The sequence below is a fragment of the Nostoc sp. NMS2 genome, assembly GCF_017115105.1.
GTDB lineage: Bacteria > Cyanobacteriota > Cyanobacteriia > Cyanobacteriales > Nostocaceae > Nostoc.
In genome coordinates, this window is record NZ_JABXKH010000145.1 from 1 (window position 1) to 57,671 (window position 57,671).

46 protein-coding genes and 6 pseudogenes (1 of these 52 running past the window's edge) are annotated in these 57,671 nt (G+C 42.8%); 24 read left to right on the forward strand and 28 right to left on the reverse strand.

The window, feature by feature from the left end; all coding sequences use genetic code 11:
* Positions 1-50: 50 nt before the first annotated feature.
* Complete coding sequence (locus tag HWQ36_RS25960) at positions 51-374, reverse strand: thioredoxin family protein (RefSeq protein ID WP_292708226.1); 324 nt, start codon at positions 372-374, stop codon at positions 51-53.
* A gap of 243 nt (positions 375-617) precedes the next feature.
* Here HWQ36_RS25960 and HWQ36_RS25965 point away from each other — a divergent pair, with 243 nt between their 5' ends.
* Positions 618-752: a hypothetical protein gene (locus HWQ36_RS25965; protein WP_292708228.1), complete on the forward strand. Its 135-nt coding sequence runs from the start codon at positions 618-620 to the stop codon at positions 750-752.
* A 1,832-nt stretch (positions 753-2,584) separates the two neighbouring features.
* Positions 2,585-5,113 (forward strand): cell division protein HetF, encoded by a 2,529-nt coding sequence (gene hetF, locus HWQ36_RS25970; RefSeq protein WP_292708230.1) that lies wholly within the window; start codon positions 2,585-2,587, stop codon positions 5,111-5,113.
* On the opposite strand, the gene HWQ36_RS25975 is transcribed toward hetF, so the two are convergent.
* From HWQ36_RS25975 to HWQ36_RS25990, 4 genes and pseudogenes are all read right to left on the reverse strand, one after another.
* Complete coding sequence (locus tag HWQ36_RS25975) at positions 5,089-5,298, reverse strand: hypothetical protein (protein WP_292708232.1); 210 nt, start codon at positions 5,296-5,298, stop codon at positions 5,089-5,091. The genes hetF and HWQ36_RS25975 overlap by 25 nt on opposite strands.
* A 15-nt stretch (positions 5,299-5,313) precedes the next feature.
* Positions 5,314-5,941 (reverse strand): annotated as a pseudogene (locus HWQ36_RS25980) (Uma2 family endonuclease).
* 204 nt (positions 5,942-6,145) lie between these two features.
* Positions 6,146-6,769, reverse strand: a complete 624-nt coding sequence (locus HWQ36_RS25985; protein ID WP_292708234.1) for a Uma2 family endonuclease — start codon at positions 6,767-6,769, stop codon at positions 6,146-6,148.
* Between the two features lie 127 nt (positions 6,770-6,896).
* Positions 6,897-7,442: a hypothetical protein gene (locus HWQ36_RS25990; RefSeq protein ID WP_292708236.1), complete on the reverse strand. Its 546-nt coding sequence runs from the start codon at positions 7,440-7,442 to the stop codon at positions 6,897-6,899.
* 93 nt (positions 7,443-7,535) lie between these two features.
* On the opposite strand from HWQ36_RS25990, the gene HWQ36_RS25995 reads away from it, so the two are divergent.
* Together HWQ36_RS25995 and HWQ36_RS26000 are read left to right on the forward strand one after the other, a co-directional pair.
* On the forward strand, positions 7,536-7,826 hold the full coding sequence (locus tag HWQ36_RS25995) for a hypothetical protein (protein ID WP_292708238.1): 291 nt from the start codon (positions 7,536-7,538) through the stop codon (positions 7,824-7,826).
* Entirely contained in the window at positions 7,826-8,143 is a 318-nt protein-coding gene (locus HWQ36_RS26000; protein ID WP_292708240.1) for a type II toxin-antitoxin system VapC family toxin, read from the forward strand. Before HWQ36_RS25995 ends, HWQ36_RS26000 begins: the two co-directional genes overlap by 1 nt.
* A gap of 211 nt (positions 8,144-8,354) precedes the next feature.
* On the opposite strand, the gene HWQ36_RS26005 is transcribed toward HWQ36_RS26000, so the two are convergent.
* Both HWQ36_RS26005 and HWQ36_RS26010 read right to left on the reverse strand, forming a co-directional pair.
* Entirely contained in the window at positions 8,355-9,173 is an 819-nt protein-coding gene (locus HWQ36_RS26005) for a type 1 glutamine amidotransferase (RefSeq protein WP_292708313.1), read from the reverse strand.
* 127 nt (positions 9,174-9,300) lie between these two features.
* Positions 9,301-10,638 carry a Mur ligase family protein gene (locus tag HWQ36_RS26010; RefSeq protein WP_292708242.1) on the reverse strand — a complete coding sequence of 446 codons (1,338 nt, stop codon included), beginning with the start codon at positions 10,636-10,638 and terminating at the stop codon, positions 9,301-9,303.
* A 384-nt stretch (positions 10,639-11,022) separates the two neighbouring features.
* Here HWQ36_RS26010 and HWQ36_RS26015 point away from each other — a divergent pair, with 384 nt between their 5' ends.
* On the forward strand, positions 11,023-11,610 hold the full coding sequence (locus HWQ36_RS26015) for a thylakoid membrane photosystem I accumulation factor (RefSeq protein WP_292708244.1): 588 nt from the start codon (positions 11,023-11,025) through the stop codon (positions 11,608-11,610).
* Between the two features lie 299 nt (positions 11,611-11,909).
* Positions 11,910-12,518, forward strand: a complete 609-nt coding sequence (locus HWQ36_RS26020) for a hypothetical protein (RefSeq protein WP_292708246.1) — start codon at positions 11,910-11,912, stop codon at positions 12,516-12,518.
* A gap of 250 nt (positions 12,519-12,768) precedes the next feature.
* Here HWQ36_RS26020 and HWQ36_RS26025 read toward each other — a convergent pair whose 3' ends face one another.
* The 5 genes from HWQ36_RS26025 to HWQ36_RS26045 all read right to left on the reverse strand — a co-directional run bounded on the left by HWQ36_RS26025 (position 12,769) and on the right by HWQ36_RS26045 (position 20,671).
* The gene (locus HWQ36_RS26025) at positions 12,769-17,022 is read right to left on the reverse strand and encodes a PAS domain S-box protein (protein ID WP_292708248.1); all 4,254 of its coding nucleotides are present in this window, start codon (positions 17,020-17,022) and stop codon (positions 12,769-12,771) included.
* 386 nt (positions 17,023-17,408) lie between these two features.
* The gene (locus tag HWQ36_RS26030) at positions 17,409-17,819 is read right to left on the reverse strand and encodes a CpcT/CpeT family chromophore lyase (protein WP_292708250.1); all 411 of its coding nucleotides are present in this window, start codon (positions 17,817-17,819) and stop codon (positions 17,409-17,411) included.
* Positions 17,820-17,947: 128 nt separating this feature from the next.
* Positions 17,948-19,126, reverse strand: a complete 1,179-nt coding sequence (gene bioF, locus HWQ36_RS26035) for an 8-amino-7-oxononanoate synthase (RefSeq protein WP_292708252.1) — start codon at positions 19,124-19,126, stop codon at positions 17,948-17,950.
* 154 nt (positions 19,127-19,280) lie between these two features.
* Positions 19,281-19,913, reverse strand: coding sequence for a Holliday junction branch migration protein RuvA (gene ruvA / locus HWQ36_RS26040; protein WP_292708254.1), 633 nt, complete (start codon positions 19,911-19,913; stop codon positions 19,281-19,283).
* Positions 19,913-20,671 (reverse strand): sucrose-phosphate phosphatase, encoded by a 759-nt coding sequence (locus HWQ36_RS26045; RefSeq protein ID WP_292708256.1) that lies wholly within the window; start codon positions 20,669-20,671, stop codon positions 19,913-19,915. The genes ruvA and HWQ36_RS26045 overlap by 1 nt, the downstream gene beginning before the upstream one ends.
* Before the next feature lie 360 nt (positions 20,672-21,031).
* Here HWQ36_RS26045 and HWQ36_RS26050 point away from each other — a divergent pair, with 360 nt between their 5' ends.
* On the forward strand, positions 21,032-21,490 hold the full coding sequence (locus tag HWQ36_RS26050; RefSeq protein WP_292708258.1) for a hypothetical protein: 459 nt from the start codon (positions 21,032-21,034) through the stop codon (positions 21,488-21,490).
* 243 nt (positions 21,491-21,733) lie between these two features.
* Entirely contained in the window at positions 21,734-22,438 is a 705-nt protein-coding gene (locus tag HWQ36_RS26055; protein WP_292708260.1) for a Uma2 family endonuclease, read from the forward strand.
* A 225-nt stretch (positions 22,439-22,663) separates the two neighbouring features.
* Here the strand turns inward: HWQ36_RS26055 and HWQ36_RS26060 are convergent, their stop codons facing one another.
* Positions 22,664-27,196 (reverse strand): PAS domain-containing protein, encoded by a 4,533-nt coding sequence (locus HWQ36_RS26060; protein WP_292708262.1) that lies wholly within the window; start codon positions 27,194-27,196, stop codon positions 22,664-22,666.
* Positions 27,197-27,629: 433 nt separating this feature from the next.
* On the opposite strand from HWQ36_RS26060, the gene aroC reads away from it, so the two are divergent.
* Positions 27,630-28,718 carry a chorismate synthase gene (aroC, locus tag HWQ36_RS26065; protein WP_292708264.1) on the forward strand — a complete coding sequence of 363 codons (1,089 nt, stop codon included), beginning with the start codon at positions 27,630-27,632 and terminating at the stop codon, positions 28,716-28,718.
* Positions 28,719-28,827: 109 nt separating this feature from the next.
* Here the strand turns inward: aroC and HWQ36_RS26070 are convergent, their stop codons facing one another.
* The gene (locus HWQ36_RS26070) at positions 28,828-29,124 is read right to left on the reverse strand and encodes a DUF3288 family protein (RefSeq protein WP_292708266.1); all 297 of its coding nucleotides are present in this window, start codon (positions 29,122-29,124) and stop codon (positions 28,828-28,830) included.
* Between the two features lie 340 nt (positions 29,125-29,464).
* Between HWQ36_RS26070 and HWQ36_RS26075 the strand changes: the two genes are divergently transcribed.
* The 3 genes and pseudogenes from HWQ36_RS26075 to HWQ36_RS26085 all read left to right on the forward strand — a co-directional run bounded on the left by HWQ36_RS26075 (position 29,465) and on the right by HWQ36_RS26085 (position 34,528).
* On the forward strand, positions 29,465-31,918 hold the full coding sequence (locus HWQ36_RS26075; protein WP_292708315.1) for an ATP-dependent Clp protease ATP-binding subunit: 2,454 nt from the start codon (positions 29,465-29,467) through the stop codon (positions 31,916-31,918).
* 441 nt (positions 31,919-32,359) lie between these two features.
* Positions 32,360-32,512 (forward strand): annotated as a pseudogene (locus HWQ36_RS26080) (RNA-guided endonuclease TnpB family protein); the annotation flags it as partial.
* 249 nt (positions 32,513-32,761) lie between these two features.
* Complete coding sequence (locus tag HWQ36_RS26085; protein WP_292708268.1) at positions 32,762-34,528, forward strand: tetratricopeptide repeat protein; 1,767 nt, start codon at positions 32,762-32,764, stop codon at positions 34,526-34,528.
* 99 nt (positions 34,529-34,627) lie between these two features.
* Here HWQ36_RS26085 and HWQ36_RS26090 read toward each other — a convergent pair whose 3' ends face one another.
* A complete protein-coding gene (locus tag HWQ36_RS26090; protein ID WP_292708270.1) occupies positions 34,628-35,125 on the reverse strand; it encodes a pentapeptide repeat-containing protein in 498 nt (165 codons plus the stop codon).
* A 236-nt stretch (positions 35,126-35,361) separates the two neighbouring features.
* Between HWQ36_RS26090 and gcvT the strand changes: the two genes are divergently transcribed.
* The 3 genes from gcvT (at position 35,362) to gcvP (ending at position 40,246) form a co-directional block, all read left to right on the forward strand.
* The gene (gcvT, locus tag HWQ36_RS26095) at positions 35,362-36,498 is read left to right on the forward strand and encodes a glycine cleavage system aminomethyltransferase GcvT (protein ID WP_292708272.1); all 1,137 of its coding nucleotides are present in this window, start codon (positions 35,362-35,364) and stop codon (positions 36,496-36,498) included.
* Positions 36,499-36,623: 125 nt separating this feature from the next.
* Positions 36,624-37,013, forward strand: coding sequence for a glycine cleavage system protein GcvH (gene gcvH / locus HWQ36_RS26100; protein WP_069072677.1), 390 nt, complete (start codon positions 36,624-36,626; stop codon positions 37,011-37,013).
* 311 nt (positions 37,014-37,324) lie between these two features.
* Positions 37,325-40,246, forward strand: a complete 2,922-nt coding sequence (gene gcvP, locus HWQ36_RS26105; protein ID WP_292708276.1) for an aminomethyl-transferring glycine dehydrogenase — start codon at positions 37,325-37,327, stop codon at positions 40,244-40,246.
* Between the two features lie 102 nt (positions 40,247-40,348).
* Here gcvP and HWQ36_RS26110 read toward each other — a convergent pair whose 3' ends face one another.
* Both HWQ36_RS26110 and HWQ36_RS26115 read right to left on the reverse strand, forming a co-directional pair.
* Positions 40,349-40,678, reverse strand: coding sequence for a molybdopterin cofactor-binding domain-containing protein (locus HWQ36_RS26110; RefSeq protein WP_366829716.1), 330 nt, complete (start codon positions 40,676-40,678; stop codon positions 40,349-40,351).
* A gap of 311 nt (positions 40,679-40,989) precedes the next feature.
* The gene (locus HWQ36_RS26115; RefSeq protein ID WP_292708278.1) at positions 40,990-41,490 is read right to left on the reverse strand and encodes a hypothetical protein; all 501 of its coding nucleotides are present in this window, start codon (positions 41,488-41,490) and stop codon (positions 40,990-40,992) included.
* 200 nt (positions 41,491-41,690) lie between these two features.
* Between HWQ36_RS26115 and HWQ36_RS26120 the strand changes: the two genes are divergently transcribed.
* Positions 41,691-42,029 (forward strand): hypothetical protein, encoded by a 339-nt coding sequence (locus HWQ36_RS26120; protein ID WP_292708280.1) that lies wholly within the window; start codon positions 41,691-41,693, stop codon positions 42,027-42,029.
* Between the two features lie 165 nt (positions 42,030-42,194).
* Here the strand turns inward: HWQ36_RS26120 and HWQ36_RS26125 are convergent, their stop codons facing one another.
* Complete coding sequence (locus tag HWQ36_RS26125; protein WP_292708282.1) at positions 42,195-42,428, reverse strand: EF-hand domain-containing protein; 234 nt, start codon at positions 42,426-42,428, stop codon at positions 42,195-42,197.
* Positions 42,429-43,534: 1,106 nt separating this feature from the next.
* Between HWQ36_RS26125 and HWQ36_RS26130 the strand changes: the two genes are divergently transcribed.
* The 5 genes and pseudogenes from HWQ36_RS26130 to HWQ36_RS26150 all read left to right on the forward strand — a co-directional run.
* A complete protein-coding gene (locus HWQ36_RS26130; protein WP_292708284.1) occupies positions 43,535-45,481 on the forward strand; it encodes an amino acid transporter in 1,947 nt (648 codons plus the stop codon).
* A 9-nt stretch (positions 45,482-45,490) separates the two neighbouring features.
* Positions 45,491-45,589: pseudogene (locus tag HWQ36_RS26135) on the forward strand (Uma2 family endonuclease); the annotation flags it as partial.
* 268 nt (positions 45,590-45,857) lie between these two features.
* The gene (locus HWQ36_RS26140) at positions 45,858-46,217 is read left to right on the forward strand and encodes a hypothetical protein (protein WP_292708286.1); all 360 of its coding nucleotides are present in this window, start codon (positions 45,858-45,860) and stop codon (positions 46,215-46,217) included.
* Entirely contained in the window at positions 46,214-46,621 is a 408-nt protein-coding gene (locus HWQ36_RS26145) for an HNH endonuclease signature motif containing protein (protein WP_292708288.1), read from the forward strand. The genes HWQ36_RS26140 and HWQ36_RS26145 overlap by 4 nt, the downstream gene beginning before the upstream one ends.
* A 190-nt stretch (positions 46,622-46,811) precedes the next feature.
* Positions 46,812-47,072: pseudogene (locus HWQ36_RS26150) on the forward strand (ISNCY family transposase); the annotation flags it as partial.
* 73 nt (positions 47,073-47,145) lie between these two features.
* Here HWQ36_RS26150 and HWQ36_RS26155 read toward each other — a convergent pair.
* From HWQ36_RS26155 to HWQ36_RS26170, 4 genes are all read right to left on the reverse strand, one after another.
* Positions 47,146-47,541 (reverse strand): hypothetical protein, encoded by a 396-nt coding sequence (locus HWQ36_RS26155; RefSeq protein WP_292708290.1) that lies wholly within the window; start codon positions 47,539-47,541, stop codon positions 47,146-47,148.
* A gap of 2 nt (positions 47,542-47,543) precedes the next feature.
* The gene (locus HWQ36_RS26160; protein ID WP_292708292.1) at positions 47,544-47,894 is read right to left on the reverse strand and encodes a hypothetical protein; all 351 of its coding nucleotides are present in this window, start codon (positions 47,892-47,894) and stop codon (positions 47,544-47,546) included.
* Positions 47,884-48,813, reverse strand: a complete 930-nt coding sequence (locus tag HWQ36_RS26165; protein WP_292708294.1) for an ATP-binding protein — start codon at positions 48,811-48,813, stop codon at positions 47,884-47,886. The genes HWQ36_RS26160 and HWQ36_RS26165 overlap by 11 nt, the downstream gene beginning before the upstream one ends.
* 445 nt (positions 48,814-49,258) lie before the next feature.
* The gene (locus HWQ36_RS26170; protein ID WP_292708295.1) at positions 49,259-49,888 is read right to left on the reverse strand and encodes a response regulator transcription factor; all 630 of its coding nucleotides are present in this window, start codon (positions 49,886-49,888) and stop codon (positions 49,259-49,261) included.
* 22 nt (positions 49,889-49,910) lie between these two features.
* Here HWQ36_RS26170 and HWQ36_RS26175 point away from each other — a divergent pair.
* Positions 49,911-50,018, forward strand: a pseudogene (locus HWQ36_RS26175) (four helix bundle protein); the annotation flags it as partial.
* Between the two features lie 231 nt (positions 50,019-50,249).
* Here the strand turns inward: HWQ36_RS26175 and HWQ36_RS26180 are convergent.
* From HWQ36_RS26180 to HWQ36_RS26200, 5 genes and pseudogenes are all read right to left on the reverse strand, one after another.
* Complete coding sequence (locus HWQ36_RS26180) at positions 50,250-51,839, reverse strand: PAS domain S-box protein (RefSeq protein ID WP_292708297.1); 1,590 nt, start codon at positions 51,837-51,839, stop codon at positions 50,250-50,252.
* A 301-nt stretch (positions 51,840-52,140) separates the two neighbouring features.
* Positions 52,141-52,914 (reverse strand): SDR family oxidoreductase, encoded by a 774-nt coding sequence (locus tag HWQ36_RS26185; RefSeq protein WP_292708299.1) that lies wholly within the window; start codon positions 52,912-52,914, stop codon positions 52,141-52,143.
* Positions 52,915-53,012: 98 nt separating this feature from the next.
* Positions 53,013-53,431: pseudogene (locus tag HWQ36_RS26190) on the reverse strand (retroviral-like aspartic protease).
* A complete protein-coding gene (locus HWQ36_RS26195) occupies positions 53,424-53,693 on the reverse strand; it encodes a hypothetical protein (RefSeq protein ID WP_292708301.1) in 270 nt (89 codons plus the stop codon). Before HWQ36_RS26195 ends, HWQ36_RS26190 begins: the two are co-directional and overlap by 8 nt.
* A 244-nt stretch (positions 53,694-53,937) precedes the next feature.
* Positions 53,938-54,777 carry a nuclear transport factor 2 family protein gene (locus HWQ36_RS26200; protein WP_292708303.1) on the reverse strand — a complete coding sequence of 280 codons (840 nt, stop codon included), beginning with the start codon at positions 54,775-54,777 and terminating at the stop codon, positions 53,938-53,940.
* An 84-nt stretch (positions 54,778-54,861) separates the two neighbouring features.
* Here HWQ36_RS26200 and murG point away from each other — a divergent pair, with 84 nt between their 5' ends.
* Positions 54,862-55,935: an undecaprenyldiphospho-muramoylpentapeptide beta-N-acetylglucosaminyltransferase gene (gene murG, locus HWQ36_RS26205; RefSeq protein ID WP_292708305.1), complete on the forward strand. Its 1,074-nt coding sequence runs from the start codon at positions 54,862-54,864 to the stop codon at positions 55,933-55,935.
* 38 nt (positions 55,936-55,973) lie between these two features.
* Positions 55,974-57,269, forward strand: a complete 1,296-nt coding sequence (locus HWQ36_RS26210) for a hypothetical protein (protein ID WP_292708307.1) — start codon at positions 55,974-55,976, stop codon at positions 57,267-57,269.
* A gap of 204 nt (positions 57,270-57,473) precedes the next feature.
* Here the strand turns inward: HWQ36_RS26210 and HWQ36_RS26215 are convergent, their stop codons facing one another.
* Positions 57,474-57,671 carry the final stretch of a response regulator transcription factor gene (locus HWQ36_RS26215; protein ID WP_292708317.1) on the reverse strand. Its footprint extends 456 nt past the window's final position, so only the last 198 of its 654 coding nucleotides appear in the window; its start codon lies off the right edge, out of view — the gene reads right to left on this strand; its stop codon occupies positions 57,474-57,476.

Genomic DNA, 57,671 nt, shown 5'->3' on the forward strand with positions numbered 1-57,671 from the left:
ATTGGGTGAGAAGCCCACACTGTACTGCTTGCAGTCAGTGTGGGAGTATGTCACTTCTGATTAGCTGTAGAATCCAGAACCTCTTGCAGACGGCTTCTAAACTCCCCTTTGGGATGACCTCCTTTTACTTCACCCACAATCTGAAATTCCCCTTCTGGAGAATTGCAGATGATGTAAGTAGGCCATCCCATTTCTGATTTATCGGGATACTGAGTTAATAAAATCTTGCGATACTTGCGGTAAGCAGTCGTATCCTGCATTTTCACATCAATAAATTCTAAACCCAGTTCTTCAGCCACCTTTTTGTCGTAAAAAGACATTTTGTGGCAGATGCCGCACTCTTCTGAAGAGAACTTAATTACAGCTAAACTCATGGGTTGGCTACTCTTTGATTATTCTAAGCAAAGTTTTTTAGCATAATGCCATGAAATATTACCATATCGCTGGTTATTAGTGTCAACTTAAAGCTGAAACCCTTATCCAGGGTATTTTCGTGCTTCTTTTTCTATGTTTTTTGGTAGGTAGAGCTTTTAGTACACTCTGATTCGGAAGCTGAAAGTAGCGATCGCTAGCAGACAAATAGTTAAACGCCAAAATATAGAAAAAAAATTAAGAATGTGATTAAATATCATAGCAATCATTTTGATGTGGCATCTCTAGCTCACAATAAAAAGAAAGCGATTCAGGAATTGAGTGAGCAGGTTATGCTCTATCCTGGCAGCAGTAACAACAAGAGTAGTGGTGCATTCTAGTTACATCAGCAGAAAATGCTGGGGCGATGTCTAAGACAAGCTGCTACGTGTTTACACAAAAACCCCCGATGAGCGTTAGCCAACCAGGGGAGTTAGTTATCAGGGTGCATCTACCAATTAAATGTTCTCAAGTTAAACACCATATTCCGGATAATTTGGATAAAGGCTAGTTATTTTTTAAAATAAAAAACCCCCAGATGATGTTAGTCTACTAGGGGAGTTAGTTATCAGGGTGCATCTACCAATTAAGTGTTCTCAGGTTTAACACCATACTCCGGATAATTTGGATAAAGGCTAATTATTTTTTAAAATAAAAAACCCCCAGATGATGTTAGTCTACTAGGGGAGTTAGTTATCAGGGTGCATCTACCAATTAAGTGTTCTCAGGTTTAACACCATACTCCGGATAATTTGGATAAAGGCTAATTATTTTTTAAAATAAAAAACCCCCAGATGATGTTAGTCTACTAGGGGAGTTAGTTATCAGGGTGCATCTACCATTAATGTTTTCTAGGGACAGCGAGTATCTTCCGGGGAAAATGGCAAAAATCAGGGTTAATGGCCATGTCTAGGACGGGCTACGCTTACTTAACTAGAAAAAAACCCCCAGTGGGTGTTAGCCGACCAGGGGAGTGAGTTATCAGGGTGCATCTATTAATCATCTTTTCTAAAGTAAATGGGTCGCTACCGGATAAAATAGCAGAGGTTGAAGTTATTGTTTGCTCACCAGAAAAAAACCTCAAAGAGTGTTAGCCAAACAGAGGGGTTAGTTATCAGGCATTGGTGTCAACTGAAGCTAAAATCCTTCAGAATCTCGTTTATCTGTAAATGATACTCATTGGGCTACTGGCGCGAATTCAGAAGGTGGTAGCCTATATGAGGATTAAAAGCAGAGATTCTTAAAGAGCAATCTACCGAATAAATTGGCGATCGCCAGAAAAAAATCCTCAATGGGTGTTAGGGAACTAGGGGAGCTAGTTATCAGGGTGAATCTACCAATTAAATAACCAGTTTGCCTTAAAAATTTGATGCGTCAGAAATGATTGCTGCTTGCTTCCTTCATAAAAAAACCCCCGGTGGGTGTTAGCCAACCAGGGGAGCTAGTTATCAGGGTGCATCTACCAATTAAGTGTTCTAGGTTTAACCACCATGCTCCGGATAAATTTACTAGAAAGGCAATACTACTCTTTCTAAGATACAAGGTTGGGTTGAAGGTCGTGAAACCCAACAAAGTCCTGAAAATGTTGGGTTTCGTTCCTCAACCCAACCTACCCTGGATTGATTTTTTAGGCAAAACCTACGCAGTATTGATTAGAAAGATGTGTCAACGAAACTCTAGTAGAGATTAAAGGACTTCTAAATAAAAAACATCCCAAATTATTCTTGTGAGATGGGTGTCTCACCCGTCCCATATTTAGGGCGGGCAGGATGCCCACCCCACAAGATGGATAATTTATTTCTTGGAAGTCCCTAACTGAATTAGGGGAGTTAAAAATCAAGGGACATCTATCTAGTAATCAAGTATTCTAGGATTAAGCACTATTTTTTGGTGAAGAATATCTGCGTTAAAAGTTGCTGTTGTTTGCCAAAATTGAAAAAAACCCCCAGTGGGTGTTAGCCAACTAGGGGAGTTGAAGATCAAGGTGCATCTACCAATTAAGTGTTCTAGATCCAAGTAATCCGATCCGGATAAAGTTGTAAAGGCAGAAAAAGCAAAACAACACCGAATCAGAAACATTCAGGGGTGGGATGCATCTAAGTTATCAGAGGGAGCAAATCGACTTGAAACTTTCGCGTTTCAAACCAGATTTAGGAGGCGGACAGGAGAAGTTGTGACCCAGGAATTTCACATTTCCGTAACCCCAGTAGGGCAAAATGACTACTTGGTGCGGACGGAACAAGTCGCGCCTGGGGTCCCATTGGCAGAAGAATTGGTGACTTGGCCTATAGCTGATTGGTTGATAGCTGCTGGGCATTTGATGAATGACCCGTTGAAGTCGGTGTTGCAGGGAGATCAATTTACATCTGGTGGGCACGAAAGCAATATCGCCAGAAACTCTGTAAACTTGGTGGCGTTGGGTCAACAATTTTATAACGCCTTATTTCAAGGCACTCTCAGAGATAGTTGGATTACTGCTCAAGGGATTGCCCAGAACCACCAACAAGTACTACGCTTACGCTTGGGGCTAAAGGACACTAGGTTAGCTCGTCTGCCTTGGGAAGTGATGCACGCAGGCGATCGCCCCCTGGCTACTGGGCCTTATGTGGCTTTTTCTCGCTTCCAAAGTGGGATTTTGGGGGGTTCTCCTTTGCGATCCCTGCGGGGGGCTACGCCTACGCACAATACTTTCACATCACGAGAACAAGGTAGTGTGAAAGTATTGATGGTAATTGCTTCTCCCTCAGATCAAGTGCGTCTTGACTTACAGAAACAGGAAGCGATCAAACTGCAAGCGGAACTTCACCGTCAAACATCACGACTTACTGAAGGTAACAATCGGTTCCCAGAAATTGAACTTACTGTATTAGACCAACCAGGACGGGAAGAACTGACGCAAGCTTTAGAACAAGGCAGATACCAAGTTCTCCACTACTCTGGTCATAGTAACTTAGGCGGCAATGGCGGAGAAATTTATCTTGTTAGTCGCAGAACTGGCTTAACGGAAATCTTGAGTGGAGACGATCTGGCGGGTTTGCTCGTCAACAATAATATTCAAATGGCAGTGTTTAATTCCTGCTTGGGGGCGTACACAGCTGCATCCGATCCTTCTGGAGATACGGGTGAACGTAATTTGGCAGAAAGTCTGGTGAAGCGCGGAATTAGAAGCGTTTTGGCTATGTCAGAACGCATTCCTGATGAAGTGGCACTGACACTTACGCAATTGTTTTACCGCAACTTGAGTCAGGGATATCCAGTAGATTTGTGCGTTAGTCGGGTACGCCAAGGATTAATTTCTGCTTATGGTTCTCACCAGATGTACTGGGCATTACCGATTTTATATCTCCAGCCAGAATCTGACGGTTTTCTCAGTGAAGAAATTGAGGTATCCGAAAGTACAGACTCACGGAACCAGTATAGTTCACCTTTAGGAATAACTTCCACGATGTATTCTGCGATGTCTACGACGGGCTACGCCAACGCAGATGATAGCGATATGCCTTTAGGAATGGAAGAAATGATTCCTGCTGGTTTGGCGCATGACTCTTCTGGGTTGGACTGGCTGGGTGAGGATACTTGGGGCGATCTCGTTGATGAAATTGAGTATGATGACCCAAGTTATGAAGAAGATTCTGCGATAGTTTCGGATTTGTTTCGTCAGCTAGATAACCAAAAAGCTGCAACTGAACTGGATCGAGAAATTCCAGAAAATAATTTTCAGCAAAGCCAGGTTTCAGAAGAAATGACTTCTCTAGAAGAAGAAGGAGATTTGTGGGGAGAAGTCCCAGCACCACCTCCAATTACTGGTAAATTTGAAGGAAATCGGCAAAATTCTGAGTTTTCGCGTTCGCAACCATCCCTACCAAGACATCGTACCCAACGCCGCAAGTTGTGGCCAATTGTGGGTATTGTGGGGATCAGTGCGTTAGCAGCTGCGATCGGTTTAAATTGGTGGTGGCAAAATCGATCCCAGCAGGCAACTCTGCCTAACATCCCAGTAATTCCCACTGAGTCTTCACTCATTCAAAAGCAGCAAAATATCGATTTACAGACAGCAGCCACTGGAATTGTCACCGCCACCGCCACAGAAAAATTGAGCCAGGGCGATTTACAACGTGGGTTGTTGGCTGTAGAAGAATTACTCAATCGTGGCGCACTAGCTGCGGCGGAAACTGCCCTTAAACTCGTTCCAAGTAAGCAAGTTGACGATCCATCTGTCAACTTTTATAAGGGACGATTAGCTTGGCAGTCTATTGAGACTGGAGACAATAACTATAGCGTCGATGATGCCCGCCGTTACTGGGAAACTGCTGCAAAAGCTAAACCAGAATCGCTTTTGTATAATAACGCTTTAGGATTTGCCTACTACGCAGAAGGCAATCTAAATCGAGCCAATGACTCTTGGTTCAAGGCTTTGAATTTAGCTCTCAAAGAACAAAATACAAATTCAAAGACAGCAGTTCCTGAAGATGCTTTAACTTCATACGCTGGTTTGGCTCTTGGATTGTATAAATCTGCACTTAGTCAATCTAGTGGTAAGCAGACACAGTATCTTAATGAAGCGATCAAGTTGCGGCAAACCGTTCTCAAGTCTGATTCAGTCAATTTCCAGGTTGATAAATTAGCTAAAAATTGGCTGTGGACAGAAAAGGCGATTGCAGATTGGCGATCGCTCCTTCAGGAAAAAGGTGAAGAACAGTAAGATGTTGGAGTGGAGCGATCGCTCTGTTGATTCACGCTGGCGATCGCTGTAATGGTTGTCTTTGCATCTGAAATAGGCTTGGGCTTATCTGAATTCTCGGATGCTGGGACTCCATAAAAGAATAGAAGTAATACAAGCACAAACGCTGCAAATGCCCCTGTAGCTTTAATATTAGTTTTACTCAAAGAGTATGTGTGCTTCTAAATTTCTCCAGCCCGAAAAATCTGTTCAGCAGTTAAATTAAACTCTGGGAACGCTAGCGACTGAATGCGATCGCTTCCCCTAAATTGCCTAACTTGATACTCGCCTTCAATTAGTTGGTAAATTGAGATTGTTGGTTGTTTAGGATTGCCGATAAAGCGCCTACCACCTAAACCTAGATAGTCTACAATCCAATATTCAGGTATTCCGATTTCTTCGTATTTACCTGCTTTGGTAAAATAGTCGTCTCGCCAGTTGGTACTTACCACTTCAATTACTAAAGGAATTGATGCCGCTTGGCTTATAGTAGATTCTTTTTTCCACAGAGGTTCATTTACTAAATTAGAGTTTAGAGTTATTCAACAAAAGTACATCTGGTGAGTAAGCTGCTTCACTCTGAGTCGGTTTAATAAAAGCTGTTTTGGGGATGAAATAAGGTAGTTTTAAACGTTTGTATTCTGTAACTATTTCCCCAACTAAAAATCCAATAATCTGTTCATGATCGCCTGTGGGAGGAGCCATTTCAACAATTACTCCGTCATGCAGTTCATAGCGTCGTTGTGAGTTTTCTGGATACCAAGCGATAAATTCATCAAATGTTACTAGTTTGCGTAAGGTTTGCGTCATACTTTCCTCTTGCTTTAGCGTTAAGTAAAACCTCAATCTGTGAATGCAATACACTTTGACCTCTCTCCAAACCTCTCTCCTAAAAGGAGAGAGGCTTTGAATATTACTCCCCTTCCCTTGTAGGGAAGGGGTTGGGGGTTAGGTCTATACTTGCACTCAACCCAGAAGCGCTATATATAAAAATTTAAACCTTAGCCACCTAAATTACGCGACTTCTCCAGCCTGAAAAATCTGTTCAGCAGTTAAATTTAACTCTGGGAACGCTAGCGACTGAATGCGGTCATTTCCCCTAAATTGCCTAACTTGATACTCACCTTCAATTAATTGGTAAATAGAGATTGTTGGTTGTTTAGGATTGCCAATAAAGCGCCTACCACCTGAACCTAGATAGTCTACAATCCAATATTCAGGAATGCCCAAAGACTCGTAATCTTCTAGCTTTAAAGCATAATCATCACTCCAGTTGGTTGAAACAACTTCTACAACCAACTTGACGGAAGTACCCTGCGTGATGATGGATTCTTTTTTCCAGCGTGGTTCATCCCTAACAGCTTGTCTATCAATAACGATGACATCTGGTTCATAACCGGAATCAGTGTTAACTGACTTGATGACGCATTCTTTAGGGATAAAGCAAGAGATGGACAAACGGGTGATTTCAATAAACAAAGAACCATTGATGAATCCAGCTATCTCTGAGTGCTTCCCTGTTGGCTTCGGCATTTCAACAATTACCCCATCATGTAGTTCATAACGCCTGTCTGAAGATTCGGGATACCAGGCGATAAATTCATCAAATGTTACTTGTTTGGCTAAGGCTTGAGTCATCGGTTCCTCTTGCTTTATGTCAAATATTGATGCTTTTTTTGAGAGAAAACTAAGAAATTATATGTTTTTAAACATTTGGAATGCCCCTTGTTGGAAGATATTCTTGCCAGGTATTTTTATCAGAATACTATTGTCTACCTGCTGCTATCAAACGCTGATGCACTAAATACTGAAATTGATAGAGATAAGCGGCAACAATTACTCTGATTATAGTTGGGACTATCAGCAGAGATTGCGCTTGAGTTTTAAATAAAGTGAACACACTCAATAAGTCAGGAGATGGCGAGAAAAGCATTATAAGACCAAATGCTATTACCGATGAGAGAATATTGACCAACCAGCCATATAAGCCTTCCCACCAACTTATAAAACTAGGAAAAACTCCTGTTGCTAGCTCTGTTTCTGGTAGTCTACTCTCAGGAAAGAAGCTATCTAAAAATCGATGCAGCCAATGGTGAAAAAATGCCAATAGCACAATCGGAAAAAGTTGGGCGAGTAAACTAAATAAATACGCTAACTTGACAAAAATAGGCTGGGGTAGGAAGTGAGCTAGGATGGAAATAATTATCCAAAGATAGACGATCGCATACTGGAAACCAATCATCAACAAAATCAGAGCGATCGCATTTACCCAAAACCGGGGAGTAGGAATCCAAGATGGCCAACTTTGCATAAATTTTTCTCTAGTGTATGAAAAGCTTTAATCGTAGATGAATTGAAAGATTTTGGTAAATTTTTACTATTCTATAATTTCCTGGGGGTAAAAATGGAAACGAAGAAATTGCGAACGCATATTGGCACAGATGGGATATTGCACATTCAGACACCCACTGATTATAAAGATACATCTGTAGAAGTAGTGGTAGTTGTGCAGCCGTTAGATAAAACAGACCTTGCATTATGCGATGACACTGTACTGCAATATAACGCTTGGGGAAAGCCGACGACAAAAAAATTGATTCAAGAAGCAATTGCCAAAATGCAACAACTGCGGCGAGAAGTAGCTTTAGATAAAACCTCAATCCGCGAAATGCTTGAAGAGGGGCGAAGATTTTAATGCAGTTTGTTTTAGATTGTTCTGTAGCAATTAGCTGGTGTTTGGTGGATGAAAACGATGATTATGCTAATGCCATACTCGCAATGATGCCATATTCTGAAGCTTTTGTACCAGGAATTTGGTCGCTGGAGATTGCTAATACCCTTGTCGTGGCTGAACGACGTAACCGTATAACACAGGAACAATCTGAGCAAGCTATTTCTTTGTTACAGTCACTGTTAATTCAGGTTGATTTAGTTACGGATGCAAAGGCGTTGGATGCAACCTTGAAGCTAGCACGACAGGAAGGTTTAGCAGCTTATGACGCAGCTTATTGAGAATTGGCGTTGCGGTTACAATTGCCGTTAACAACTCTTGATACTCGGTTAGCAGAGGCGGCGACTCGTTGCGGTGTGGGGTTAGTCGTTGTTAACGAGGAAACATGAACTCAAGGCTGAGTTGGGGCTTTTTCACCCCTTCCCAATATGAAACCGAAACCGGGGAATTACGTTCCCTGTGAAAATCAGGGAACGAGAAAAACATGAAAATTTAAACTTTAGCCGCAGCAACACTTGGTAAACTTACTTTCAACCGCTTTAACATCGCTTCCCGCGCTTGTATAGCAAGATTATCATCTAAAGGTTTTAAGGTAATTTCCTGTTGATACTTTAGCCGCAATGCTGTTTGAATTAACCAATCGGCGACAAAGGGATTTTTCGGTAATAAAGGGCCGTGGGAATAAGTAGCGATCGCATTCTGATAAAATGCTCCCTCAGTCCCATCTTCACCATTATTTCCCAAACCGTACACCACTCGCCCCAAAGCTTCCACTTTCCCCAACTTGGTGCGTCCACCGTGATTTTCAAAGCCTACCAAATATGGTGTAGTACCTGTCATCTCTTTTAAATCTTGCGCCAGACGGGAAGCTGTCACTTCAATTACCAAGTTACCAATACAGCGCTTAGTATTTTCACCAGGATGGACGGAAACTAAATCGAGTATTCCTAAACCATCAATCCGTTGTCCCAAGCCTGGTTCATAATAATGTCCCAGCAGTTGGGGTGAACCACAGGTAAAGACACCTGGTGTGCCATTTTCGATTTTTTCGCGCATTGCATCAGCTTTTGCACCTTGCAAATCACGCATGACAATTTCTTGCTGACGGTCTTGTGCGCCACCACCAACTATGACATCTACAGTTTTAATATCTGCGGCTGTAGCATTTTGGTCTAGGGGTAACACTTTAACATCGTATCCCCGCCACTGAGCGCGACGTTCTATAGTAATTACATTACCGCGATCGCCATAAGTACTCATCAGCGTCGGATAAAGCCAGCCTATTGTTAATTCCAAATTTTGAGAACTCATATTCATAATTCGTAATTCGTAATACTTCGACTTCGCTCAGTACAAGTTCGTAATTCGTAATTAAATTGGGCGTTGGGAACTGGGGAATGGGAAAAATTTCTCTAATTTCTACTCCCCACTGCCCAATTTAAAGAATTTTCCGACCAGTCAGAACTTCTCGCACTTCTAGCATGGCTGAGTAGGTGGGCAGAATGTGCAGAGTTTCATTCTCTGGTGTATGCTCTAATGCAGTTGCGATCGCTTGTCGCAAATCTTCTTCCACAATTAAATTTAAGTTACTCTCAGGGGACTTTTGGCTGTAACGTAGACGTAGTGCCATATCGTAGACGCGATCGCCACTCACTACTAAAGTCCCGCCGCGTTCGACTAATTTCTCGGTATCCACGTCCCAAATCCAGGATACATCAGTGCCATCGGGCGTGCGATCGTTCAATACTAGCAGTGTGGTTTTATCTGTGCTTTGAGTAACTACGCGAATGGTTTCATTCGTTCCCACAGGATTTTTTGATAACAATATCCTCACTCGTTTACCGTTAATTACTAAATCTTCTGCACGACCAAAGGCAGCTTGAAAATTGTTAATAGTATCCCTAATTGTTGCTTCATCAACTCCTAGCTCAATAGCCGCAGTAGCAGCAGCTAAAGTATTATATTTGTTGTACAAACCAACCAGAATTTGCGACCATTCATTACTTTCTAGAGTCGGTTTACTTTTAGTAAAACCACACTTGGGACAAGTGAAATCTCCCAGATGAGACAAATAGACACCCTTGTAATCTAGAGAATGTCCACATTTGGGACAATAGATAGAATCAACAGCGTGAGGAATAGCTTCTAGATAATGTTCTGGTTCATTTAAGCCAAAGAATAACACCCGTTGCGGTAACTGCTGACCGAGGTTAGATAAAGTTGGATCGTCAGCATTAGGAATTACGACCGTTTCTGTTGGTAGGGTAGAAATAACTTTTGTCCAACGCTTACTAATTGTATCTACTTCGCCGTACCTATCAAGCTGGTCGCGGAACAAGTTTAAACAGAGAATGATTCGCGGCTGGAGTGGCGCTAATACTTTCGGTACAATATTTTCATCAACTTCCAAAATGGCGTAATCAGTATTTAGCGTACCTAGTAAGTTGGTGCTTTCTAACAGCGCCGTCATCAAGCCATTTTCCAGATTTGCACCTGTAGAATTATGAGTGACGCGATAACCCTTACGTTCTAGGATTGTACATAAAAGCAGCGCTGTAGTTGTTTTGCCGTTAGTACCAGCAATTAAAATCACACCGTTTTTAACTTGCTGACTCAATAATTGTAAAAGTCGGGGTTCAATGCGACGAGCAATCGAGCCTGGTAATACACTAGCAGCACCCAGACGCAGCGATCGCACTATAAACGTCACACTTTTTGCCACTGACACCGCGAAACCCAATCGCAGCCTATCTATAAATTGAATTTTGTTTCCCACATCGGTATCCTAGTCTTCTGGCGTTGCTAATTGAAAGTATTTAATTGCAAATTTAATATGCGTGAGTTTAGCGAATCCTGACTGAAAAAGCCAGCCTTAAAATTAAGATGCAGGAAATGAGGCAGGGGGCAGGGGCAGGGGGCAAGGGGCAGGGGGTAGGGGAGAGTTAGAATCTCGTTCATCCACCTCGGAACTGGATTAATCCACCTTAGAACTGCATTAATCTACCTCAGAACTCCGTTCATCTACCTCATCCACTTACAAGAGATAATCTCAGTAGGCGTTATCTTAAAAAATAGTGTGTGGGCGTAATTACATATCCAGCCCAGTTTGCCGAATTCAGCACAAACTCACGACAAGTAGTAGCTTGCAAGGTTCCTTTTGATGAATAGCACAAAATTTCTTTTTTTACATAAACAAATTACTGGCTGGCAAAGGTGGTTGTCCAAATGCCTGTTGTTGCTGGTAAGTCTTTTCATTATAAGTACGCAACCTGCATACGCTGGTCTCGATAATGATTTATATGATGGCAACATCTTCGTTGTTTATGCTGGCAACGGTTCATTGGTTCCTCCCAGACAGACACTCGCACAAACTTTAGCGAAACATAAACCGATATTTTTGGCTTTTTATTTAGATGACAGCAGTGATTCTAAAAGATATGCCATTTCTATCTCACGGGTACAGGAATTCTACGGTCAGGTAGCAGAGATTATGCCGATTAATGTAGATACTATCCCGTCTAAAGAAACTTACGACCCTACAGAACCAGGATATTACTATTCTGGGGCTGTTCCTCAAGTCATGGTGTTTAATAAAGCAGGCGAGGTAGTTTTGAATAAAAAAGGTCAAGTACCTTTTGAAGAAATAGACGATCAATTTCGCAAAATCTTTGATTTATTACCACGCACGGAAACAGCACAGCTAAAGCGACGAGCTTTTAATGAGTTCAGTAGTGAGTTAGCCAGATAAGTTATGGGGTAGACCAAATTGGTCTGCCCTAGTTTTTCGTGCTATCTGTTACTACATTTCTGCCGATGGCAAAGCATAATATAGTGATCAGCTTTGATTATTGAACTGACTTGCGTAGGTTGGGAGTAGGGAGTGGGGAGATGTGGTTCGACTTCGCTCACCAACCGGGAGTGGGGGGAGTAAGGTGAGCAGGGGAGGCAGGGGAGGAAGAACTATTGACCAATGACCAATGACCAATGACTAATGACCAATGACCAATGACTAATGACCAATGACTAACTAGAGTAGAGTGTATTCTGATGTCAAAGGTTTACACGACCCAGGAGCTAATTCAAGTTTTGGCAGCCGAACGCCAGGCTTGCCTCAACGGAAAACGCCTAAAGTTAGAGATAACAGTCTCTGGCAATCCCGTAATTGACCAGTTTATCAAGACTGATGGGCTGCAACAATTCACAGCTTATCAAGATTTCAAAGCTGCAATTCACGATTATCAAAAAGAAAATCAAGTTTCAGGCATTATCTGGCGGGAGGTGACAGTTAAGGGTAAAAACTTGAACTATCCCGAAGTAAATACTGATTTAATAGCTCTTGCTAGTGACTTAGAGATATTAAAAGCTGCTAAAAATTCCATTGTGGAATTTTGGTATGAAGTCTCTATGAGGATGGATTTATACTTGAGTTTTAATAATAGTAAACAATACCAACAAATTGTCACATCTGATGTAGAAAGAATTGTTCAGAGAACAGAGTGGGCAAGTTTGTGTAAGTGGGAAAATTCAAGTTTTTTGGAAATGATTTTGCAGCTAGGATGGGGTAAACCTGAAGAAGCTTACTATAAACGAGGAAGACCGGGATCGGGTAGTGAATATATCCATGCAGTCAATCCTGGTAATCGCCCCATTGGGTAATTCGTAATTCGTAATTCGTAATTCGTAATTCGTAATTCGTAGTTTACATTAGGAAAGTTAGTCTTTAATTAGGGGGACAAGCCGGGGTAAAGATGTCTAAATTAGTCTTGCTCGTAAATAAGGTTAAGAGGATGTTTTAAAAGTAGTTAGCTGTGACTTTAATCGAATTAATCCCCCCTTGGTAAGGGGGGAAACAAGATTTATGCTCCCAAGCACATTTATATGTAGGGTAAAAATTACGAATTACGAATTACGAATTACGAATTATTTTATTGATCGCTGTAGCTAAATCTACTGGATCTACGGGTTTAGGTAGGTGTTTTTGAAATCCTACTGCCATTGCTTGGTTGTAGTTAATTTCTCCAGCATAAGCTGTTAATGCGATCGCAGGAATTTGCCCGCCTTGCTCTGGTGGTAATTTTCTCACCTCGCGCAGTAGCATGTAGCCATCCATTAAGGGCATTCCAATATCGCTTAACAGAATATCTGGTTTGGATTGGGCTAGTGTTTCTAGTGCTTCGGCTGCTGATTCAACTGCGGTTACAGTCGCGCCATATTGTTCTAGGGCAAAGCTAAAAAATTCTCGCACATCGGCTTGATCGTCTACAAGCAGGATTTGGACTCCAGCAAGTAATGTGTCGTCATTACTAAGTTCTGCTTGAGAAGCCTCATCACTGCTGACTCGCAACTCAGAATTTTTCAGCAAAGGTAGTCTGACTGTAAAAGTAGCCCCTTGCCCTTCCCCCAGACTCTCTGCCTGAACCGTACCACCGTGAAGTTCTACTAAATGGCGCACAATTGCCAGCCCTAATCCCAGTCCGCCAAATACTCTGGTTGTCTTAGCATCTGCTTGTCGGAAGTAATCAAAGACGTAGGGCAAAAATTCCGGGATGATTCCCTTACCTGTATCAATCACCTGAATTTGAGCATCTAACCCAACTTGCTCTAGACGGACTTCTACAACTCCTTCTGTGGGTGTGAATTTAACGGCATTGGAGAGGAGATTCCACATCACTTGTTGTAAGCGATCGCTATCGCCGAGAACTTTGCCGATATCATTACTTAATACCGTTTGAATTTGAATTGATTTGGCTTCCGCTGCTAAACGCACTGTTTCTAGTGCAGATGCGATCGCTATTTTCAAATCCACTGCATAAAGATTTAACCTCACCTTACCTTGTAAAATCCGCGAAACATCAAGTAAATCTCCAATCAATTGGGTTTGTAACTTGGCATTCCGCTCGATTGTTTCCAATGCCCGGATTTTCGTGGGTTCGTCGAACTTGCGGGTTCTGAGTAGCTTTGCCCACCCTAAAATCGGATTCAAGGGAGTTCGCAGTTCATGGGAAAGGACAGCGAGAAATTCATCTTTGATGCGGTTCGCTGTCTCAGCTTGGGCCCTGGCAGTCTTTTCGGCTTCGTAAAGTTGAGCGCGAGCGATCGCTTGGGCACACTGCTGTCCCAGTGTCAACATAAATCCCCGGTCTTCTTCGTTAAATATTTGTTCAGTGGTAAAGCTTAATCCCAGTGCCCCAATTATTTTGCCTTCTGCTATCAAGGGAATGGAAGCCCAAGAATTATTCCCTATAACAGTCACAACATTTGCTAAGTCTGGATATCTAGCAATCATGGCTGCTAAATTTTCTAAAAAAATCGGCTGCCCAGTTCTGACTGTTTCTGCTATTTGGTTAGATGATGTGATGGGAAAAGTTGCCCAAGTATTTATGAGTGTTTGCGGATAGCCAATTGCTTGCACAACTTTTAGGGTAGTATCCCCCTCAGTAAGTAAGACAACGGAACCACCAGTTGCTTGCAAGGCGGTAATGCCTTGGTTCACCACAACATCGGCTACCTGTTGGGGAGTTAAGGCTTCCGAGAAGGCAGCAGTTATTCTTTGTAAAAGGATGGTGCGATTCACAGACCTTTCAGCGGCCTGTTTTGCCTGTTGAGTTTCTTGGTAGAGTCTGGCGTTGTCGATGGCTATGGCCGCCCGACGAGCAATATCTTCAGCTAAAGCCAAGTCTGTTTGTTGGTAATACCGGCCTGACTCGGCTGTGAAAAAAGAGATTGCTCCAAATAATTGCCCACGGGAACGAACTGGAATCACCATGAGAGAACGAATACCCAGACTTTGCAGTAATTGCAGATGTTCGTTATCTTCAGCCATCTGTAAAAGATGAGAGTTAGATAATTCGGGATAAAAGACAGATATACCTAGCCGTAGCTGCTGTACAAGCTGTTTGGCTCTATTTTGGGGTGGATAGCGCCGTCGGATTTCGTCTAAAGTATTTAGTTTTGTGGGATCGGCAATTGCGATCGCAATTTGTTTACTTGACCAATCTTGCTGGAAAACGTCTACAATACACCAATCAGCTAAGGTAGGAACTGCCAGATTAGCCACACTTTCTAAGGCAATTTCATAATCTAATGAGGCAGCGAGTAAGGTGCTGGCCTCGACTAAAAACTGTTGTGTTGTTTCAACTCGTTTGCGTTCACTAATATCCTCAATAATGCCTAACGCATACTTTGGTTGTCCGTTAGTATCCCAAACTGCTGATGAAGTTAGGTTTACCCAAACTATAGAACCATCTTTGCGGATGTAGCGCTTCTCTAGGGAATAACCACTAATTTCTTTTGCTAAAACTCGCCGAGCATTTTCCCAATCAACTGCTAAGTCGTCAGGATGGATAATTTCCTGGAAGTTCATTTGCATTAACTCTTCATGGCTGTATCCAGTAATTTCGCACAGAGCAGGATTAATTTGCAGAAATTGTCCATCCAACGCAACTAGAGTAATGCCCACAGCTGCTTGGTTGAACATTGTTCTGAACCTTTCTTCGCTTTCTCGCAAAGCCACTTCTGTTTGCTTTGCTGCTGTCACATCTGCCAAAATAATTCCAATTCCTACTGTTTCACCCATTGCGTTGTTGACTGGGTAATAGTTGCCTAGCCAGTAGCCGTAACGTCTTGGTTGTTCCCTTGTCACACCGCTAATTTCTACATTCAGCAGTGGTTCTCCAGTATCCAAAACGTGTTGTAACTGTTGCTCCAACTCAACCGCCATGGCTGGCAACACTTCCTCAAATTTTTGTCCTAGATGTTCTTCTATAGTCAAACCGTTAATGTCAGCGAAAACTTGATTAATTCGGATATATCGCAGTTCCCGATCCAAAAAGCATACGGCAACGGGAGCGGCTTCTAGCAGCGCATCTAGAAGAGATAGAGATTCGGCGTAATGGAGTAAAGCCTGCTGGATATCTCGATAAAGTCGGGCATTTTCCATTGCTAAGGCTGCACGGTGGGTAATATCTGTTGCTAAAGTTAGGTCAGTGCGATCGTAACGACGGTTTGATTGCGTGCTGATAAAGCTGATACACCCAAGAACTCGCCCTTGTGCGATTAGGGGCACAATCATCACAGACTTCATCCCCAATTGCCGGACAAGTTCTAAGTGTTCTTGATTCTGAGTGCTTGCCACTAATAACGAGTCAGATATTTCTGAGATTAATTCGCTTTGCCCGGTTTGCAGTACTTTAGTAATTGCACTTGCACCCTTGTAATCTGTAACATACTCCTGAAGTTTACGCGCCAACTCCGCTTTGGATGGGTCTGCATAGGCAATAGGTAGGCGGCGAATGGAACCATCTTCATTTAAGATGTCAACGCTACACCAATCAGCTAGCTGGGGAACTGAGATTTTGGCAATTTGTTCTAAGGTTTCTTCATAATCTAGAGAAGTAGATAGAACGCTACTAACTTGCACGATATAGCGGAGTCTTTCTTCAGCTTGCTTGCGCTCAGTAATACTCACAGCCGCACAAGTAATACCATAAATATTATCGTCTGTATCTTTCAGTGGTTCAACCAGCAAATCATAGTAACGATCTTCTTTGCAAGTTGTCAGATAAACCTCTTCACGGGTTGAAACACCAGTCTCTATTACCTTCAGCTTAATTGCCTTCAATTGCTCTGCTACTGAAGCCGGAAATAATTCATCATCAGACTTACCTAAAATTTCCTCAGAAGTATCTAAACCTTGAGGATTATGAATCCACTGATATCGCAAATCTCGATCTTGTTGAAAGACTATAATATCTGAACTGCTTAACGCTAATCGAAATCGCTCCTCATTAAATTTTAGCTGTTGTAGATTTTTATCACCCTGTTTTTTAGCAGTCTTTAATGCCTCACATAAGATACTAAAGAGCAATCCTTGTAATGCAAACAACCCAATTCGCACAGAATTAGATAGGTCAAAACTCAGCTCATAAGCTGGCGGGAGAAAGAAGTAATTGCTCAGTAATGCAGACAAGAAAGTTGCTAATAGCCCTGATTTTAAACCACCATACCAAGCACTCACCATTACAGCGCTAAAAAACAGCAAGAAAGGAGTTCCACTCATGCTTAACCAGGGGTCTAGCATCAACATTAACACTAATGCAAATGTGACAATTAATACAACAATGCCATAACGCAGTAACTGGGAATAATGAATATGGGGCATGAAAATGTCTGAGAACAACCAATACTTATTGCATAGGCTCTACATACCCTAAGCTAGTTTTCAAGTTTTAGTAATTTATCTCTAGATAGATTTTTTTGAGTTTTAAAAACCTCTTTTGCTAGAGGTTAATTATTAATTTATATAGTATACGAAGGCAGAATTTGTCATGGATATTCTATATCCATAACATTGATTTGCCGATTATAAATACTCAATTTCAAGCAATACAGTGGGTCAAGTTTATAACAAATGCCAAAATAAAGATAATTTTAAATATCCCAGATATCCTCTGGTTTCATCTCCAACACCAAATCTGATTATCCTGAATGTTGTTGTTAGTAAGGTTAGTTTTGTAAGACTGTTTGCACCCATGCTTCTTTTTGAATTTAGGAAAACCTACACTCTGATGAACTTAGGCGTAGGTTGGGTTGAGGAACGAAACCCAACACCAACAATCTCTGATTTTGTTGGGTTTCACTTCGTTCAACCCAACCTACGAATATTTTATTTTTTCGGAGTAATAAAAGAGCGTTAGGAGAGTTATTCCCAATGTAGTCAATCGGTTCCCACAAAAGTTCCAAATTGCAGCTTGTTGCTAAAACTTTGCTAGAGTCAAGAGTATGTTCCGAATCTGGTCGATTACATAATCCAGTAACAGAATAATTTGTATCAAAGGCACGAATGCTGAGATTCACTGCTGAATTCTCTTGGCTAAAAGAATAAAGACGGAAGCGATTAATACTTTTTTGTTCAAGATAAATATTCTCTATTCCAGTTACAGGGTTAGTATTGGTCAATTCCACACTACAACTTGACCTTTTTTTAATTAAAATTTAAAAATTAGTGAAGAAGAATAATTTTTAATTAATTAATTTTGGGTACAAGCCCCCACTGATTGCAATTTTTAATTAATAATTTTTAATTTTTAATTGGAGCGAAGCGACTTGACATCCTTCAGTACTGCTACCAATTTTTCAATATGTGCTGCTTCATGAGTTGCCATTACAGATATTCTAATTCGACTTGTAGGCACTGTAGGGGGACGAATTGCTGGGGCAAAAATGCCAGCATCTTTTAGCTGTTTTCCAGCTTTGAGGGCATCTGTGGCATTAGGCAATTGAAAACATAATATGGGTGATTCAGAAGGCAGCAATTTTAAGTTAGGCAACTGTTGCAGCAAAGTTTTCAAGTAATGTATATTCCCCCACAATCGGGCACGGTGTTGCGGTTCTTGTTGCACTATCTTGATTGCTGCTAAGGCCGCTGCTGTATCAGCAGGTGAAAGCCCAGTGGTATAAATCCAACTGGGGGCGCGGTTTTGCAAAAAGTCAATTAAGGCGCTACTTCCGGCTACATACCCGCCTAAACTACCCAAAGCTTTACTCAAGGTGCCAATTTGAATTAATTGCTTTCCTGTACATCCAAAATGCTCAACACACCCAGCGCCAGTTGTTCCTAGTACCCCAGTGGCATGAGCTTCATCGACTAGCAGCATACAGCCAAATTCGTCAGCCAGATCCAACAGTGCGGGCAACGGACATAAATCGCCGTCCATGCTGAAGACAGTATCAGTCAGAATCAAACAGCGTCGGTAATTTTGCCTCTGCTGATTCAGCTGGGTTTTTAGTACTGCTATATCACAGTGCGGGTATTCCACAACTGTCGCACCGCTAAGAATCGCTCCATTTTTCAGACTGGAATGATTGTATTGGTCAGAGAAAATTAAATCACGCTTGCCCACAAGAGCGGTAATTGCACCCAAATTAGCTAGATACCCGGAACTAAATACCAAGGCATCTTCTGTTTGTTTGGTAGATGCGATCGCCTTTTCTAACTCCCTGTGCAATTCTCGATGTCCACTGAGTAATCTAGAACCAGTACTACCAGTGCCAAATTCTGCGATCGCAGCAGTCGCAGCTGCCATCAACCGCTCATCCCCAGCCAATCCCAAATAGTCATTGCTGGCAAAATTAATTACCTCTTGCCCAGCTAAAACCACCGTTGCACCCGGACGACCGTTGATAGGTTGTACCGAACGATACCAGTCTGCCCGATGAATTGTTGCTAAGGACTGTTCTAGCCAGGCATAAGGGTTGGTGGGCATGGGGCAGGGGGCATGGGGAGTGGGGCAGGGGGCAGGGGGCAGGGGGGAGATGGGGGAGATGGGGGAGATAATAACTAATGACTAATGACTAATGACTAATGACTAATGACTAATGACCAATGACTAATGACTAATGACTAATGACTAATGACAATTAAACTTGTTCGCTACTGAGATGAGCGATCGCTTGTTTAATCCAATCTTCGACGTAGGCATCTTTGGGTAGGCCGATATCTTCACTTACCACATGCAGGGCATGACTGACTTCATGGGCAGTATATCCCAAGGCGAAGAGGGTCATTTGTACCTCTTCGAGAATTCCTGGTGCTGGCCCGCCTGTGGCGACGAAGAACCCGGCTGATTTGCGCCACTCGACTAATTTGCTTTTCAATTCCAAACAGATGCGCTCTGCGATTTTTTTACCGACACCGGGAGCCTGAATTAAGATTTGTGTATTGCCAGCGATAATTGCTTGGACTAAATCTGGTAGTTCCAGAGTGTCCAGGAGGGCGATCGCTAAGGCTGCACCAATTCCTGTGACAGTCAGCAAGTGGCGAAATAAATCGCGTTCGGCTGGGGAAGCAAAGCCATATAGAAACGGCACTTCTTCCCGAATTTGCAAATGGGTAAAAATTTGCGCCACTCCTCCCGACTCTGGTAACTGGTTTCCTAGCCGTTGGGGAACTTGCAAATCATACCCCAAGCCATTCACTTCCAGAGTCAGAATCACGCGATTAGCGCCAATTGTTTGGATACCAGCGACTATACCTTTTAGATAACTAATCATTACAAGAGACCAAAATAATTTAAGCCTTCAATAATTCCACCTGCACAAAAACATGAAGCCAGGTAGCGGTGTGTAGCGGGATACTCATCGTGCCATTGGAGTAACTCTTTTCGGGCATTCCCCACAATGATTCCCCGTTCGTTGCCTACAGCAAATAAAGCAATATCATTACCCGAATCACCACAGACAACTGTTTGTTCTGCTGCAAATTTCCACTTCTGACGTAAAAACTGCATTGCCTGACCTTTATCGCTGCTATGGGGTACAATGTCAAGGTCAATACCGCTACTGTAGATTAACTTTACATTTAATTTAAATTTCTGCAACTCTACTTCAAGTTGTGGTAGAACATTCGCAGATACTTCTTGCTCTAAAAAAAAACTCACTTTGAAGGGACGCTGTTCTGAATCTGGTTGCCGAACTAACTCACGGTATTTTCGGGTAATAGATAATACAGTTTCCCGTTCCCATCCCGGAGAAAGGATTTCTGACCAATCTGAGTCTGGAGTATCAGTACCATCAAGATAAATTTCTGTACCTACAGAAAGGACGAGTGCATCTGGTTCCAAGAGATTTTTTTGAGTTTTGAGTTCTTTGTAAAGTACAGGCGATCGCCCGGTAGAATAAACAATCTTAGTGCCGTATTCTTGGCGATGTCTCTTCAGCAGTTGATTTAGTTCTGGTAAAGCACTGTCATCGCCGACGGTGCGATACACGAGGGTGTCATCTAAGTCGGTTACAAACAGAAATGGTTTCATGATTAGAACTCTTGCAAAATTTCGTTATTCTACCGTGTGAAGGGACTTTTGCAAGAAGTTTGCTTGCTAAAAACAAAACAAGTTGAAAACTTGCGCTTACCGCTAATCCTTGCAGGCTAAGTGGGCTTTAAACCCGTTTTTCCAGTAACAACGTGAGTTTGACAGACCTCTCCCTCCCAGCCTCCCTCTCCTAAAAGGCGAGGGAGGAGTAACGAGAAAATAGGGTTTTTGCTCCCCTCTCCTCGTAGGAAAGGGGCTGGGGGAGAGGTCAAAATAGCACTCGTCGAACTCACGTCAGTAACAAATAGATTTATAAGTTCATTATAATGATTGCTGCAAATGCTTAAACGTTTCTTATATATGGAAGAGCATTTGTTGCAAAGTATTAAACATTTGCAACAACTAATTATACATTTGCTGCAAATGCTTAAGCGTTTCTTATATATGGAAGAGCGTTTGTTGCAAAGTATTAAGCATTTGCAACAACTAATTATACATTTGCTGCAAATGCTTAAGCGTTTCTTATATATGGAAGAGCGTTTGTTGCAAAGTATTAAGCATTTGCAACAACTAATTATACATTTGCTGCAAATGCTTAAGCGTTTCTTATATATGGAAGAGCGTTTGCAACAAATGCTCAAATTTTGGCAACTAATGTTTAAATTTGAGCGATGTCGAAAGAGACTTAGCACCAAAAAACAATGTAGAGACTTAGTTCTACGTCTGTTTCGCTTAATGCACTACGATAAAATCAATTTAACGGGTCGCGGAAATCCCCATCTTCAAGGTATTCCTAAGATGGGGATTGTGAGCGGGTGACGAGTCACCAAAATTTTCTGGTAAGCTAAATAGTATCTTGACCATCAATGCCATAAGCGAAAACCAAGCTAACAGGTATATGTTGCAAGAAGAAGATTTGGGTCTTGGGAACCAGGACTCCTGCCCTTGGAGGGAATGTCAGACTTTCTAGTACTACGGAGTTCTGGAGGCTATTCCCGATGAATTGGGAAGCTCCGTCCGTCTTACGGCGGAGTAGTCCACCCACCTCTACTGTCTGCGATCGTGGTCAACACTTCTCCACAACATTCGACTCCAACTGATTCTACCTTCGACATTCCGCCTCTTGAGAGTGGCGATCGCCTCATTCGTCCAGAGTTTGAGCGTCGCTATAATGCCATGCCCAACCTCAAGAAAGCTGAATTAATTGAAGGAGTCGTTTACATGGCATCACCTTTGCGCTTTGAACCCCACGCCGAACCACATGGTAATTTAATGATTTGGCTGGGAAATTACAAAGTAGCTACGCCTGGTGTCAGATTAGGTGATAATCCAACTGTGCGGCTAGATTTAGATAATGAACCTCAACCTGATGCCATTTTGTTAATTGATGCAGCGTGTGGCGGCTCATCTCATTTGGGTACTGATGGTTATGTGGAAGGTGCGCCCGAATTAGTAGCAGAAGTTGCCGCCAGCAGTGCTAGCAAAGATTTGTATGATAAAAAACGTGCCTATCGTCGCAATGGCATTCAGGAATATATTGTTTGGCAAGTTTTTGAGCGGACTGTTAGTTGGTTCAGCTTGCAAAATGGTGAATACGTATCACTGATACCAAATGCGTCAGGCATAATTCAAAGTCAAGTCTTTCCAGGATTGTGGCTTGATGTATCAGCATTAGTTGCGGGAAATATGCAACAAGTTTTAGCAGTGTTGCAGAAAGGGCTAAGTTCAGCAGAACATCAGACGTTTATTCAGAAAATAAGTATTTAATAAAGAGTTAAGGCAATACGGTTCGGTTAAGGTTTTTTGATGAAAATACTAGATCGCAAAGACGCGATAAATTGCTGATTATTGTAGAGACGGCGATTCATCGCGTCTCTTGACTTCCAAGATATATTTATGTAGGTTGGGTGGAGTGAAACGTAACCCAACATTATCACCAAATTTTATGTTGGGTTACGCTATCGCTGCACCCAACCTACAAAACTACAGGTTTCAAGATAGACGTGGTTTAGTCTGCGCCAGTGCCACCACAGCTTGAACTAACTCTTCTGGATCGAGGGGCTTGGTAACGTGCCGTTGATAGCCACTGGTTATAGCTCGCTGGGAATCCTCAACTCTGGCATAAGCAGTCAAAGCGATCGCTGGAATTTGTCCGCCTTTTTCGGGAGTTAAAGTTCGGATCTGTTGAATCAGGGAATAACCATCGACTTCAGGCATTCCAATATCACTGACTAACACATCGGGTTGAAAGGACTCCAGGTTTGCCAACACTTCTGTGGCAGAAGCTACAGTCAAGACTTTAGCTCCGTATTCAGCAAGCAATACTGTTAATAGCTCACGGGCATCGGGGTCATCATCCACTGCCAGGATTCTAATTCCTGTGAGTTCGAGTCCTGGTTGTGGCAACTCATCTGTCTGCTTGATTTCTGGTTGAAGACTCAGCAGTGGCAACTGGACTGTAAAGGTAGCTCCCAACCCTTCACCAGGACTGTCAGCCGTGATGGTGCCGCCGTGAGCCTCAACTAACTGACGGACGATCGCTAATCCCAATCCTAACCCGCCATACTTGCGAGTAATTGAGACATCTTCTTGACGGAATGACTCAAAAATGTATGGGAGAAAGTCAGGGTTAATGCCAATGCCCGTGTCACTGACGATAATGTATGCCTGCTCATCTACTTGCTCTAATCGGATTTCAACCCGTCCTCCCTTGGGGGTAAACTTGATAGCATTGGAAAGTAAATTCCAAACGATTTGTTGCAGGCGGTTGGAATCTCCAGAGACTTGCCCAATATTCGGCAGTAACGGATGCAACGTAATTGATTTGGCAATGGCTGCTGTACTTACCGTATCGATCGCAGATTCAATAATAAATGCCAGATTTACAGGTGCAGCATTGATGCTGAGTTTGCCGCGCAAAATCTTGGCAACATCCAGCAAGTCATCAATCAGTTGAGTTTGCAGTTTAGCGTTGCGTTCAATTGTGGCTAAGGCTTCAGCCGTTTTGGTTTCATTAAATTTGCGGGTTTGCAGCAGTTTTGTCCAGCCGAGAATCGGGTTGAGAGGCGATCGCAATTCATGGGAGAGAACGGCAAGAAACTCATCTTTGATGCGGTTGGCACGTTCGGCTTCTGCTCTTGCCGCTTGCTCTAGCTGGAATAACCGATCGCGTTCAGCCTCCAGTTGTTTTTGCGCTTCGATATCAGTTGCACTGCCAAACCATTTGACAATTTGACCTTGCTTATTCTTTTGCGGAATTGCTTGGTGTAGATGCCAGCGATATACACCATCTGCCCGCCGCATCCGACCTTCGGCTTGATAATAAGTACCCTGTTGTACTGCCTCACTCCACTGTTGAACCAGAATAAGTATATCTTCTGGATGCACGACCTCTTTCCAGCCGATTGTGTGGGCTTGTTCCAGTTTTAATCCTGTGAATTCCGACCAACGTTGATTGACATCGAGTAACGCTCCTTCAGGGTTGGCTGTCCAGACTAATTGTGGGATTAATTCTGCCAAGCACCGATAGCGTTCTTCACTTTGCCGTAATTCCTCCTCTACCTGTTTGCGCTCGGTGATGTCACGCGAAATCAATAAGATTCGTTCTATTTGCCCGGAAGCATCCAGAATCGGGCTAACGACGACTTCCCACCATTTCGGAGTACCTTTGATGGTGGGGCAGTATCCGCGAAAAATTCTGACTTCACCTGTTTTAGCGGCAGCGAGTGCCTGTTCTGCCTGTTGCCGATAGCTGCCTTCCCAGAAACAGACCCATTCAGTATTGAGATAGGAATTTAAGTCGTCAATTTCCATCAAACACAGCCCGCCTGTATTCATGTACAGGAGCCGCCCATCCAGGCTTAATACCTTGATACAGTCAGAACTGCTTTCTAAAATGCGGTTCTTAAATTCTTCACTCTGGCGTAGGGCTTCTTCGGTTTGTTGGCGAGCGGTAATATCTCGCCAGGTGGCAACAAATCCATCTCCAAATTTAGCCACGCGGATATCAAATGCTCTAACTAAGCGTTGTTCTCCGTACTCATCCTCATAAACTAGGCTGTCTTTAATCAGCGCCTGCCCTGTTTCTACTACCTGACAGTATTCATCAAACAATTCACTGTGACGATGCCCTGGTAGTAATTCACACAACCCCCGCCCAGTCTGCTGCTCATAAGTCATTTGATTGTTGACACAAGCCGCATCATTGACATATTCAGTTATAAAATCGACAATCTGTCCCTGCTCATTCCTCGCAGCCCGGTATACTCCAAAACAATCCAGCATATTTTCAACCGACGTGCGGAAGCGTTCTTCGCTCTTTCGCAAAGCAAGCTCTGCCTGTTTGCGTAAGCGAAGCTCTTCGTAAATATCGGTGACATCATAATGGATGCCTGCCATTCGCAGGGGATTGCCATGTCGATCGCGCGAAACCACTTTTCCGTAGTTGGCAATCCATTTCCAATCCCCAGACTTGGTTAACATCCGATATTCAAATTTGTAAGACACCGAATCGTCCTGAAGATGTCCATTCAACCGTTCCATCACCCAAACTTTATCGTCAGGATGAATTAGTCGCTCCCAGCTGCTAAAGTCATCCCGTAACTCTCCTTTCTCATATCCCAGCATTTCCAGCCATCGGGAACTTAAATAATCTTCATTGGTAACAATGTTCCAATCCCATAGACCGCCACCAGAACCTTCTAGTGCCATTTGCAGGCGTTCTTCACTGTCTCGCAGGGCTTGCTCTACCTGTTTGCGTTCGCTGATGTCTTCGGCAATACCTGTAAACCGATAAATCTCTCCTGTTTCATCTCGAAGCCCAAAACAGCGATCGTGAACCCAACGAATACTGCCATCGGGTAAGATAATGCGGTATTCTTCATCAAATTGACCGGCGACAGCTTTTTCTGCAAACGCTTTCTGGATCGATTCTCGATCCTCTGGGTGAATCCGATCGACCCATGCTTGTTGTCCTTGATACAATTCCTGTGGGTTCAATCCCCACAGTTTTTTATATGCAGGACTGACATAGCTAACTCGGTTTTGGGACACTTCTCTAATCCAGAACACCGCATCAATATTTTCTGCGAGTTGGCGGAAACGTTCTTCACTATCTCGCAGAATTTCGGCTGATCGTTTGCGTTCAGTGATATCTAATTCAATACCCGCCATCTGAATCGGTTGCCCGTGTTGGTCGTAGAAAACCTTGCCCTGACTTAGTGCCCACCGAATTGTCCCGTTGGGATATACTACTCGAAATTCAATGTCATAGTCTTCTTTGGTGGCGATCGCACTATCTACTGCTGCTAGTAAGCGATCGCGATCGTCTTGGTGCAACCGCGCTACAAACATCTTGAATGAGCCATCAAATTCTCCTGGCTCCAATCCAAATAAGGCTTCCAAGTTATCTGACAAGGAAATTTTTCCCGTTTGGATGTTCCAGTTCCACGTTCCCATCCGAGAAGCTGACAGGGCCAATCGCAGCCGTTCTTCACTCTGCCGTAATTCTACTTCTACCCGTCTGCGCTCAGTCAGTTCATTCTGTGCCTGCTGATAGAGTTCCGCCTGTCGAATTGCAATGCCAACTTGAATCGCTAGTTCTTTGAGCAAGTCAATCTCTAAGGGCTGCCACCTTCGAGCCACTGCACAGTTATGAGCAATTAGCAACCCCCAAAAGTGACCATCGTCAATAATCGGCACTACCAGATTAGCTTTCACTTGAAACTGAGCCAAGAATTCAACGTGGCAGGGGTCGATACTGCTATCCTGAATATCAAATATCGCCGTTACGTAACCCTGACGATAGCGTTGGATATAATTTTCGACAAGAGCGGGATCGTAGCTGATGGTTTCTAGTGGATTCCATGCAAGGTAGTTCTCAGCGAGGCAGGGATCGTGGATAGTGGAAGAAAGAAGCGATCGCCACTCTGTGCCAACTGATTCTGCCACTACTGTACCATCCCCGTCAGGATTTAACCGAAAAACCATGACTCTATCTGTGTGGAGAAACTGCCGCACCTCGGCTACAGTTGTCTGAAGAATTTCATCCAGATTCAGGGATTGGTGAATTTGCTGGGTAATCTGCGCGACTACGCGCTCTCGTTCAATTCGCTGTTGCAGTTGGGTGCGTAGCTGTACTGTTTCAATCACCCCATTGACTGCTATTTGCAGCCCTTGTGGGGTAATTTGCTCTTTGACAATATAATCTTGTGCGCCCGCTTTCATCGCCTGAACTGCGATCGCTTCATTGCCCTGCCCTGTGACGAAAATCACAGGTAGACAGGGCTGTTGGGTGGTGAATTGCAATTTAGCCAGAAATTCCAGTCCGTCTAGATCGGGCAGCCGATAATCAAGTAAAATGGCATCTGGCTGGTGTTGCTGCCAAAGTTCTAACCCTTGCTGTCCCAGGGTAGCTTCTAGGATAGTGTAAGAATATTCGCGATCGCGCAACAAATACCGCCGATATAGTTCTCGATCTTCTGGGGAATCATCGATAATTAAGAGGGTGCGCCGTTGCTGAGACATCGTGAATTAATTGAGCGGATAGAGTTCAAGCCCACATTCCGCAGGTTATAATAGAAAAATTGCTATTTTGGAAATAGCGCTAAGATCCTCATCTATGTAAGGATTTTACCATGCCCTCTGTTTTATGACTTTAGGAAAAGTCTATGGTAAAAGGGCGATTACATCAATGCCACCATACATAATACAAACTAAATGCGCTCGCTATTATCTAAAGCGAATGCATTAACATTGTCGGGTATTGCCAAAATTAATCCGCTACGAATTAATGAAATGCTGTACTAAGTAGTTGTTTGCGCTCGCGTTCATCACCTGAACTGCGATGATAGTGTTGTATAAATACTAGGAAATAGCGAAAAATTCTACAAAAAGCAAAGACAAACTTTTGGAAGAACTCTAGGTAGAATACATAAACCTCACCTTTTTCTTCAAAATCATGGGCAATATTTTTGGTCATTTATTTCGCATTAGTACTTTTGGCGAGTCTCACGGCGGCGGTGTGGGTGTTGTGATTGATGGTTGTCCTCCACAACTAGAAATTTCGGCAGAAGAAATTCAGGTAGAACTAGATAGAAGGCGGCCGGGACAAAGTAAAATTACGACTCCTCGCAAAGAAGCTGATACCTGCGAGATTCTATCAGGAATATTTGAAGGCAAAACGCTAGGAACGCCCATAACAATTTTGGTACGCAATCAAGATACTCGTCCCCAAGATTACGACGAGATGGCACAGAAGTATCGGCCTTCTCACGCGGATGCAACCTATGATGCAAAATATGGCATTCGTAATTGGCAAGGTGGGGGTAGGTCGTCAGCGCGTGAGACAATTGGGAGAGTAGCAGCAGGTGCGATCGCTAAAAAAATTCTTCGTCAAGTTGCCAATGTCGAAATTATTGCTTACGTTAAGCGCATCAAAGACTTGGAAGGCGTAGTCGATCCAAATACTGTCACCTTAGAGCAAGTAGAAAGCAATATCGTTCGCTGTCCCGATGCTGAATGCGGCGATCGCATGATTGAATTAATTGAGCAAATAGGTAGACAAGGCGATTCTATCGGCGGTGTCGTAGAATGTGTGGCACGAAATGTACCAAAAGGTTTGGGCGAACCAGTATTTGATAAATTAGAAGCTGATATCGCTAAGGGTGTCATGTCTCTCCCTGCTAGCAAAGGCTTTGAAATTGGTTCCGGTTTTGCGGGAACGCTACTAACAGGAATTGAGCATAACGATGAATTTTATATCGATCAAAATGGTGAAATTCGTACAGTAACAAACCGTTCAGGCGGTATCCAAGGCGGGATTTCCAACGGAGAAAATATCATTTTGCGAGTTGCATTTAAACCGACAGCAACAATTAGAAAAGAGCAGAAGACTGTAACTCGTGAGGGCGAAGAAACCCTATTAGCTGCAAAAGGACGACACGATCCTTGCGTATTACCACGTGCAGTTCCAATGGTTGAGGCAATGGTGGCATTGGTACTGTGTGACCATTTGTTACGGCATCATGGTCAGTGCAAAGTCTTGTAGGCGATGAATCGACTCATCGTTGAATTAGGAGAGACGCGATGAATCGCGTCTGTACAAAAATTGGAAATATGAGGGAATAATTAATTCCCCATGCCCAATTCCCGATTCCCTAATTCCAATCCTGTTCATCTTTTTTGCCGCGACTTTTGTAAATACCGCCCAAATCGTGAATTTTGCGAGTTTTCTCAAAAAGCTCAATTTCGGTCAAACCCCACTGCTGCAAAACTTTATCTAGGTCTTTTTGAATGTCTCTTGCGCCTGGAAAGCCTTGATAACGCATTCGCAGTCTGGCTAATTCTGCTAAGTTATAGTCTGTCGCCTCTTGAGCGAGTAAGATATCAATAAGGGGGCGATCGCGGTTATAAAGAGGGTGCTGTTGGTCTTTACCAGCCCTTGGTTCAGTCATAGTGAGTCCTGAGTGTTGTTAGAGGATAGCTAGGGTTTAGCCCCTTCTGAGTCCTGAATTCTAAGTTTAGCGAGAGCAGAGGAGCAGAAAAGGCAAAACAAAATCATCTTCTCCACTGAAAAACTAATTGTAAAATTGAGAACTCTTGTACAGACGCGATTCATCGCGTCTCTCCCAACTCCTCTTAGACGGCTAGTACACCTGATGTCTTACGGCTCTCACCACTGCCACTTAACTTTAAATAAAGTTACATTAGTCCTTAAGAAAATACAAAAAACTTTAGATGAGGGTGAATTTTATCTCACCCAAAGTCCAAGCAGCGAGGGAGCAAGAACCCATTATGTTTGAACACTTCACTTCCGAAGCCATTAGAGTAATTATGTTAGCTCAGGAAGAAGCACGTCGCCTGGGACACAATTTCGTAGGAACTGAACAAATTCTCCTGGGTTTGATGGGAGAAGGAACTGGGGTTGCTGCTAAAGTGCTGGCCGAGTTAGGCGTTACCCTCAAAGACGCACGTCGTGAGGTAGAAAAAATTATTGGTAGGGGTTCTGGCTTTGTACCACCAGAAATTCCTTTCACTCCCAAGGTGAAAAGCCTCTTTGAGCAATCTTTTAAAGAAGCTCATAGCCTGGGACAGAATTACATCAACACTGAACATTTACTCTTAGGATTAACCGAGGCTGGTGAAGGTGTCGCCGCCAAAGTCCTGCAAAATCTAGGAGTTGATTTTAAGAGTGTTCGTAGTGCCATAGTTCGCCGTTTGGGTGAAAATGCACCGGCTTTCGCTGGTAGTGGTAGTCAAAAGCGCACCCAACCACTAACGATGGAAGAATACGGCAGAAATTTGACCAAATTAGCGCAAGAAGGCAGACTAGACCCCGTAGTTGGTCGTGAGAAGGAAATTGAGCGGGCAATCCAAATTCTCGGTCGCCGCACTAAGAATAATCCCGTCTTGATTGGAGAACCAGGAGTTGGAAAAACTGCGATCGCAGAAGGTCTAGCTCAACGTATTATCAATCAAGATGTTCCCGAAACCTTACAAGACAAGCAAGTTATCAGCCTCGATATGGGGTCATTGGTAGCTGGAACTCGTTTCCGTGGCGATTTTGAAGAACGCATCAAAAAAGTCGTAGAAGAAGTTCGCACTGTCGGCAACATCATTCTGGTAATTGACGAAATTCACACCTTGGTCGGCGCTGGTGGTACAGAAGGTGGTTTGGATGCAGCCAACATCCTCAAACCTGCCTTAGCACGGGGTGAACTCCAGTGCATCGGCGCAACTACCCTTGATGAGTATCGGAAGCACATCGAGCGCGATGCCGCCCTAGAGCGTCGTTTCCAACCAATTATGGTTGGTGAACCCTCGGTAGAGGAAACCGTACAAATTCTTTACGGTTTGCGCGGCGCTTATGAACAGCACCACAAAGTCACAATTTTGGATGCGGCACTTGTCGCAGCCGCAGAATTATCAGACCGCTATATTAGCGATCGCTTCTTGCCCGATAAGGCAATAGACTTAATTGATGAAGCTGGTTCTCGCGTTCGTCTGCGAAACTCTCAAAGTTCTCCCAATAAAGAACTCAAGCGTGAACTCGCTGGCGTTACCAAAGAAAAAGAAGCAGCAGTCAGAGTCCAAGATTTTGACAAAGCTACACAACTGCGCGACCAAGAGTTAAAACTCGCAGAACAACTGCAAGCAACATTTACACCAAACGAGCAACCTGTCAACTGCACCGTCGTTGACGAAGAAGACATCGCTCAAATTGTTGCTTCTTGGACTGGCGTACCAGTCAACAAACTGACTGAATCTGAGTCAGAATTGCTTCTCCACCTAGAAGACACTCTGCATCAACGCCTCATCGGACAAGAGCAAGCAGTCTCAGCTGTATCTCGCGGTATCCGTCGCGCCCGTGTCGGCTTGAAAAATCCCAATCGTCCCATTGCTAGCTTTATCTTCTCTGGCCCTACCGGAGTTGGTAAAACAGAATTGGCGAAAGCATTAGCTGCCTACTTCTTCGGGGCGGAAGACTCGATGATTCGGCTAGATATGTCCGAATACATGGAAAGTCACACCGTGTCCAAGCTAATTGGTTCGCCTCCTGGTTATGTGGGATACGACGAAGGCGGACAACTTACAGAAGCCGTGCGGCGGAAACCTTACACAGTGTTGCTATTCGACGAAATCGAAAAAGCGCACCCCGATGTATTCAATATGCTGCTGCAAATCTTGGATGACGGTCATCTTACCGATGCCAAAGGTCGGAAAGTGGACTTCAAGAACACGCTGATAATTTTGACTTCCAACATCGGTTCCAAGGTGATTGAAAAAGGTGGTAGTGGTTTAGGCTTTGATTTCGACACTCAAGCCGACGCTAGTTATAACCGCATCCGCACCTTGGTAAATGAGGAATTGAAAGCTTACTTCCGTCCAGAGTTCCTGAACCGTCTTGATGAAATTATCGTCTTCACCCAACTTTCTAGGGATGAAGTGAAGCAAATCGCTGAGATTATGCTTCGTGAAGTTTCTAAACGCTTGACAGAAAAAGGAATTATTCTTGAAGTTAGCGATCGCTTCAAAGAACTTGTAGTACAAGAAGGTTATAACCCCAGCTACGGCGCTAGACCGTTACGTCGGGCAATTATGCGCCTTTTAGAAGATTCTCTTGCTGAAGCAATGCTGTCTGGTCAAATTACAGATGGAGACACAGCGTTTATCGATGTTGATGATGACTCTCAGGTGAGAGTACAAAAATCAGAAAAACGAGAATTGCTCTTAGCAAATGTTGGCTAATTTTATACCCGATCACTTTTTGCTGTAATATTTGAGAAATACTCTAGCCTCTCATCTAAGTAGAGGCATAAGCAGGGGCATCTCCGACAAACATAAAGTGAAATGGTATTATTTCTTACCCCTGGTAGATATACTGGGGGCTTTTTTATGCAATTTTATCGAACAGAATTCAGGAATCAGAATTCAGAATGGGCTAAACCCTAGCTAATCGCTAACAGAATAATGCCTCCGGCACGCTCCGCGAACAGAGTGAATTCTGTACAACTGGATGCCGTAGCCTTGAAGATACGACAGTCCCAACTGTTAAGCCTGATTTTAATGCAATACAGTTCAGTTAAGCATTTTTTTCTTTCTTTTCTTCCTTCGCGCCCTTCGCGTCCTTTGCGGTTCGTTAAAAAAATTCACTTTGACAAAGAGTAAAGCTTTAACTGAACCGTATTGGATTTTAATGCAGATTCAATTACAGGCATCGACCTCGGTTTAAAAGAGTTTTTGACAACTTCTGAGGATGATACTGTTTCAATCCCTCAACCCTATCGTAAGTCTCAGAAGCGATTAGGAGTTATTCAAAAACGTGTTTCACGTCGCAGGAAATAGGCGTAGCCCGCACTTCGACTTCGCTCAGTGACCGTTGTAGACATCGCCTAGCCGTTTTGATTGAGTTCCAAACTCAAAATTTGAGGGTCAAAGGCTCAACCTTTACTCTCAGAAGCTCAAATAAAGATTCTTAACCATAAGCCACTGCTTTGAAATCTTCCTATGCAAATAAGATTTATACTCCCAAGAGAGGAGATTTCCAAATGCAGACAAAGTAGAATCTAAAATATACTTCACAAACTGTTTATGCAATGGGCTAATTTTCTAGCCAAAGAAGCTGCTAATCATAGCTTATCCCTAAAGCAAACGGCAGCTTTTGTAGAGTATTTTCAGACTGAAAACTTAGGTAAAAGTGAAGCGAAACTTGCTAGCGAATTAAACGTTGATATTGCTGCTTTCAAAAAGTTGGTAGATGAAGTATATAAGAAGTTTGCCCAAAACTATCCTGAGTTAGCAATTTCCAGCAATCGGGACAAAATACAAAAGTTACAAGCTTACCTGACAGCAAAATATAATAGCGAATTGAATATCCTCAAACCATTAGCGGCGATGAAATTATTAAAAACGCTAGTGGTTCGGGAAAGACTGCAAAAAGAACCTTGGATTGCGAGAAGAATTTGTAAATTTTTAGGATATTTGCCTTTAGCGTTAGAGTTAGTAGGGCGATATCTGGATAAGATGCCAGATTTGTCTCTGGAAACACTACTGAAGCGGCTAGAGAAAAAGCGAGTGGAACATGAAAATGTGGTCAATGATAACTCATTGATGCCTTATAAAGACAGTGTAGCTGAAGCTTTTGAGTTGAGTTGGGAACAGTTGGATGAAAATGCACAAAGCTTTGGCTGTTTGCTAAGTTTGTGTGCCTTGGCTGACATTCCCTTATCTATTGGGGCGATAGAAGATGACAAAAAACAAGAACTTTGGGAGAAAGCCATAGCCGACTTACTAGAATTACATTTACTACAACAGCAAAGTCAAGGAATTTATCGTTTAAATCCACTGATTCGACAACTTTTCCAAATGAAGTTGGATAAGTCAAATGAGGCGGATAAAACAAAAACTAAATTTGCAGCGATGATGTTAGAGGTAGCAAAGCTAATTCCGCAACAGCTTATCCCTGAAGATATTGTCAATCTCACTCCACATATCCCGCACATAACAGAAGTTGCAACCCACCTATCCCAGTATGTGGGCGATGAAAATCTCATCACTCTGTTTACCAAATTAGCCTATTTTTATCAAAGTCAAAGACTCTATCAGCAAGCAGAATCTTGGTTGCAACAGTGTGTAGAACTGACTAAAAATCGCTTTGGTTTAGAACATCCCGATGTCGCCACTAGCCTGAACAATTTAGCGCAACTTTACGATTTTACAGGACGTTACAGCGAAGCTGAACCGCTATATCAGCAAGCTTTAGAACTCAGAAAACGCCTGCTGGGAGAGGAACATACCGATGTTGCCACTACCTTGAACTATTTAGCATTACTTTATGAATCTACAGGACGCTACAGAGAAGCCGAACCTTTGTATCAGCAAGCTTTAAAACTGTGGAAACGCTTAGTAGGAGAAGAACATCCCCATGTTGCCACTACCCTGAACAATTTAGCAGCATTGTACTGTTATACAGGACGCTATAGCAAAGCCGAACCCTTGCTGAAGAAATCTTTAGAACTGAGAAAACGCCTGCTAGGAGACAACCATCTTGATGTCGCCACTAGCCTGAATAATTTAGCGCAACTCTACGAATCTACAAGACGCTACAGCAAAGCCGAACCTCTGTACCTGCAAGCTTTAGAACTGAGTAAACGCCTACTGGGAGAGGAAGATGCCGATGTCGCCATTAGCCTGAACAATCTCGCAGCCCTCTACCGTCAGACAAGACGCTACAAGAAAGCCAAACCCTTATTTGAGCAAGCTTTAAAAATTTGTGAACGGACTTTAGGTGTAAGTCATCCTACTACGATGACGATTCGGGCAAATTATGCCAGCTTTTTAAGAGAAGCATATCACTAGCGATCCTGGGCGTAATTCGTAATTCGTAATTCGTAATTCGTAATTCGTAATTCGTTAAAAAAATATCCCCCTCTCCACTAGCGAAGAAGGGGTTAGGATTTACTTACATCCTAAAGATTTGCGAGTTTCCACACCAGTTTTAGAATTTACACCACTTGCCTTAACACAAAGCTTTTTCACTTGTATCCCATCTAATATTGCATTCGTAAAATCGGTACCGGTGACATCCACGCCATCAAAAGTAGAACGTAGCATCATCGCATCAGTCAACACCGCATCACTAAAATCAGCATCCTTAAACCTTGTTAGATAAGCTATGCCTTCACTAAAATTAGCACCATGCAAATTTACTCCCTCAAATAGGGTACCGTTAAACACGCCACCACGTAAGTCAGCATTGCTAAAATTAGTATTCTCTAATTTGAGATTGGTAAACTCAGTACCAACTAAACTTTGACCAGAGTAATCCTTACCCTTGAGTTCATCATTACCCATAGAACGGGTAATACTGGAAGAACTTGCAGCTTCCGCCGATAGGGGAAACAAAAAAAGAACCATAGCTAAAACAAAGCTAGCTAACAGTCGCCAATATTTCATAATCTCTTCTTAATAAATCTCAACACTTCTACTATTAACTATTAAAGCTTACAGAAGGGGACAAGGGAGAAGAAGGAGTGGGGAGCAGGGGGCAGGGGGAAAATTCCTCTCCTCTGCACCCTTCCCCCTGCCCCTCTGCCTCTTCTGCCCAATGCCCCAATTCGATACACAAGACTGTAAAACCAGAAAGCATCTCGTAGGATGATATATGTTGAGGTGCGATCGCAAAATTACCTGTGGCTAATCAAGAAGACAACGCCCAATCTCTGGCGCGAACCCCTTTATATCAAGTGGGTGTAGAACTCAAAGCCCGCTTTACCAGCTTTGGTGGCTGGGAAATGCCTGTGCAATTTAGTGGCATTAGCCGCGAACACGAGGCTGTAAGAAATACAGCCGGGATGTTCGATATTTCCCACATGGGTAAATTTACCCTCCAAGGTAAAAATCTCATTTCCCAACTCCAGCCTCTAGTGCCTTCAGACTTGAGTCGATTGCAACCTGGTCAAGCGCAATACACCGTATTATTAAATCCCCAAGCGGGAATTATTGACGACATCATTGTTTATTACCAAGGTGAAGACACCACTGGTATACAAAAGGCATTTATCATCGTCAATGCAGCAACCTCCAGTAAAGATAAAGCATGGCTTTTGCAACATCTTGACCTGGATAAAGTGCAATTCCAAGACCTTTCACCAGAAAAAGCCTTAATTGCCGTGCAAGGGCCAAAAGCGATTAAATATCTCCAGCCTTTAGTACAAGAAGACTTACAACCAATCAAAGCCTTCGGACATTTAAAAGCAACCCTACTAGGCAAACCCGCCTTCTTGGCCCGCACAGGTTACACCGGAGAAGATGGCTTTGAGGTGATGGTAGACCCCGATGTGGGGGTAAAATTGTGGCAAAATCTCCATAAAGCTGGTGTTATCCCCTGTGGACTTGGGGCGAGAGACACACTGCGCCTAGAAGCGGCAATGGCACTTTACGGACAAGATATCGACGATACCACCACACCCTTAGAAGCAGGTTTGGGGTGGCTAGTCCACTTAGATACCAAAGGTGATTTTATCGGACGGGAAGTTTTAGCACAACAAAAAGCCTCTGGAATGCAGCGTCGATTGGTGGGTTTACAAACTCAAGGACGCAACATTGCCCGTCATGGCTACCAAGTGTTATCCGCAGGTCAAGTTGTGGGAGAAGTTTCCAGTGGCACTCTATCGCCTACACTGGGTTATCCTATTGCTTTAGCTTACGTTCCTACCCAATTAGCAGCCGTTGGTCAGCAGCTAGAAGTCGAAATTCGCGGCAAAGCTTATCCAGCAGTTGTAGTTAAACGTCCTTTTTATCGGTCAAAAAATCGTGCCGCCAACTAACAAGCGCCGAGGTTTTTAAGGAATAATGTGTTGTGAGTTACTCAATCTACAGTAAGGTTCATTACTAGATATGGTTTGGATGACTGCTGGGGCAATAATTTTTTTGACAAGGGAGAGGAAGTGATATGTCTTTTGAATATCCTCAAGATTTTAGATACCTCGATTCTCATGAATACGTGCGAATAGATGGCGAAATTGCCACCATTGGCATTACTGAGTTTGCCGTACATGAATTGGGTGATATCGTCTTTTTGGAACTGCCAGAAATTGGTGACGCTCTTACCAGAGGAGAAAACTTTGGCACAATTGAATCAGTAAAAGCCGTTGAAGAACTCAATTCACCAGTCACAGGAACTGTTATAGAACGCAATGAAGCCTTAATTAATTCTCCTGAAGAAGTTTCAGAAGACCCCTATGGAGAAGGATGGTTTTTGAAAGTGCGCGTCAATGACCCTGGTGAAGTTGAAGATGCCTTGACAGCAGATGAGTATCGCGCTCAGGTGGAAGGGGAGTAGGGAGTGGGGCATGGGGCATGGAGCATGGGGCATTGGGCATGGGGCATGGGGCATGGGGCATGGGGCATTGGGCATGGGGCATGGGGCATGGGGCATTGGGCAGAGGGGCGGGGGGCAGGGGGAAAACTCTTCTCCCTTGCTCCCTGCTCCCTGCTTTCTCATGTCCCCCTGCTCCCCCATCTCCCCCTGCTCCCCCACTCCCCACTCCACTCGAAGATAAGTCATGAAATTTAGATGAATTGAAAAGTTACACTTACTTCTTATGAGTATTTATTGCAAAATATGAAATAGTACCATCTGGAGAGTAATTTGTGGTATTGAACGCCCCTATTCTGAAATCGAATGAGCAGCAAGTGCTGAACCAAAAAAGTCAAAAGTTAAGTAGTTTTGCGCCAAGACACATCGGCCCTAACTCCGACGACATCCAGCTTATGCTTAAGGTTTTGGGATTTACCAGCCTGGATGCCCTAATTGACAAAACAGTTCCCCAGACAATCCGGCTGAAGCAACCGCTAAAGTTACCAGAAGCCGAAAGTGAGTATGCAGCACTGGCATCCTTAAAAAAAGTTGCTGCCAAAAATCAGGTTTTCCGCTCATACATCGGTATGGGATATTACGACACTATTACCCCACCTGTGATTGGGCGTAACATTCTAGAAAACCCCGGTTGGTATACTGCTTACACTCCTTATCAGCCAGAAATTGCCCAAGGGCGACTGGAAGCGCTGCTAAATTTCCAAACCTTGATTATTGACCTCACAGGTTTGGAAATCGCCAATGCTTCGTTACTGGATGAAGCCACAGCCGCAGCTGAAGCAATGAGTCTAAGCTATGGTGTTTGTAAAAATCAGGCAAATGCTTATTTCGTCTCTCGTGATTGTCATCCCCAAACTATTGACGTGTTGCAAACACGGGCTAAACCATTAGGGATTAAGATCATTGTTGGCGATCATGAAACATTTGATTTTGATCGAGCAATTTTTGGGGCTGTTCTGCAATACCCCGCAAGTGATGGCACTATTTACGACTACCGCGCTTTTATAGAAAAAGCCCATGCTAAGGGTGCATTGGTGACGGTAGCAGCAGATCCTTTAAGTTTAACTTTGCTGACCCCTCCTGGGGAATTTGGCGCTGATATTGCTGTCGGTAGTACCCAGCGCTTTGGAATTCCGTTGGGGTTTGGGGGGCCTCATGCGGCATACTTTGCTACCAAGGAAGAGTATAAGCGGCTGGTTCCAGGGCGAATTGTGGGAGTATCAAAAGATGCTCAAGGTAAACCTGCATTGCGTCTGGCTTTGCAAACCCGCGAACAGCACATCCGCCGTGAAAAAGCTACTAGTAATATCTGTACTGCACAGGTGCTACTGGCGGTGATGGCGAGTATGTACGCCGTCTATCATGGGCCAGATGGATTAAAGCAAATTGCCGAAAACATCCACTCTTTGACGGTGTTGCTGGCACAAGGACTAAAACGTTTAGGTTACAGCGTCGTTTCCGAATCTTTCTTTGATACGCTGCGAGTAGAACTGGGAACACACAATTTAGAAGATATTCTGGCAGCTAGCGAACAACTTCAAATTAACCTGCGGGTTTTTGATGCAACTACTGTTGGTATCTCACTAGATGAAACAACTAAATCAGAAGACTTAATCGACCTCTGGCAGATTTTCGCTGGTACAGATGATTTACCCTTTACTTTAGAAGAATTAACTTCTGCTTCTCTTCCCCATCTCTCTCTCTCCCGTACCACTACATATCTCACCCATCCTGTATTTAACCGCTATCACTCAGAAACTGAATTGTTGCGCTATCTACATAAGCTAGAAGCTAAGGACTTGTCGCTAACAACATCAATGATTCCTTTGGGTTCTTGCACAATGAAGTTGAATGCAACAGCAGAGATGATTCCGGTAAGTTGGGAGGAATTTGGCAAGATTCATCCATTTGCCCCTGCGTCGCAAACTCAAGGTTATCAAATCCTGTTTAACCAACTTGAGGCATGGTTAGCTGAAATTACCGGATTTGCGGGAATTTCTCTGCAACCAAATGCTGGTTCTCAGGGTGAGTATGCTGGACTTTTAGTAATTCGCCAATATCACGAAAATCGGGGTGAAGCACACCGGAATGTTTGTTTAATTCCTACCTCAGCACACGGGACAAATCCAGCGAGTGCGGTGATGTGCGGGATGAAGGTGGTGGCTGTTGCCTGTGACTCACAAGGTAATATTGACGTTGATGACCTGAAGGCGAAGGTAGAAAAACACAGCAATGAACTAGCCGCCTTAATGGTGACATATCCCTCAACTCACGGTGTTTTTGAGGAACCAATTCAGGAAATCTGCGCTGTTGTCCATAGTCACGGTGGACAAGTTTACATGGATGGGGCAAATATGAACGCCCAAGTAGGGATTTGCCGTCCTGGGGATATTGGTGCGGATGTCTGCCATTTAAACTTGCATAAAACCTTCTGTATTCCTCATGGTGGCGGTGGCCCTGGTATGGGCCCCATTGGTGTTGCGTCTCATCTTGTGCCATTTTTGCCCGGACATCCTGTTGTCGGGAGTGGGGAAGAAATCTCTAATTCCCGACGTATTGGTGCTGTGGCGGCTGCACCTTGGGGTAGTGCGAGTATTCTGGTGATTTCTTGGATGTACATCGCCATGATGGGTGCAGATGGTTTAACGGAAGCAACTAAGGTGGCGATTCTTAATGCTAACTATATTGCCAAGAAACTGGAATCGTACTATCCGGTTTTGTATCAGGGGAAAAATGGTCTAGTTGCCCATGAATGTATTTTAGATTTGCGATCGCTCAAAAAATCAGCTGCGATCGAAATTGATGATGTTGCCAAGCGTCTCATGGATTACGGTTTCCATGCACCGACTGTCTCCTGGCCTGTAGGAGGTACAATCATGGTGGAACCTACAGAAAGTGAATCTAAACAAGAGTTGGATCGTTTCTGTGATGCGTTGATTGCTATTCGCCAAGAAATTGCCGAAATAGAATCAGGTAAGGTGGATATCCAAGATAATCTTTTAAAGAACGCACCCCACACTGCTGAAAGTTTGATTACTGGAGAATGGCAACATCCCTATTCTCGTGAACAAGCTGCTTATCCTGCACTTTGGACTCGTGAATATAAATTCTGGCCTGCTGTTGGCCGCATTGATGCAGCCTTTGGCGATCGGAATTTTGTTTGTTCTTGTCTGCCAATGGATGGTTATTCTTCATAAAACCATACAGTTTAGTTAACTTGATCCCTCCAACTCTCTTTTTAAGAGAGTTGGAGGGATTTTTTTTAGATAAACTTTCTTTCTCGCCCCTTCAGTGAACTATTACAACAACTTGTCCAATGTAATTGGCAAATCCCGAATCCGCTTACCTGTGGCATGATAAATCGCATTTGCGATCGCCGCCGCTACCCCAGTTATTCCAATTTCCCCCACACCCCGCACGCCCAACACACTAATATGCGGGTCGGGTTTATCGGTGAAAAGTACCTCGATTTCGCCAACATCGGCATTAACAGGCACATGACAATCTACCAAATTACGCATGACGAAACGACCATTATTTGGATCGAGTACCGTCTCCTCCATTAATGCCATCCCAATCCCAAAAATTACCCCGCCCACAATCTGACTGCGGGCAGTTTTGTGATTCAAAATTCGTCCATGCCCATAACTCCACTGTCGTCTTGCAAAAAAGTTTTATGAGAAGAATTCAGAACTCAGGAGTCAGAATGGGCTAAACCTTAGCTATCCGCTAACAGCATGAATTCTGTACGAGTGGGTGATGAATATTGGTTAAAACCGTACTTCGTCCCGCTACGCTAACGCCCGAAGTTAAGCGAAAGTAAAATAAATATTTTTCGTAATCAAAACTCTATCCCGCAAGTGGCGTAGAGTATTCTGAATTCTGACTCCTGTTTTATGATATGAAATAATCGACATTTCCAATGCTGCCAGTATGACCTTTAGTCACTTCCACCCCAAGTCCAGGCAGGATTGCCATTGTTTAAACTGTTGTTTAGCACGACTAGAGGATAATTATTCGGATCGGAGCCACCAGCCAAATCTAAGATAAAATAAACCTTACCTTTAACAAAGTGCATCCGTAAATAATTAAGGTGTTCAGAGTAGGCTTGTCCATCAACCTTAGTCATTCCAGCAGATGCAAAGCATTTGGCATATCTCGGCTTGAGTGTCCCAACCCATGTAACGCTAAAGCTATTACTGGCTTGAACAGAGATGTTACTGGCATAGGCACTCAGGTTAACAGAGCCATTTGTTGAAAAACTGCCTTCTTGATAAGGATGGGGTTTTTCAGTGACAATCACTTTGTCTGGACAGCTTTGTTTTTGCTCGTTTTCACTATAAACTTTTAGCTCAATGTTTTGTGATTGATTTTGTGCTTGGACACGCCAGTTGGACAACAGAGGCAGTAAAGCAATACTTGTGCTTATAATCAATATCATTGGTCTAAAGGAAATCATACTCATACCCGAACAAATATTGAATTTGATGTAGTATTAGATTTTACTAATTAATCGGCGAGATTCAAGTCAGTGTAATTACTTTCTTTCTGTCAAGGGTAGAAACATAGTTCTATGTGACTATATTTGTTTGACTCTGGCAACCTATTTATTAACTACCGATCCCGATCTAACCATGCGTAATGACGGACTTACCTTTATCGAGGAAAGGCGATCGGATAAAAGTAATATTGATTATTAACATAGATCCGTTCAGATATCCAGATCATATTGTCATGAGCGCGATCGCTGCGGTGATTTTTGGTGCAATACTCTGGCTGGGACAGACTGAGATGAAACCAAGAGTTTTTGCGCTCATCAATACAGTAGTTGGAATTTCTGTCTTCTCTGTGCTGGTGTGGTTCAATGATGCACCCTCAGCAGAATATGTGCCCGCCCAATGGCATGACAAAATCATGCATGTCTGCCTCGATTTGGGCGATCGCCTCTTGATGGGGTCTGACATTTTCAAAATTCTGTAGATGCGATCGCTCCTCTCCCCTCCCACAATCGCAAAAAGCTAGCCTTTCACCTCCAAGGTAATCTCTTTTGGGCTAGCGAGTCACCAATGACCATGAAAATTGCAAATCCCTCAAAGCGTGGGCTAGAGAGGGATTTTTGGGTATTGGGTGTTAGGGATTGGGTTGCTAGTTTAAATTATTTGCTTTCTCAACGGCTCCCTTTAACTCTTCAAAGGTAATACTGCCGTCTTTGTCTGAATCATAATTTACTAGCAATTCCTGGGGACTAGTGGTATTTGTTTCTGATGAAATAATTGCACTTAAGCCAGGACTTAAAAAAAGATCATTAATGGATACTTTGCCATCTTGATCGCTATCTAAGGTATTAAAAAGAGATTGAAGCTCTTGCTCGGTTGTCATAAGTTTCTATCTGAAGAACTGTTTTTCAACTTAATATCTCATTAATCTCTGATTAATCTCTCAAAATTAAATAAACTTGTATCTTTAGACGTAGAAGGGTATCCGCCGAGATAACGGCAAAATGGGACACGATGTAAACAAATGTTGCGTAACGTAGTTTAGTGGTTTACGAACTTGCCCAAAAATGGTGTTTAGATATTCAAATTTTTGCACAATAAAATCAACTTTCCACGCTATTAAGTCAACGGGGAGGAACTTTTCTATTTGATCAAAACAGAATATATGCGTCAGTCGCCAGAATAATGCCTCCGGCACGCTCTTCGCGTTCAGAATGAATTCTGTGCGACTGGCGGATGAATAAATGGGTTTAAGACCCCCACAAAACAAGAAAATTTGGTGGTCTACAATGAGTGGCGGGTCTGAATCCCCCACTCATTGATTCTGACCGGAGGCGGAGCGTCTCCGGCTCCGCTCCTGTTAGCGGATAGCTAGGGTTTAGCCCATTCTGGCTTCTGAATATTGTTTCCAATTGTTTTCCCACAGGTGCGCTTTATTGCCCGGAAAGATTACAACATTACGGCGGGAGCAATGCGATTTTGTGAGATGACCCCACCTGGAGAGCGATCGCATCAGTACTTTCCATCTTCGGCATTCGTAAATCCACCACCCTTTTTTAGAACTAAACCTCATCTAAGTTGAGAACCGTAGTTTTCGCCCTCACCCTAAATCCCTCTCCCAGATATGGGAGAGGGACTTTGAAATTCTAGCTCCCCGAATCCCAAATATGGGGGATAGGTTGGGGGATGAGGGCAAATCCTTTTCATCAAAGAAGAACTACAGGTTTCAAGATAGACATGGTTTGATGCAGCTCAAAAATGCTAAGGGTGCGAAAGCTTTAATTCCAAAATATCTGCATAAGGATTAATTTTTCTCAATACCGGAAGCTACATTTGGTCTTGATCCGCCAGACAACTTATATATTTTGTAAATCGGACAGGATGCTTAACCTACAATAATAGTGCTATATATTTGTAGTTAAAAATTTTAATAAACCACGAAGGCTTAAAAAATCACAAAGCCGGACTTTTGCAATACAAACGTATTTGATGAGTAAATCCATTGTTTCAACAAAACGGCTCGGCAGCCAGTTAATCCTCTGGTTGCTTGAAGAAGACCGACGAGAGAAGGAAGGGCCTTATCAAAAGGAAGAAGCACATCGTCAGCATCCTTGGTGGCAGGTAATGTGCTTAACTGGTGTAGATTATTTCTCCACCCTTGGCTATCAACCTGGGATTGCAGCACTGGCTGCTGGCGCTCTCTCTCCTATCGCTACCCTGATTCTAGTTTTGCTGACGCTCTTTGGAGCATTGCCAATCTATCGGCGGATTGCTGCCGAAAGCCCTCATGGTGAAGGGTCGATCGCAATGTTAGAGCGTTTGCTCCCTTGGTGGCAAGGTAAATTACTTGTGCTGTGTTTACTTGGCTTTGTGGCAACCGACTTTATTATTACCATTACGCTGTCGGCTGCTGATGCTACAGCCCATATCATCGAAAATCCGCTTACCCCAGATTGGTTTCACGGTCAGACGATCGCAATCACTCTAATATTAGTTGCATTACTAGGCGGAGTTTTCTTAAGAGGTTTCCGAGAAGCAATTGGGATTGCAGTAGTCTTGGTAGCAGCTTATCTGCTGTTAAATTTCATTGTCGTTAGCGTCGGTCTGTACCAGATTTTAACTCACCCAGGAGCGATCGCTGACTGGCATACTGCACTTTTTGCCCGTCATTCCAATCCTTTTATCTTACTCGGTATAGCTCTTTTGATATTTCCCAAGCTAGCACTGGGATTATCAGGCTTTGAGACTGGCGTAACCGTTATGCCCCTTGTCCAAGGTAGCAGCAGTGACACTCCCGAATATTCCCGAGGGCGAATTCGGAATACACGCAAGCTGCTCACCAGTGCTGCTCTGATTATGAGCTTCTTTTTGCTCACCACTAGCTTTATAACCACTTTACTGATTCCAGTCGCAGAATTTGCATCCGGGGGCAAAGCTAACGGACGGGCCCTTGCTTATTTAGCACATCTGCATCTAGGCAATGGCTTTGGCACAATTTACGATCTAAGTACCATTTCTATTTTGTGGTTTGCAGGTGCATCTGCAATGGCAGGGCTGCTGAATATTGTGCCTCGCTACCTACCACGTTATGGCATGGCCCCCAATTGGGCACGAGTAACGCGACCTTTGGTGTTAGTCTACACAGCGATCGCATTTGTTGTCACAATTATCTTCAGGGCAAACGTGGAAGCCCAAGGTGGGGCTTATGCAACTGGTGTGCTTGTATTAATTACCTCAGCAGCCTTTGCCGTCACCTTATCAGCCCACCGTCACCGAGAGAAGCGGGCAAGACTGGTTTTTGCCATTATTACACTGTTATTTTTATATACCACTGTTGTTAACATCATCGAAAGACCAGAAGGGATTAGGATTGCTGGGTTTTTCATCGGTGCGATCATTTTTACTTCCCTGGTTTCTCGTGTTTGGCGTTCAACGGAACTACGAGCAGAGCGAATCGAAGTTGACGAACTTGCTGGTCAATTCCTTGCTGAAGAGAGCCAAGGAGCAATCCGACTGATTGCAAATCGGTTGAATAAGGGTGATGTCTTAGAGTATTTTATGAAAGAAAAAGAGGTACGCGAGGATAACCATATTCCACACAACGATCCAATTCTTTTTCTAGAGATTAAGGTATCCGATGCTTCCGAGTTTGCAGATGTGATCAAAGTAAGAGGGGTGCAAGTTGGTGATTATCGCATCTTGCGGGCTGAGAGTGCAGCAGTCCCGAATGCGATCGCAGCTTTACTGCTGTATATTCGTGACCATACAGGTAAGATTCCCCATGCTTACTTCGGCTGGGTTGAGGGCAACCCAATACAATACTTACTGCGTTTTATCTTGTTTGGAGAGGGTGATATTGCTGTAGTCACCCGTGAAGTACTCCGGCGGGCTGAAAAGAATCCCCAGAAGCGACCTGGCGTTCATGTCGGAGGTTGAGTAAGCATTATGACATATATCACCGCAAAAACCCTTACATTGGTAGATTTTCTCTCTCAATACCGAGATAATCCCCGCTATGAATTGGCTGATGGAGAACTAATTGACAAGAGTATGAGTATTTGGGATGCAACGCCGAATAGCCCATCGTAGACATCGCCTCTATGAAAGTTATTAATATGCAATTTTGGCAGCGATAAGCCGTAATTTCACTGGGGCGATCGCTTAAACTTAGTGGTTGAAGTCGTTAGTGCGATCGCAGAAATTAGCAGTACACGATATCTAAATGCTTTATCTATAGCTAGACTTAAGCTAATAGAAGGATTTGTAGCTAGACTTAAGCTAATAGATTAAGTTAGAAAAACAACAGGGCTAGATGATACAAATCACTGTTGAGGTATCTGAGGAGCTAGGACAGCAATTACAGCAGTTCCAAGACCGCTTACAAGAGATAGTAGAACGCGGTCTCCAAGAATTGTTAAGCGAACAGTCTGGCAATTTTCTTGATGAGAAGGAGATTATTGGGTTGTTAGCAAGTCAGCCTACACCAGAACAAATTTTGGAAATTCGACCATCACCGGAATTCCAGACTCGTGTCAGTGATTTGCTAGCACAGAGTAAAGTAGGAACACTTTCAGCGAAAGGTGAAGCTGAACTAGAACGCTATCTGACGATAGAACATCTTGTCCGTATGGCAAAAGCTCATGCATTCGAGCAATTACGCCAAAACCCATGACTTATGTGTCAGCCCACTTGCGGAAACTCATAATTGAACGAGCCAACCAAAGGTGTGAGTACTGCTTATTTCCTGGAAGTGCTGCACTATTTAGCTTTGAGATGGAACATATTATTGCCGAAAAACATCGCGGCACTACTGAAGCAGAGAATCTAGCTCTTGCCTGCCCATACTGTAATCGTGCAAAGGGTACTGATTTGGGGTCAATCGATCCTGAAACAGGAAAACTAACACCCTTTTTCAATCCAAGGACTCAAAAATGGAGTGATCACTTTCAGATGAATGGAGCAGAGATCGCACCATTGACAGCAGAAGGGCGAGTAACTGTTGTAATTCTCCAATTTAATCAATCAGAGCGGTTAGAAGAACGCAAGAGGTTGATTTCAGCAGGTCAGTATTCTTAGGCTCACTGTTCATCCTCACGCCACTAAGCTATTTACTTGACTTGCGTAGACGCTGCATCGGCGAGTCAAAAGGCATCGTAATCTAGCAGATTTATGAATGTAGCAATCGCTTAAACTGTCAGTGGAAGTAGTCTCTCTATAATCTAGCCATGTTCTTGTCTACAATTTTTTGTACATTCCTTTTGACTAACTTGAGTACAACTTTGGACATGGGAAACAACATTTGGCTTCATTTTTACTGACTTTAAACCTGCTGGCTTTCTTATTTCACACGGTCTTACATCTAGTTGACCTATCTTACCAACAGATTCGCTCTCTTTTGGGCACTCGCAAACGTTTCTTCAATGATTTGCGAACCTTAACTACCTACTTTATTTTTGACTCGTGGCGGCATTTGATTTCTTTTATGTTAGATGAATTTGACCCCATCCGTCCAGCCAATTCCTCTTAGAGAGCCAAATTTAGAATTGCTGTAAAGAAAAACCACCAGTTTTACACCAGTGGTTTTGATTTTTTACTATTCTCTAAAGTTTTAAACTTAATTCAACACGCCCTTTTTCTTTTAGTTCGTCTAAAACGTCAGAGGTAATATTTATTACTCGTTTTACTTCAGCATCAACTGTGATCAAAAAAGTCTTATCACCTCTCTTAGTGTAAGTCTTAATTTCCATAAGGCTACGCTCATTATCTAAGATAAGATGGCTGCTAAGAACTATATCACCTCTGGCTTTCATATCTCCTTGTATCCGTCTCACATCTTCTTCAATTAGCTCAAAATTCAACACTTCTTCTTGAACACATACTAAATCAGAAGTTTCTTTCAATCCCTCCTCTACTGCGTCTGCGAGTTTCTTAGGGATGCTCGTGACATTGTTGAATAGTTTACCAAACTTATCTTGAAGGCTTTCTTGTTTATCCATTGTTAATTATGTGTATATTGATAAACTGGTACATTAGGATTTGCCGATAGTTCAGACATAGCGTTTTCAGGAACATCATAGGGAGATATTTCTTCATCTTGATATCTCTTAAAATATTTACCTGTCGCAAAATTCCTGACAATGACTTCTATTTTTTTGTAAACACGAGTTCCCTTTTTTACAAGAAACACTGTAGCATTTGAAGCAACTTCAATCGCTCTGTTTAAACCATCAATTATGTAGCCTAGTATTCGAGTAGCCCATACCTTGATTTCATCCCAGAAATAACCAACAGCATATCCAGCAACAAAGCTTCCTATAATTATTGCCCAAGAAATTGGATCAATTGGCATAAAATTCTTTCTCCATAATGTTTTTATCAGATCCATTCACAGTAGTTTCAGTTATCACAGTAGTTTCGGCTAACACTGTTTTTTTACTATGCCTTAGTTTGACTTCTGTATACTTTTGAATTTCTTCTTTTACTAAAGCCTCATTAATGCTTTTTACCTTTCCAGTTAACAATTGTAAACCTAATTTAATAGTGATATTTTTGATATCACCACCACAAAGCCCATTACTAATATTAGCTAAATGCTCATAACTTACTTCTTTGGGTACATTTTCAGATAAGTGAAACCTCCATAGATGTTCTCTCATTACTAAATCTGGAGCTAAAAACTCTATATTGAAAAGAATTCTTCTCAAAAAAGCCTCATCATAGTTATCAAAAAGATTTGTGGCAAACACAATAATCCCGTTGAATTTATCTAAGAGAGTGAGCAAAGTACTTTTTGCTGAATTCACACCATGATCGGCTGCTTGTGATAGATTGGAGATTCTTCTACTGAGGACAGCATCAGCTTCATCAAAGAATAGTAAGCTTTTTGTTTCTTCTGCCGTTTTGAAAACTGATGCTAAGTTATCAGATGTTCCTCCTACGAAAGAAGATTCAAGCTCACCATAGTTAGCTTTAATAATTGACATTCCAAATTTATAAGCAATTGCCTCAGCCGTTATGCTTTTACCTGTACCTGGTACGCCAAAAAAGTTAACGCTCAAAGCACTTCCTGTTTTCAGAAAGCGATTAAATTGCCAATGATTCAAAAGTTTCTCTCTGTTTTGTGTGTAAGCAACCATCTGGTCAATTTGGTCAAGTGTGCTTTTAGATAGTGCTATTTCTTCAAGAGTCCACTTAGGTTGCTCTACTAAAATCTGTGCTTTTTCTTGCTTGTTTGATCTGTCTCTATCTTTGACGATTGTGTAATCCATATTAATACCTTATTACAGTCAACAAATTTGTCATTTACAAAGCAAAATCAAGCCTCTTGAACGCATCTTACCGACTAGGACTTACGCATTGACAAAAATCTGATTATGTAATTCAGACTTATGTGCTGCCCTTCCTTCTTTAATTAAGTGCAAGCAAAATCAACTTATGCATGAGTGAGATAGAAATGGGAAATTCTTGCTCCATCTAACTATTGCAGAACCGCACGGAAGTTGGCGCTAGAGTTTTATTCACACAAGAGTTGATTTGTAAAGTAGGGAATTGCAATCGCCACTATCACCCAATTTAATTAGTGCGATCGCCCCCCATGCATCTGTACAAACCAAAACTAAGTGAATATACTAAGCCTAGAAAACTAGCTCAACTTTGTCACTAGCTGAATGTTGGGTTTTAAACCTATCAAAATGTGAGGTAAAGAAAATGCGACTACAGCCTGACAATCCCCCGATTCAGTGCGGTGACTAGGGCTTGAGTGCGATCGCTAACGTTCAATTTGCCGAAAATATTATTGGTATGAAATCTGACAGTACTCTCAGCGATATTGAGGACATTGCTAATCTGCTGGTTATTCTTGCCCTTGGCGATCAGGCGCAGCACTTCTAATTCGCGATCGCTCAATTCCTCACTACCCATCCGCTCGGCTAGCTTGGCTGCTATAGTGGGCGGAATATACCTTTGACCTTTATGAACAGTGCGAATCGCATCCAAGAGTTCGTTCGGTTCTGCGCCCTTGAGGAGATAGCCCTTTGCACCCGCCCGTAATCCCCGATAGATGTCTTCATCGCCATCAAAGGTAGTCAACACAACGATTCGGGCGTGTTTAAACTTAGCACAGATGGCTGCGATCCCATCAGCACCTTCCATCTTAGGCATTCGCAAATCCATTAGTGCCACATCGGGTTGATGTTGGTGGAAAAGTTCTAACGCTTCTCGCCCGTCGCCAGCATGGCCAATTACAGTCATGTCTGGCTCACATTGAAGAAACATTGTTAAAGCTTGTCCCAAGATGGGATGATCGTCAGCAATCAGGATGCGAATAACATTGGATTGGCTCATGATCGTTTACTCTCGGTGTTGTGAGGCAGCATTTGTAGCTAAGTTAAATGATTGCGTTCGCGGAGTGTGTCCTAGACAAGCCGAAGCATCTAAAACTCAGACTTGGATTGAATTTGCTGTCAAATGCAACTAAATAGGGCGTTGCTAATTAGTGAGATGAATTTTGATTTCGTCCATTCGCTGTCAGGCGTTCCCGCAGGGTAGGCGCAAAAGCTCAAAGAATCTAGGTTTACCCTTGGCTAAAAATCTTAATTCATCAGGCATTTATGCAACGCCCTAAATAGATATCCACAAAAAACGAGAATTTTACGCAAATTACACTAATTTTTATCTGGTTTAGCAAATAAATCCATCAGCTTGGCTATAAATCATTAATCTCCCCCTGCTTGCGTGCTATTTCTTCATGTTTCCTCCCATTGACCAATACAATAACTTCTGTTCCCTGTCCTAGCGAACTCTGAATTGTTAGTTTTGCCCCGATGCGTTCAGCCCGTTCGCTCATGACTAAAAGCCCAAAGCTGTTGATAACAGACACACTCCCCATATCAAACCCTTGTCCATCATCTTTAATCCGCAAGCTGCACTGGCTTTCTTGATACGCCAGTTCAATTTGGATTTCTCCAGCTTGGGCATACTTAAAGGCATTGGTTAATGCTTCTTGCCCAATGCGGAGTAGGTTATTTTCAACATCTGGAGATAAGGGGTATATCTCGCCTATTAATTGGCAGACAATATGTGTATTGGTAGGGGAAAACATCTGAGTGGTGAAGCGATTGAGAGCATTAAAAATGTCGCCGTCTTCTAATAATTGAGAGCGCAATGCTTTTATCGAACGGCGTGCTTCAGTTAGCCCAGAATCAGCTAAGTCTCGCCCTGCTTTGATTAATGTCTGTGCTACTTCTATATCTGTTGTCAGTTTTCGTGAGGCGGTGTCTAAGTGGACAATAACAACGGTGAAGGCTTGTGCTAAAGTATCGTGAATTTCTTGTGCCAAGCGGTTACGTTCTGCCAATACGGTTGCTTCTTCAGCCTGCTTACGACTAGTGATATCCTGTATTGCAGCCATCCTGATGGTACGCCCACGATATGACATGACTCTGGCTCTGATCTCAGCCGGAAATGTGCTTCCATCCTTACGGAGACAAACGGTTTCATAAATTGCTTCATCTCCAGAGCGAATCTTCTGCATCACCTGTTCCCGGTATTCAGGAGCAATAAAATCTATGACACGCATACCAAGCAACTCAGAAAGTTCATAACCAAACATCTCAGCACAGGTTTGGTTAGTGTCTAAAAGTATGCCTTGTTCGGTAATAGCGATCGCTTCAAATGTTGCCTCTGCCAATAGCCGAAATCGCGTCTCACTTTCTAGAAGTGCTTGCTCTACCTGCTTGCGTTCAGCGATTTCTCGTTGTAGTTCCAGGGTACGTTCACTAACCTGTTGCTCTAAAATCGAATTATAATCAGCTAGGATCTTCTCTGCTTTTTTGCGTTCGGTAATATCAATACAAACGGTGAGCGCATATATTACTTTCCCCGATTCATCAAAAATTGGGGTGCTTAAAACTTCTACAGGGATAGTTTTATTCGGGTGGCGGAACTCAAGATTATCAACATGGACAGTTTTACCAGCTAAAGAATATACAATTGGCAGTTCATCAGCAGGGCATAACTGGTCAGTTCCAGCTAAATAAATTTGATAATATTCTGCTACTTTTTCGTATTCGATAGATGGTAATAACTCTACGTTGACTAACTGTTGTGAAGCTCGATTAGTATAGTAGAGTAGCCTACTACTATCATCTATTGAAACACTCACAGGTATAGCGTCAAGAAATTGTTTCAGGCGGGTTTCACTTTGCAATAAAGCTTTGTTTAAATCCTGCATTTCCGAAAATTTTTCTTGGAGTTGATCCGCCATGCTATTAATAGTCAGCACTTTTCTTGGCATAACATATATGAATTTTATGTACTAGTAAAAATCATTTTTGCATAATCTAGTTCTAAAAAATGCATATAAAAAGATTAACCCTAAAACATCTCTCTTAAGATAGATGCTTATTTTATATTTTAATAAATAGAAATTATATAACTACAAGAGAATCAAAACAATTTCCGCAATCATCTACAACCAAAAGCTATAATTTTTTCAAAAAATTATAGCTTTCCGTATCTCCTCAGATTTCCTGTGGATTTTCCAACTAGCGTTAAAGGATTGTTAACAAATTAATCTTCTTAAGATGGGTTATTTCTTATGTTCGCCGATTAACTAACGTAGCGCTAGCTTGGTCAACAGGCATCAGCACAACTTCATTAATATTGACATGAGGCGATCGCGTCACGCAGAAAAATATCACATCAGCCACATCATCTGCTGTCAGGGGGGTAACTCCCTGGTAGACTGTTTTAGCGCGTTCAGTATTTCCATGAAACCGCACCTCGCTAAATTCCGTTTCCACCATACCAGGATCAACGGAAGTTACACGTACCCGCGTTCCCAACAAGTCTTGTTTTAAACCTTCAGAAATTGCTCTCACAGCAGCTTTGGTAGCACAGTAGACATTGCCACCGGGATAGGTTTGATGTCCAGCAATGGAACCTAAATTTACCACATGACCGCGATCGCGACTCACCATTCCCGGAACAACATAACGGGAAACATAAAGTAAACCCTTAACGTTAGTATCAATCATGTCTTCCCAGTCTTGAAAGCTGCCTTCATGCAACTTGTCTAAACCACGACTTAGACCAGCATTGTTAATGAGAATGTCGATGTCAGACCAGGCAGACGGTAGAGTAGAAATGGCAGATTCGACAGCGTTGCGATCGCGCACATCTAGCTGTAATAAATGGATTTCAGTACCAAATTCTTTAATGAGAGCATCTGCTAGCTGCTGCAAACGTTCTAGCCGCCGTGCCGCTAGGATTAGTTTTGCACCCGCACCAGCGAAGATTCTCGCACAAGCAGTACCAATACCACTACTTGCGCCAGTAATCAAAATGATTTGATTTTGTAGGGAAGTCATTGTTAGTCAAAAGTCAAGAGTCCAGTGTTAATTTAAATACAAAGTTTAGCAATTTAGCAAGTTACTGAGTACAAACATATTTTCTCAGCTATTAATATTTATTTTTTTCTTGGACGTAACTCAAAAGCTAAATCGAAGCGGTAAAACACACATCAAACTCTGCAAAGAAATTCATCTGTCCGAGAATCAAAGGAGCTTCTCTTGATTCTGTCCATGCAAACGCGAGAAGGACGGGTGAAAATTCAGCAACTGTAGCTGATAGAACTAAGCCGCGTGCTTCCAGACAAGCCAGATTTCCGCTTAACTGGACTGGGACTGTCTGTTCTTCCCAGGCTGCTCCTAGTTGCAGACCGATTTCGTAAGGCAAAACATTGACGCTTGCACCTGTATCTAGCAAAGCCATAACTTCTACAGAGCAGGTTTTGTAGGTTAACGTCAGTGGGAGGTACGGCATGGTGCTAGAAAGACCAAGGCTATTGCTTCGCTCGATGAAAGGAAATCTCTTACCCTCAAGCATCGCCCTCTTTTCTCGCTGCCTCAAGAAGGTTTGATAATGTTTGGCTAGCTTCATATGCCTCGTGAGGAGACCATACAACCGCGACCGTTGATGCCAGTTCTTTGAGCAGTAAATCTTCTGGATTTATAATATTTGTAGACTCTGTAGACTCTAAATTACAGCCATCTTCTTTCGCTACTGCTAGCAGCAGAAAATGAATTAGGCGTAATTTGTCTTGGTGTGATAATTGCTCGACAGTAGGTAGCAGTTCATTTAGAGACATATCGCTACTCGTGAAAGGCTTTAATAAGTAGGTTGGCGCAATTAAAGCTAACTGGCAAGGGCTGTCATTTGTCTTTTGTCATTAGTAAGGATTTTAAGCCTGTTTACGTTTCATAACATAATTTGGTTTATTTCTACCAACTTACTTATAACTCCAGATTATCTCAAGCAAATGTCAGAAATTAAAGGTAACGACCATCCAGATTTTTAGTACGCTAGCGGTAGCGTAGCGCACTAACTCTTACCTATTTCTTCACCACTTGTAGGCGTTGAGTTACCATCGTCATCCCATTACCTCGCAGGATGACAGCAGAAACCCATTGGCTACCAGGGGTGGATGGTGCTTGTCCCGTTTTAAACAGTCCACCGGATGTTAATAATTGCAAATCTACGGGTGTGGGGTTGAGAAATTTCTCTGGTTGGATGGTTTCCTCTAGCGCCGTTCCTAGGAGAAAATCATCCCCAAGTGGCTCTTGGACGATCGCATCAAAATTGTACTTCTGACCAACTAGTACCTGTTGTGGTAACTTAATATCAATTTTGGGTGGCTTGCTGCCAGAGGTAAGTAGGGTGCGTTCTGCCAAAATGTCTTGGCGGACAATTTTACCGCTTTCAATGCGCTGACGCGATTTAATCGTGGCATTGAGAGCCAAATTATTCGCACTACTGGAGGGTAAGCCAGTTATCTTCGTTTCTGTTTCGGCAATAATCCCATTGCCTTCCGATTTTGAAGATAGCAGTTTGGTACTGTATTGTAATTTAGGATATCGTTGCCAAAGTGAAACCAAAGACTTTTCTAGGGTTTGGAGGTTTAATCCATCCCCATGAGTGAAAGAGGGGCTGTAGAATTGCAACACCCCTTTGACATCACCCTTGCTGGCAGCTGCATCGACTTGTGTCAACAGGCTTTTTAGATTGCTTGGTGCATTTTGAACTGTACCAGCTTGTGCTAATTGCTGTGGTGTCGTTGCTTGAGTGCGTTGCCAACCACTTGTTAAACCAAGGGTTAGCAGGAACGAAACCAGCCAAATACTGGCTGGAAATTTGAGTTGGCGTTTCGCGAAAGCAGTAATAATTTGAGTCATTGGCAAGAGTTTACTGATTTGATGAGAGAAAGTCAGGAAATTGTTTTATCTTAGTTAAGCTAGACGCTAAACGGTAGAGGTTTGATGGCAAACGCACCGATACGATTATTAATAGCTGCCAGTGGGACTGGTGGACACTTGTTTCCAGCGATCGCACTGGCAGAAAAACTTCCAGATTATCAAATCGAATGGCTGGGAGTACCCAATCGGCTAGAAAGTCAACTTGTCCCTAAAGAGTATCCCTTGAATACTATTGCAGTTGAAGGGTTTCAGCAAGGGTTTGGACTCTCCTCGATTCGCATTTTGGCTAAACTCGCTGGTTCGATTATAGAAGTCAGACGAATTCTGAAGCAGGGAAATTTTCAAGGGGTGTTTACCACAGGGGGTTACATTGCCGGACCAGCCGTCATTGCGGCACGTTCCCTCGGTTTACCCGTGGTTTTTCACGAATCTAACGCCTTACCAGGTAAAGTAACTCGCTTTTTTGGCCCTTGGTGTAGTGCGGTAGCTTTGGGATTTGAAGTAGCTGCTAAGTATTTGCCTCGTGCTAAAAATGTCTGTGTTGGTACTCCCGTAAGAGCGCAATTTCTTAATGGGGCAATTAATTCACCCCTGGATTTAGCCATTCCAGAGGGTGTACCCTTAATTGTCGTCTTTGGTGGTAGCCAAGGTGCAGTTGCGGTTAATAAGTTGGTGCGCGAATCTGCAAAGGCTTGGTTTGATGCTGGTGCTTATGTAGTACATTTAACTGGCGATCGCGATCCAGAAGCGGATAGTCTCAAACATCCACAGTACATAGCCTTACCTTTTTACAACAATATGGCAGCGTTGTTGCAACGAGCAACTCTTGCCATTAGTCGTTCTGGTGCAGGTAGCTTGACAGAATTGGCAGTGTGTGGAACGCCAGCGATTTTGATTCCTTACCCCTTTGCCGCAGAAGACCATCAATCTTACAATGCAGACGTATTTACTTCATCTGGTGCGGCGTTAACACTGAAACAATCGGAGTTGACGACACAAATATTGCAAAGTAATGTGTTGAATTTGTTGCAGTCACCGCAAGAGCTAGCAAAGATGGGTGAAAACGCTCATGCGATCGCAGTTCCCGATAGTGCCGAGAAATTGGCGCAATTAGTGCGTGAGGTGGTAGAAACATAACATTGATTATTTAGTATTAGAAACTTACTTTCCAAGTTATGAATATCTTATCCAGCCCAAAATTTCGCTTCACAATAGGTTGTGCTGCCTTATTATTTGTCAGTTTAGCCAGTAGCCATCTATATAGTCAGTCAAAAACTAAACAGCTAGCCCAACAAAATCAGCCCTTTACTCAACCAGAAAATTCTGCCCCACTTCCATCACAGATTTCTCTCACCGCAAATTTTCAAAATCCTTTTGTTGCTCAACAAATATCTGATGAAATTATAGATAAGCAAAATTTGCTAGCTGCATCTGCACCCTATCCAGTTGTCGATGAGTTCAAAAAATATAAATTTAGTATTAATGGCAGCCAAGTTGTTAGCCCAGCAAAACTGCCAAGTAGTAAGGTTAACTTCAATCAAGGAGATTTATTAACTGTTCTCGTTAATACTAGAAAATATTTTCAAGATTACTCTTCAGAAGACCCAGATATTCTCCGTACAGGAATGCTTGCGACTCAAGGAGTAACTGTGCCAGATGTTCTCAACACTTTGAATTTCATGATTGCTGTCTTAAAGGAGGATATTGCTAACAATCGAACTACTCGTTTGCAAGATCCTAACTTTATCAATACCAATTTTCGGGTTATTAAATGGTCTGCCTATAACCCAAAGAATAAACAGCAAAAGCAATTACGAATTACCAAATATGCTGTCTTTACTCATCCCGGTTCTAAGAAGAAAACCTCTACTTTTAATATACCAATTTATAGCTTAAAAGAAAACGCTAATAACGACAAATTCTATACAAGATACACCAAACAGGATGTTTTATCAGGTATTTATGAACCCGGCGGTAAAGAATTTGGAAAAGTTACCACTCTCGCTTATCTAACCAGAAATGGTTTAGAAGAAGCAATTATGGAAGGAACAATCCTGATTAATTTTACAGATGGTTATAAGGCATTTTTTAATGTAGATAGAAATAATGGAATGTCTTATATTCGCGGATTGAAGGCAACAGCACAAAAGCGTTATTGGTATTTTAGAGAAGTTGATGCTATTAAAGGCTATGGATATAAGATAGATGCCAAAATTTCTATCAAACCCGGAGTCACTTTTGCCGGAGATGTTTTAAATATTGGTTTAGGTAAAGTGGTTGTGATTGAGCATACTCAAGGTGGTCGCAAACATCTGCGAATGGGAGTAATTGCTGATACAGGGGGAGCCTTTTTACCCAATCTTTATCAGCTAGATTTTTTGGCAGGTGTATTTAATAATAAAAAAGAATTTGGTCAAAATATCAGCCAATTACCTGACTATGCTACAGCATATTTTTTAGTCAAAAAGTAAGGTAATTCAGAACAATAGATTATTGAGTAACGATAGTCTTGAAAGCCCTAGATCGCAAAGACACGATAAATCGCCGTTTACAATAATCAGTCCTTTGTAGAGACGGTGATTTATCGCGTCTCCTGCCTTAACCGAACCGTATTGATACCGCAACTACAGCTAATTTAAAGGTTAAAATCATAAATTACGAATTATTTAACTTGGTTAATTCAAATAGGATAAATATGTATTTGCCCAAATCGCAGCTTGAGTGCGATCGCGCAGATTCAATGTGTTTAAAATATTTGTTACATGATTTTTTACCGTCCCCTCAGAAATATAGAGTTCTTGAGCAATTTCTCGGTTACTAGCACCTGTAGCAATTAACCGCAAAACCTCTTTTTCTCTAGGAGTAAGTTCAGT

What these genes read in the sequence shown, in the direction of transcription:
- HWQ36_RS26090 (WP_292708270.1), bottom strand. Translation starts at nt 35,125, where the DNA reads ATGAAATATTGGCGACTGTTAGCTAGCTTTGTTTTAGCTATGGTTCTT.
- HWQ36_RS26180 (WP_292708297.1), bottom strand. Translation starts at nt 51,839, where the DNA reads ATGCCAAGAAAAGTGCTGACTATTAATAGCATGGCGGATCAACTCCAA.
- HWQ36_RS26005 (WP_292708313.1), bottom strand. Translation starts at nt 9,173, where the DNA reads ATGAGTTCTCAAAATTTGGAATTAACAATAGGCTGGCTTTATCCGACG.
- HWQ36_RS26200 (WP_292708303.1), bottom strand. Translation starts at nt 54,777, where the DNA reads ATGACTCAAATTATTACTGCTTTCGCGAAACGCCAACTCAAATTTCCA.
- murG (WP_292708305.1), top strand. Translation starts at nt 54,862, where the DNA reads ATGGCAAACGCACCGATACGATTATTAATAGCTGCCAGTGGGACTGGT.
- gcvH (WP_069072677.1), top strand. Translation starts at nt 36,624, where the DNA reads ATGTCTTTTGAATATCCTCAAGATTTTAGATACCTCGATTCTCATGAA.
- bioF (WP_292708252.1), bottom strand. Translation starts at nt 19,126, where the DNA reads ATGCCCACCAACCCTTATGCCTGGCTAGAACAGTCCTTAGCAACAATT.
- HWQ36_RS26070 (WP_292708266.1), bottom strand. Translation starts at nt 29,124, where the DNA reads ATGACTGAACCAAGGGCTGGTAAAGACCAACAGCACCCTCTTTATAAC.
- HWQ36_RS26130 (WP_292708284.1), top strand. Translation starts at nt 43,535, where the DNA reads ATGAGTAAATCCATTGTTTCAACAAAACGGCTCGGCAGCCAGTTAATC.
- HWQ36_RS26015 (WP_292708244.1), top strand. Translation starts at nt 11,023, where the DNA reads ATGAATAGCACAAAATTTCTTTTTTTACATAAACAAATTACTGGCTGG.
- HWQ36_RS26045 (WP_292708256.1), bottom strand. Translation starts at nt 20,671, where the DNA reads ATGAAACCATTTCTGTTTGTAACCGACTTAGATGACACCCTCGTGTAT.
- HWQ36_RS26060 (WP_292708262.1), bottom strand. Translation starts at nt 27,196, where the DNA reads ATGTCTCAGCAACGGCGCACCCTCTTAATTATCGATGATTCCCCAGAA.
- HWQ36_RS26000 (WP_292708240.1), top strand. Translation starts at nt 7,826, where the DNA reads ATGCAGTTTGTTTTAGATTGTTCTGTAGCAATTAGCTGGTGTTTGGTG.
- HWQ36_RS26195 (WP_292708301.1), bottom strand. Translation starts at nt 53,693, where the DNA reads ATGTCTCTAAATGAACTGCTACCTACTGTCGAGCAATTATCACACCAA.
- HWQ36_RS26050 (WP_292708258.1), top strand. Translation starts at nt 21,032, where the DNA reads ATGGAAGAGCATTTGTTGCAAAGTATTAAACATTTGCAACAACTAATT.
- HWQ36_RS25960 (WP_292708226.1), bottom strand. Translation starts at nt 374, where the DNA reads ATGAGTTTAGCTGTAATTAAGTTCTCTTCAGAAGAGTGCGGCATCTGC.
- HWQ36_RS25990 (WP_292708236.1), bottom strand. Translation starts at nt 7,442, where the DNA reads ATGCAAAGTTGGCCATCTTGGATTCCTACTCCCCGGTTTTGGGTAAAT.
- HWQ36_RS26140 (WP_292708286.1), top strand. Translation starts at nt 45,858, where the DNA reads ATGATACAAATCACTGTTGAGGTATCTGAGGAGCTAGGACAGCAATTA.
- HWQ36_RS26155 (WP_292708290.1), bottom strand. Translation starts at nt 47,541, where the DNA reads ATGGATAAACAAGAAAGCCTTCAAGATAAGTTTGGTAAACTATTCAAC.
- HWQ36_RS26125 (WP_292708282.1), bottom strand. Translation starts at nt 42,428, where the DNA reads ATGACAACCGAGCAAGAGCTTCAATCTCTTTTTAATACCTTAGATAGC.
- HWQ36_RS26170 (WP_292708295.1), bottom strand. Translation starts at nt 49,888, where the DNA reads ATGAGCCAATCCAATGTTATTCGCATCCTGATTGCTGACGATCATCCC.
- ruvA (WP_292708254.1), bottom strand. Translation starts at nt 19,913, where the DNA reads ATGATTAGTTATCTAAAAGGTATAGTCGCTGGTATCCAAACAATTGGC.
- HWQ36_RS26025 (WP_292708248.1), bottom strand. Translation starts at nt 17,022, where the DNA reads ATGCCCCATATTCATTATTCCCAGTTACTGCGTTATGGCATTGTTGTA.
- aroC (WP_292708264.1), top strand. Translation starts at nt 27,630, where the DNA reads ATGGGCAATATTTTTGGTCATTTATTTCGCATTAGTACTTTTGGCGAG.
- HWQ36_RS26120 (WP_292708280.1), top strand. Translation starts at nt 41,691, where the DNA reads ATGACGGACTTACCTTTATCGAGGAAAGGCGATCGGATAAAAGTAATA.
- HWQ36_RS26210 (WP_292708307.1), top strand. Translation starts at nt 55,974, where the DNA reads ATGAATATCTTATCCAGCCCAAAATTTCGCTTCACAATAGGTTGTGCT.
- HWQ36_RS26075 (WP_292708315.1), top strand. Translation starts at nt 29,465, where the DNA reads ATGTTTGAACACTTCACTTCCGAAGCCATTAGAGTAATTATGTTAGCT.
- HWQ36_RS26165 (WP_292708294.1), bottom strand. Translation starts at nt 48,813, where the DNA reads ATGGATTACACAATCGTCAAAGATAGAGACAGATCAAACAAGCAAGAA.
- HWQ36_RS25985 (WP_292708234.1), bottom strand. Translation starts at nt 6,769, where the DNA reads ATGACTCAAGCCTTAGCCAAACAAGTAACATTTGATGAATTTATCGCC.
- HWQ36_RS26115 (WP_292708278.1), bottom strand. Translation starts at nt 41,490, where the DNA reads ATGATATTGATTATAAGCACAAGTATTGCTTTACTGCCTCTGTTGTCC.
- HWQ36_RS25995 (WP_292708238.1), top strand. Translation starts at nt 7,536, where the DNA reads ATGGAAACGAAGAAATTGCGAACGCATATTGGCACAGATGGGATATTG.
- HWQ36_RS26185 (WP_292708299.1), bottom strand. Translation starts at nt 52,914, where the DNA reads ATGACTTCCCTACAAAATCAAATCATTTTGATTACTGGCGCAAGTAGT.
- HWQ36_RS26160 (WP_292708292.1), bottom strand. Translation starts at nt 47,894, where the DNA reads ATGCCAATTGATCCAATTTCTTGGGCAATAATTATAGGAAGCTTTGTT.
- HWQ36_RS26145 (WP_292708288.1), top strand. Translation starts at nt 46,214, where the DNA reads ATGACTTATGTGTCAGCCCACTTGCGGAAACTCATAATTGAACGAGCC.
- HWQ36_RS26020 (WP_292708246.1), top strand. Translation starts at nt 11,910, where the DNA reads ATGTCAAAGGTTTACACGACCCAGGAGCTAATTCAAGTTTTGGCAGCC.
- HWQ36_RS26085 (WP_292708268.1), top strand. Translation starts at nt 32,762, where the DNA reads ATGCAATGGGCTAATTTTCTAGCCAAAGAAGCTGCTAATCATAGCTTA.